The organism is Prolixibacter bellariivorans ATCC BAA-1284, assembly GCF_000621705.1.
Classification (GTDB): Bacteria; Bacteroidota; Bacteroidia; order Bacteroidales; family Prolixibacteraceae; genus Prolixibacter; species Prolixibacter bellariivorans.
In genome coordinates this window covers 173,015-230,685 of sequence record NZ_JHXO01000012.1, presented here as the reverse complement: position 1 = coordinate 230,685, position 57,671 = coordinate 173,015, and the positions used below count along the sequence as shown (strand labels likewise).

The window sequence follows — 57,671 nt, the reverse complement described above, 5'->3', positions numbered from 1 at the left end:
CCAGAACAGCACCGGAATGAATGTGACAATGCTCACCGATTCTGGCACCATTCAGGATGGATACATTGTTCTCGATAATGGTATGGTCGCCGATTATCACATCATCTTCAATGGTTGTGTAATTACCTATCGTGACATTTTTACCAATGATGCTTTTCTTTCCGATGGTTGCATTCGTTGAAATCATTGCTCGCGATTTACGTTAATAAGAGCAAAGGTGGCATGAATGCATCTTAATTTTCTTGATCTCAGGTCAATTAATGGAAGCCCTTATCCGGCTCAGAGTTTCCTGGCTGACATTCATGAGTGAGGCGATGTGCTTCTGTTTGGCTTTTTGGATCATCAATGGAAACTTTTCCAGGAGGTAACGATATTTTGTCCGGGCCGACATCGAACCAAACACGAAATGAAATTCATCAAAGGCGGCGATTGAAATCCGGAGAAATTTGACATGAAATGCTAAGAATAAAGGGTAATTAAGTAGCTTTTGTTCGTTCTCATACGACAGGGAATAAACGATTGTTTCTTCACATGCCTGCAGGAATTCAACCGAGGGTTCCTGCCTGAAATAACTGAACAACGAAGCGACCCAGTGGGTGTCATAATAGAGCCATTTGGTCAATTCGACCCCGTCGTTGATGAAGAAGCGCCGCACCAGTCCGGAGGAGATAAAACTGACTTTCGAACATACCTTCCCTTCTTCGAGAAGAAATTCATTCTTCCGGTAGATTTCTTTCACAAACGAATTTTGAATGGCTTCCTCTGTTTCCGGGTCCAGTTCCTGGTATCGGTTGATGAATCGGATGAGTTCTTTCATTATTCCTGCTGGTTATCTTCGGTTGTAACCTTAAAAATGCCGGTTATTGATATCTGTTTTCAAAAGTATTTAAATCGGAAACAAAAAGGAACAGGTGGCTGATTGCAACGGAGGATAAGTCAAAACACATCCAGGCATTTTGTAAATTGCGATATGAACCCTGAAATGAATAAACTAACCGACACGATCCGGAACATTGCCTCTCTGGATGATACCACGGAATCAGCCATCCTCGCGAAATTCAAAGTTGAAGAATTAAAGAAAGGGCAGCTCCTGTTAAAGGAGAGCCGTATTTGCAACAAGCTCTGGTTCATTATTTCCGGAACGATTCGGCAATATATGATTATCGATGGGGTGGAGGTAACCAAATGGTTTTATATCGACAATCAATGGGCGACATCGCACTATAGCTATTTTGAGCAGGAACCGGCCTTCGACTATCTGGAGGTTTACGAAGACTCTGTTGTCTGTTCAATTACATATGATGATGAGAAAGAATTACTGAACTATCTTCCGTATTCGAAATATCATGTTGTGTTGCTGCGGCATTATTTAGCGAGTCTGAATTATTTTATGAGAAACTATAAGCAGATGACTGCCGCTGATAAATACAGGTTCTTTTTGGAGAATTACCCGGAGGTGTTGCATCGGATCAAACTGAAGGATTTGGCATCGTTGATAGGAATCTCCCAGGAGACGTTAAGCCGCGTGAGGGCAAAGCTTCAGTAATGTTTCGTTGGTCCTAAATGCTACTTGAAATCCCTCGACGGGAAAAGTGTTCCCTGAACAATCTTTCCGGGAGGAGCTTCTTTTGTTGGTATCCGCTTATGAACCGAGCCGATATCACGTCCCTCCGTATCCAGGCTCATCAATTCATTCAGGTTGTAGCAGGTATTGACCACCACATGGATGACTTCGCCTTCGATCTGTAACTTACCGGACACCATGAGTAGCCTGGATTGAAGAATCTGTTTGCGGTACTTCTCGAAAGTCTTTGACCAGACAACGAGGTTGGCAAATCCGGTTTCATCTTCGATGGTGATGAACAGCACACCTTTGGCTGTACCGGGTCGCTGCCGGACCGTGATCAAACCACAAACTTTTACAAATTGCCCGTTCTTCATTGAGCTTAATCCTGCCGTAGGCGTAACCTGCAATTCATTTAGCTTTCGCCGAAGAAAACTGACCGGATGGGCTTTCAGCGATAGCGAAGTGCTGGCATAATCCTGCATCACGTGCTCCCCAAGTGTCATTCTGGGAAGTTCAGTTGTTTCCTCTTCGGTGCTTTGCGAAGGTGTCCCCTTGAATATCCCGGTGGGATGGTCGTGCAGGGCCGAAACTTCCCACAATGCCTGCCTCCGGTCGAGGCCAATGGATCGGAAAGCATCAGCATCGGCGAGCCTTTCCAGCGCAGACGGATGAACGCCCGCATTCACCAACTCGTTGACATTTTGGTAGGGGATATTTCTTCCGGATACAAGTGCCTGCATGTCTTCTTCGCGTAAGCCTTTTACCTGCCGGAAACCCAGACGGATCGCGCGGTATTGACCTGATTGCTCTTCCAGCGTGTTGTCCCAATCGGAATGGTTAATATCCACCGGCTTTACCTTTACGCCGTGTTTGCGGGCATCCATCACAATTTGTGCCGGGCGGTAGAAGCCCATCGGCTGGCTGTTGAGCAGTGCGGCGGCGAATACGTCGGGGTAATAGCACTTGAGCCAGGAGGAAACATATACCAGCAGTGCAAAGCTGGCCGCGTGGCTTTCCGGGAAACCGTAGCTACCAAAGCCTTCAATTTGCTTGAATACGCGGTTGGCAAATTCGAGGGTGTAGCCGTTCTTTATCATGCCATTGATCAGTTTTTCGCGATAGCGGCTCACTTTACCTTTGGCTTTAAATGTGGCCATGGCTCTTCGCAAACCATCGGCCTCGTCGGGAGTAAAACCAGCGGCAACAATGGCTATTTCCATGGCCTGTTCCTGAAATAACGGAACGCCCAACGTTCTTCCCAGAATACCTTCCAGCTCTTTCGATGGATATTCGACCGGTTCCTCACCGTTTCGTCGTTTTAAATAGGGATGCACCATATCGCCTTGTATCGGGCCGGGCCTCACGATGGCCACTTCGATAACCAGGTCGTAGAAGTTGCGGGGCTTTAACCGGGGAAGCATCGACATCTGCGCCCGGCTTTCAATCTGGAAAACGCCGAGTGTATCGGCATGGCCAATCATTTCATACACTTTCGGGTCGTCCTGTGGAATGTTGGCCAACGTCAGATCCAAATCGTAATGTTGCTTTGCCAGATCGAATCCTTTGCGAATACAGGTCAGCATGCCCAATGCCAGCACATCCACTTTCATAAAACCCAGTGCCTCGATGTCGTCCTTATTCCATTCAATGTTGGTGCGGTTTTGCATGCGTGCATTCAGAATTGGGCATAGCTCATGCAGTTTACCCCGTGTGATGACAAATCCGCCCGTATGTTGTCCCAGCTGTCGTGGAAAGCCAATATACTGGTCGGTTATCTCCAACACCTTTTTCAGGTGCGGATCGTTGTGGTTGAAGCTGTTGGAGGGGATTGCTTTCCCTGTGAACCAATCTTCGGTGAATTCGTGTGCCGATTTGGAAAGTACGTTGATGGCATCGGAGGATAAGCCCATCGCTTTTCCCACATCCCGAACGGCGCCTTTCCAGTGCACCTGCGTTACTGTTGCGACAATTCCGGCCCGGTCGCGACCGTATTTTTCATAGATGTACTGCATAATTTCCTCCCGGCGCTCATGCTCGAAGTCCACATCGATGTCGGGAGGCTCGTTACGCGCATCACTCATAAACCTGGCGAACAGTAACTTAAATTTTGAAGGATTCACAGATGTGATACCCAGACAGTAGCAAATAACTGAGTTGGCTGCTGAACCACGTCCCTGGCACAGAATTCCTCTCGATCTGGCTTCGCGAACATAATCGTATACCGTCAGAAAATAGGAGGCATAATCTTTTCGGCCGATGAACTCCAGTTCCATTTCAATAGTTTCCTTTATCTTTTCAGGAATCGTTCCATCGAAACGCTCTTTGGCACCTTCCCAGGTCAAATGGACCAACTCTTCCATCGGCGTTCGTCCTTCACTGGTAATCTCTTCCGGATAGAGATATTTTAGTTCATCCAGCGAAAAACGACAGGCATCGGTTATTTCTTGTGTACGGTAAATCGCTTCAGGGTACTGCCGGAAAAGACGCTCCATCTCTTCGACAGGTTTCAGGTAGCGTTCTGCATTCTGATGTAATCTGAAACCTGCGGTATGAATCGTGCATTTCTCCCGGACGCAGGTCAGGACATCCTGTAATTCCCTGCGTTCAGGTGCATGGTAGTGTACATCGTTGGTAGCTATTATCGGGATTCCCAACCTGGCTTCCAGTTGCGAGAGGCGGAACAGTTTCTTTTGATCATCTCCCGTGTAGGTGAAACCGGCCGCAAGATACAGGTTGCTTCTCAGTGCTTCTTTATATTCTTCCAATGCCTTGATAAATTCTGGTTCGAAATCAAAATCCGCATTAAGCGATGCCGGCGGCACTACGATAAATTTGATATCGTTGGCATACTGGTAGACATCGGCTTTGTACAGGTGGCATTTGCCTTTTTCTGCCCGCAGGTTTCCTACGGAAAGGAGTTCTGACAAAAGTGCGTAAGCGGAAATATTAGTTGGATAAGCCAGTAGGCTCGGTCCATCCAACAGGTCAAGACGGCACGCGGGAATGAACCGGATATTTTTGCCCCGGGCTTCCGCATGAGCGCGAACGATTCCGGCCAGGGTATTGCGGTCGGTAATGGCAATCCCTTTATAGCCGAGTTCTTCTGCTTCTTCAATCAGCTCTTCCGGATGTGAGCCTCCCCGGAGAAAGGTAAAGTTAGAGGTCACCTGTAGTTCCGTATAATTCATCATCTTATCCTTTCCTTAGGCGAAAAATCCGTGAAGAAACCATCTGGGTTCTCCATTGCCATATGTTCCAAGCCTGAAGAGCCAGTAACGCGCGCCGTTTTCATCTTCAACGTAGTAGTAATCTCTGGGCGGTCCTGTTTGGAGCCACCATTCCTGCTCTATTCTTTCCGGTCCGTCGGCTTTGGCCACTTTGATGAGGTTGCCTTTGTAACGGAAATGCAGCGGCGGATAATCGGGGAGGGCCACCATCACCTCGACAGGTTCGGGATGGGGCAAAAGATGAAGCGGTCTGGGACGATCGGTGCGCCATTTGGTCTCCGGTTCTTCCACCAGGGAGGAGACTTCCTTTATCGAAGCTTCCGGCCAGTGGTGTTCCAGCGGAAGGTACCGGTGAATGGATTTCATTCCCACTTTGCCGGCAATATTGTCCAGCAATTCAGCAATGGCTGCATGGTCGCTGTTTCCCATGCTCCATAAAGCTTCCTGCGTTTCGCTGACCTCTTCTACAAGCGTTGCCTCCAGCACAAACAGTTCAATTCCGAGCGCGGGTTCTATTTCCGGTATTTTAAGTTCGAATAACTTGAATAGGTGTGCAGCATTGCGGGATGCCCGGTTTGTACCGATGCTGATTTGCTCGATTTTCCCATCAACGCGATAACCTTTGAAGGTACCTGTCCGCATCCCTTTTCCTTCGTTGAAGAAGCGTTCACATAAGGAGTCCAGTAAGCGTTGAAGGGCAATCTCAATTCCTTTGGCCGTTCGAATCGGCTCCAACGTGGGGAGCCATTCCTGGTAGAGTGGGGGAGGCTGAACCGGATTCAGGAGCTCGGGTTCGGTTCCGAATGCCTGCCCCAGCCGGATAAGTAGAACATCACCAAAGCGCCTGCGCAGATTGGTCCGGGAGATGCGGCTCAGCTGCCCGATTTGCCTGAAACCAAGTTTTTCCAGACGTTGCAGAATAGTAGTTTCCAGTCGTAAAGCTGCAGGAGGAAGTGAACGAAGAACTTCGGCTTGTCTGCCGGGTTCAACGATGGTACCGTTTTTACAGTAACGAGCCATGGCCCATGCTGCACCGATGGTATCGGCAATGGCAGCGCGTACATCATATCCGCCTTTGCGGAGACGAACGATGATCGACTTGAGGTAAGAAAGTTCTCCGCCCCACAAGTGTGTGCAACCGGTGATATCCAGCATCAGGCCGTCGGGAGGATCGGTGGCAGCTACGGGCGTATAGCGGAGAAACCACTCTGCCAGATCCTTTAGCAGTTTTTCGGTCGTTGCCGGCTCGTCGGGGAAGACTTCCACCGAAGGGAGTATGGCGCGCACATCAGCCACCACCATGCCGGAAACAATGCCTTCGCGGTCTAAAGCCCGGCTTGAAGCCCTGACCACCATCCGGCCGTGTTCGGGAGTATACAAGAGAAAAGGCTTGTCCCGAAGTTCCGGATGAAGTCTGACCATCCGGTCTGTAGCCAGATGGCGAAACCATATGGACATATACCGTTTAGGCATAGTGTCTTTCCTTTCTTGGTAGTCCGGGTTCCGAAACAGTTCGTTTGGGAACGATGATATGCCTGAATACGCCATTTCGCCATTCGAACTGCCAGATACCGGGTTGGCCGTTACGAATTTTTTCGAGTTCCACTTCCCAACGCGGAAATCCGACTCCAGGCAGTCCGTCCGTTACCAGGCTGGGCAGAGGTTTGATTTTCCAGCGGGATACGGTACCCAATGTATTCTCCTTGCGGGGAAAATAGTGGTGCAAGAAGCCGGTGACCCGACTATCTTCCACGGCCAGCTGCAATCGCCTTGATTCGGCAAAATTGATGTCTCTTAATTCGGCCACCACCGCTGCAAGTGAATTATATTTCAAGGCTTGCTCCATGACCCATAAAGCATCTTTGTCTCGTCTGACATCGATAAAAATGACCCGGTGGGGTTCGATTCCGAAAGATTTTAATGTTGGCGGAAACAGTCTGCGTCCGGTGCTAACCCACAGGCAAATGCCATCCTTCTTCATGAGTGTGCTCAATAGTCCGGAAATAAAGCCGTTGGTTGCAGAGAAACTGGTCTGGGTAGGGCTAATGAACTCGTGTACCGCCCCAACAGGAAAAGTGCCTCCCGGAAATGCCGCATTCATTGGTCCCAGTCCGAAATCAAACTGGTGACTATCCGGCCCCGAGCTGAACCCCTCCATTGCAAGTATCTTCTCTTTCAGCTGCTTGATAATTTCTTTTTTCCCAGCCAACTCTTTCATAATTGAAAATAATTACTAAATTTGTTATTATTAATAACAAACTACTGTTTCTAAATATAACAAATGAGGAGCAGAACGCAAAAAATTTTTTTCGCCGGAAATATCAAATTTCTCCGGGAACGCAGAAGAATGAGCCAGGAAGCTCTTGCTGCAGAGCTAGGAATAACCCGGGCCAAACTGGCAGCGATCGAAGCTGGTAACACGAAGTCACCGCAACCGGAAGATTACCTGAATTTTTCGGAGTTTTTTAAAATAAGCATCGACACGTTATTAAAGATCAACCTTTCCACTTTGGGAGAAATAAAGCTTCGGGAACTGGAGGCCGGAAATGATGTGTACATCCGGGGCGGTAACCTGCGTGTATTAGCCATTTCGGTAGACTCGTCCAATAACGAAAATGTGGAGTATGTTCCGGTAAAAGCCAAGGCAGGATACATGGCGGGTTACAATGACCCGGAGTTCATCGCATCGTTGCCAAAATATTCGCTTCCCAACCTGCCGGCCCAGGGAACGTTTCGTGTTTTCCCGTCTATTGGTGATTCCATGCTGCCAGTCCCCGAGAACAGCGATATTGTAACGCAATATGTGGAGGACTGGACAACCATCAAACCGGATACGCCCTGTATTGTCATCCTGAAAGGGCAGCAGGATTTCGTGTTCAAGATGGTCACAGTGAATCCGAACGGCACGATTCTGTTGAAATCACTTAATTCGATGTATGAACCTTACTCTGTTGACGCCAGCGATGTGATGGAAATATGGCGGTTTTATGCCTATACCAGCAAGGAGTTTCCGGAAGCCCGGTCTGAAATGACAACCGTACTAACAGCCATTCGAAACCTGGAGGAGAAAATCGAACAGTTGCCGGGGAAATCCAGGGAAGATTTGAAATAAGACATCCAGATAAGTAGCAGATGGAATTTCAGGAGGGAAGTAAGCTTGATCCATCCCGGTATTGGGCAACATTAAATTGAACTCCTGTTTATGTAAATCGCTTATTTTTCCGTAAATTTAGTAGGGAGTCAGGCCATAAAGCACACTTCTGAAAGCGATATTTATTCTTCCGGGAAAGATTACATTCGGTAATATATCCTCTATCACAACCCTCTCAGGGGATACTTCAGGTAATTTCTCAATCAAATCGATACTGCTATGAATAAAGATCAGATAGCCACCATGGAAATGTTTCTGGCTGTGGAGAAGGTTTGCAGTGAGTATCATTCACTTTGGCGTAACCACTACGGATTTCGTTCGGCTTTTCATCTTTTTTCCGGGCGTTTACTTTACATCCGGCAAATTGTCCACAAAATGGAATCGTTGTATGTTTTGCCCAAAAAAGATTCAGCTGTTTTCAGAAAACGACTGGAGGAACTCACCGTTAGGATTTCCAAAAATCTGTTGGTGTATGCGTTAACGCAGGACGATCATAAGCTGATTGACAAGCTGGATTACCTTTCCTCAGATTTTAGTGAAATTACCTGTGACGATTTATTGCGCAAAAGCCAGGATATATTGGAAATTAGTGTCGAGCATTATAGCGAGCTTCGTACTTACTTTATTACGCTGGCACATTTGGCCGAAATGGAGGAGAACATCGAGAAACTGCGTTATTGTACCGGAGGAGAGACAGTCACCATTCAAACCCGCGAAAAACTATACGACAAACTTGATGATTTGATTCTGGAAGCCCGGAAAGTACTAAAAGAACACTTGGATGCACAGTCCATGATGTTTCGCTGGGTGAATAAAGACTTTTACGAATCGTACAAAAAGGCCCGAGGAATTCGTACGGCTTATTCTATTCCATTGCAGGGAACCGTTATTGATGATGCTACTCATCTTCCGGTGGGGAATGCCGATATTACGATACGGGAGCTGAGATTAACCCGGCATATATCACCACTTGGACATTTCCGGTTCTATAATTTACCTCCCGGACAATATCATGCCAAGATACACAAGTATGGTTATGAAGACAGTGAGGTGGAGGTTGAGGTGCAAAAGGACGAAGGAACCAGTGTGGACATTTTGGTTCACCACATCTGATTCCTCCGTATATTCAAATATTACTATTTCTGGTACTTGAGTAGTTTCTCCAGTAAATCGCCGGCGGTATTTACATCCAGTCGTTTGGCTATAATTTTTTTGTTTTTGTCGAGAATGTACAATGTGGGCGTGCTGTGTACGTCGTACAAGACATGAAAATTGGAAATCATATCCGGGTCCCAAACATTTATCCAATCATACAGTCCGTGATCGTCGATGAATTTTTGCCAGTCTGCTTTTTCGTCGGGCTGCGTTAATACCGCATAAACTTCAACTCCCTTCGAATGCAATTTCTTGTATATTTTGTCATACAAAACCGGAGTTTGTTCTTTACAATGATTGCAATCAGGCTCCCAGAAGTAAAGAATAGTGTATTTGGCATCGACCTGGTGCAGGCTGAAATACTGACCGTCGGCATTTTGAAGCTTTAATTCCGGTGCAATTTTCCCCAGCAGGTTGGGGCGCGTAACATATACTTTCTCCCGGATTTTTGCCAGCATGGTTGAATCGGCCCAACTGGCTTTCCCATTCAGAAAATAAGCATCGGCAATTTGAACAAAGACCTTGTCCATACCCATTACTTGCGAATTGGCACTGTGAGTCAATACAAAGTCGGCCATGAACCGGAACATATTGTCATTGGCTTTTGATTTTTCTATCAGTTTTTTTGCCGGACCGATAATCGAGTCGGGATTCTGTATCAAAACTTTGTCGAAATAGGTATCGAGTCGGTTCTGAACAAGAGGTGTCCGAATAAGGCCTGGCTGAGCAAAATTAAAGTTGTCCCAGAAATGATCCCGTCGGAACGCGTATTCTTTGGTCCATTTCACCGAGTCGGGATTGGCAACATTGGCCGGTACTTTGATGTCATCCGGACGTGGAATAATCATGAAGCGCATAAAGTCGGCGTAAAATGTTCCTTTGTATTTGTCGGCCTGAGCTTCCCAGTATTTTTGCATTTTCTGGTTTAGGGCTATCATCCGGTTTCTGATTTGTTTAACAGAATCAGTATTCGAATGATACTGCTGCATTTGCTGTTGCAGATTCATTTGTTTTTTCCGCTGTTGCCCCAAAAATTGCTGATATTTTTGAAATGCCTCTGTTTCTGTTGATCCGGAAAAATGTTGACTTTCACTGTTCTGGAAATTTCCGGAAATAGAGAAAGTTTGATCCTTTCCAACCAGGAAATCGAAGTAATGATCTTTGTCGAGATACAGCAGATAGAAACCTTCATCCAGGCTTGAATCGCCGGCTAAGGTTGCATTACCGTGCTGATCGGTCTGTGTGGAGTCGATCCGGAAAATTCGGTTGCCATAATAGCTGGCCAGAAAAATACGTGTATCTTTCTGCTGAGGTAACGAAAGTTTAATTTGGTAACCCTCGGCAACGACAACTTTTGCCGCCAATAAAAATGCCACAAGCGTTAGTGGCAGATATTTTTTTATGTGAAACATTTCAGTTAATTTTTGCATGATTGCGAATCGGATTTCGGATTTGCAACTTAGTAAAAACAATTGCAATTCCCATGATTTCGATATTGATTCCAAGCTATCAGAACAATTGTCGCCTGCTGATCAAAACGTTGCACGAGCAGGCTGTATTGTGCGAAATTCCGTTTGAAATCATTGTCGGGGAAGACGGGCCAACACCCGCATTCAATCTTGATGGAGATTTTCCTTTTGTACGGATTGAAACGGGAGCAGAAAATTTAGGGCGGGCCGCTAATCGTAACCGTTTGGCAGAAATGGCACAATATCCTTACCTGCTTTTCATTGACGCTGATGCAGAAATCTTCAATCCGGATTTTTTAAAGAACTATATAGCTCACACTGACGACGTGGATGTCGTTTGTGGTGGTACAACTTACTATTATGAGCCGCCTGCTGAAGGGAAGAAACACTTACGATGGAGATATGGCATTCATCGGGAACAAATTCCTTCAATCCGGCGAAATCAGCAGCCTTTCAATTCTTTTTCTGCATTCAATTTCCTGATAAGGAAAGAACAATTTCTGAAAATTCGTTTTTCGGAAGAATTGTCCCGGTATGGGCACGAGGATACGTTTTTAGGGCAAAAAATGATGAAAGCGGGTGCAAGTATTCTTCATATCGATAACCCGGCGATTCATACCGGAATCGACGATGCAGATGTTTTTCTTGCCAAAACACGGGAAGGAGTGGAGAACCTGGCTGAATTAATGCAGGCAAATACCGGTTTTGATTCATCGGGCGTTAAGGTTATTCGGTATTTCAGGTTTCTTAAAAGAATGGGAATGCAAAAGATGATGACGACTTTGTACCAGAATTTTCATGTGAAATGGGAGAAGCAATTGATGCGAAAAGGCGGACCATTGTGGTTGTTCGATTTGTATAAACTGACTTATTTGTTTTTCATAAAAAAAGCCGGTCGTAAAACGGCCGGCTAAAAAGGTTTGCATTCAAATCTATTGCATTAAAGAAATACTTCCGTAACGGCTGGTTATATCCACTTTTGCTTTGGGAGCACTATCATTTCCGATGATTCCGTCCACTTCGTAACTGGTGTTTTCCTTCATCCGGTTCAACCGGTTGCTGTCCGGGTGTTTCAGATTGCAATACTGAACCTCTCCGTGAAGGTAGTACGAGGCATCGGGAGCGATTCCTAACTTGATGCTGGCGTATTTGTTGGTTACACGGATGCTGTCAAATCCAGCGGGTATTTCGCCAATTTTTATGGCTCCGTAGCCGTTGTCCAATTGCAAAGTCGAATTCAGCTTGTCTGCTTTGATATTGGTGTACATCGATTCGGCAATCAAGGTATTGAGTTCACCCAATTCGAAGTCGTCGTATCGCGAATCGGCTTTCAGGTAATCACAATTATCCGTCTTTACCACTGAGTAGCGACTGTCCAAGGTCAATTTCTTTCCCTTTGTCAGGAAAAGTTTGGAGTAACGCAGGTCGGCATTCAAATCATCGGTTTCCTCTACTTCGGCTTTGCTGTAGGCCAAATCGAAGCTAAGCAATGGTGAATTGAGTTTTTTAGCGGTAAGACTACCATACTTGATTTCGAATTTACCCTTACCGGTCAGATTATTCATTGTGACGTTTCCATAACGCTGTTCCACGGTCAAGTCGCGGTCGGCCGGAACCGAAATGTGGTAATCGATACTGAACGTTTGCCGCGTTTTAAAATCCGATGTGATGTTGGTTTCTGCATAAACCGTTCCGCCATCCTTGTGAATGGATACATCAATTTTATTGAGTAGTCCTTTTGCTTTGTCTTCGGGCAATCCTTCTACCCAGATATCCACATCGACCACAACGGAATCGCTGCGAACGTCATCGATGTAAACGTTGCCAAATTTATTGTTGATATTCAGTGCTTTTACCGAGTTAATGTCGAAACTCTGGTACACTTTCTTGGTTGTTTTCTCCGCAAATGCCTGGCTGGCAAAGAGAATAGCAACCAGAAGAAACAGGTTATATTTGAACTTTTTCATGAGATGATGATTTTTTTTGAATTGATGCATTTTTTAAATCGTTGAGTATGGTATTGATGATTGCCAGTTTAGTCTGGTAATGTTCAATCATAGCGTTTAATATCCTTTCGTCGCCCGGATTTACTTTCAGCTCTTTTTGCAGATTCCGATAAAGACTGTCCATCTCCGTCAGTTCCTTTTTAATTTCGTTGAGGTCTTTAGAAGATTCAACACCCTGACCGGCCATCTTCTGCAATTGGCTGATTCCATCGTTTATTCGGGCCGTATAGTAGAGTTGGGCTTCGTTAAATTCTCCCGGAACTTCTTCTGTCTGATTAACGGCCTGGTTCTGGTTATTTAGCGGATGAAACCAATAAAGTACCAGGTTGGCCGATAACAACAGAATAATAGCAACAGCAGCTACGCGACTGAACCGGGAAACCAGCAAATTCTTCCGCTTTGTTTTTCTTTCGGTTTGCTCCAGTCGGTTTTGGAAGCGTTCAAAATGGCCTTCCGCGGGTTCTTCCAGAAAATCCTCCCTTCGTTCCTTTAATATTTTCTCCAGATTGTCCATAATCAGATTATTGCCACGTTATTTTTACTTCTTCGGTTGAGCAAGATGTCTTTTAACCGGTTGCGCGCCCGCAGAAACTGCGAACGGCTGGTGGCATTTTTGATATCCAAAATCTCACTCACTTCTTCATGATCATATCCTTCGAACAGGATGAGCGAAAGTACTACCCGGTAACCATCAGAAAGCTCACTCATTGCCTGTTTTATTTCATCAACGGTAATACCTTCCGTCATTTCCGGTTCGTTGTCAGTGTCTGGTAGCCGGTTTTCATTGGGCGAAAGTTCTTTGAATTCCATCTTTCTTTTTTTCAGGTAATCGATGGAATGATTGATGACAATTCGTTTCAACCAGGCTCCAAAACTTACTTCGCCTTCGTAAGTGTCCAGTTTTCTGAACGCTTTAAGAAAAGCTTCCTGCATTACATCTTCCGCATCTTCAGTTGTGCCGACAATTCGCAAACTGGTTGTATACATTGCTTTGTAATACAGTTTGTAAATCTCGAACTGAGCTTTGGTATCGTTAAGCAGGCAGCGGTCAATCAGATGCTGATGAATATTTATCGCTTTCCTTTTCAATTTGTTTTATACTTCTGTTTGAATGACGAGACGATTTCATTTGTGTTGCATGGTGGAAACATAAAATTCATATTTTGAAACAGGCTATGCAAGAAATACCGCGAATATAACAGTAGAATTGGCTATTTTTGTTTTAAATAAACTAACTAATGAAAGATTACGATCATCGGATGCATACGGCCGAGCATATTTTAAATCAGACGATGATGCGTATGTTTGGTTGTAACCGGGCCTTTTCCAGTCATATCGAGCGAAAAAAATCGAAATGTGATTATCGGTTTAACCGCCCGCTGAACAGTGATGAGGAAAAGGATCTTGAATCGCGGGTCAATGAAGTTATTGGCTGGAATTTGGCTGTAGGTCACGAAATGGTTACTTACGATGTGGCGGCAGAGCGATACAATCTGGATCGGTTGCCTGAAGAAGCCATTGATGAGGAGCATCTGCGTATTGTGCATGTTGGTGAATATGATGCCTGTCCCTGTATTGGCGAGCATGTTAACCAAACCAAAGAAGTCGGGGAGTTTCATTTGATTTCTACCTCTTTTTGCGATGGTGTGCTTCGGGTTCGGTTTAAACTTAGTTAAGGAATGTATTCGTTTTCAGGTTATACCTTCTTTATAGATAATAAGTTGGTTGTATTTGTTGATAATATTTTTCATTAAATTCAGAAATGGGGTTCAAATTTTCTAAATTTGGTTCAGACCCTTAATAAATATTGAGAAGAAACCATTTTACGTTGTTTTTGCAACTAACCGTGATAAAAATGAGAAGACATTTTACTCTGCTTGGATTATTTCGTGCCACGATGATGCTTTTATTGATTTCTGTATCAGTTGGTGCAGCTGCCCAGGAACAGGACAGTACACAGGCAAAACCAGAAAAGTATCACATCAGTCAACCCTGGTTTTTTTACATTAACGGAGGAGCCACTAATTATTTCAAGGCGATAAATAATGAATTGGATCCATACTTCAATGCCTATTTTAACGAAATTACTCCGTTTGTGGGTGCCGGTATTCATCGAAAAATAAACGATGTGTTTTCGATTGAGACCGAATATGAGTTCGGTTTTGCCCGGGCAATTGGTAACGATTATTCCTATTACCATGATATCAACCTGAACGGATTGATTAATTTCACCAATTTACAGGCAAACGATGTTTCGCAAAAGCGATATGCCTTTTACGGGAAAGTCGGTGGAGGTGTAAATATATTTGAACCGTCGCCTAATATTGTTAAGCCAAAAGATAACTACAAAATTTCCTATCAGGTAGGATTGCTTTTCGATTATAATCTGACACATCATTTGGGATTCCGTTTGGGAGCATCGTGGCGTGGTCTTGATTCTCAATATTACGAAGGAGGAAACGACAGAGACTACAAGTGGCTGAGAAATCCGAATTACCTGGTTGGTGAGGTTGGACTGGTTTATAAATTTGGAAAGAGAAGAGGGGAGAAGAAGGCCGAAGACATGCTTGATTTGGATAAAAAATTCGGTTTGAAGGAAGTTCCCCTTACGGTGAATACAGAAAATAAACTCTTACCCGGGCATGAGTACCATTTGGATATCAAAATTCAGAAAGGTGATCTGAGTACGCCGGGAATGTTGGATATTCCACTTCCTAAGGGCGTTTACGCGTGGAATGATTCAACGAAGAGTTATGATAAGACGGATATCCATGTAGATTACCCGCAATTGCCCAAAGGTTCGACCATGATGTTGAGCTATAAGATTCTTCCGCTGAAAGATTATGCAGGAGCGCAACAAATTGATGGGCAGTTTGGTTTTTACCGTACCGGCAGCGACAATGTGAAAGCAAGCGGTCATTTGTATAAGGACGCAGTATATCGTTTTACTGTTCAGGTTGGCGCGTTTGCTCAGTATCACTATACTGTTGAAGAGCTGGCAAGAATACTTCATCTGACAGAGCCAATCAAGAGCGAAGAGCAGGACGGTTACCTGAAATTTACGTTAGGAACTTTCGATACTTATCCGGAGGCCGAAGCGTTCAAAAAACGTATCAGGAGAGATACGAAGATAAAAGATGCTTTTGTGGTTGGTTACAAAAATGGTATGCGCTTACGTTCCATTTCCGGCGAGTTCCATGGGGTATACGATGAATAGTTATTGCATCCGAATGGGGCGTTAAGCAGTGAAATACTTTCCCCGAAAAACGGGTAATTCTTCCCGTGGGGGCTCTGAACCGATAATTATGAGATCTATAAGATTAAAAGAGGCCGTCTCGTTTGGGACAGCCTCTTTTTTCTTGAATCATTACTTGTTTTTTAGGGAGTATATACCTTACCGTGGAAAAGTTCAGACAGTATTGAAAGAAAGTCTTGACCTTTTTTCAAAAAGTCCGGACTTTTTCGAAAAACATCAAGATCTTTTAGAAAAAATGTCTAAATGTTTTGTTTAAAATGTCTTGACGTTTTTAAATTATGTCTTGGTATTTTAAAATAAAGTCTTGACAAAAATTATTTATCTCTTGATATTTTGTTGACCCAACGAATGCTAAAAAAAAAAAGTCTGTCCACTTGCTTTTTGGGACAGACTCTTTCTTGAATATTTGCCTTTTTATTCAATAAAACAGTCTCTATATTATCGTATAACGATTTTACGTGTTACAATCTTGTTCGAGAAGAAAATCTTCACAAAATATACGCCTTTAGGCGAGTTGGTAAAGTCATATTCATGAATACCCTGATCGATTTGACCTGAGTATAATTGCTGACCTGCCATGTTGGTAAATTGCATATCCATCATACCTTCTGCCGGAGCAATTACCTTAATGGAGAAAGCGCCGTTATTAGGGTTTGGGAAAACAATAACATCTGAGAAGTCAGAGGTACCTAAATCACCCGCCGTAAATTTGCCAAAATTACTAGTCGCAAAGGTAAAGCTATGGGTTACCGGATTGAGGTTGCCATCGAAGCGCGGCCACATCTGCCCGTTGTTTTCAAAGAAGCGCATGGCATAAATCTGCGATGAGTCACCAAAAACCTCTTCCGGCGCATAATGAAATGTCAGGTTGGCTTTCGGATTATCGACGTCGCTTACCTGCACATCCCAGTATTTTTCAAGGTAATTCTGCGGGCTTGTATTAGCATCCAGTTTTTCCGGTTTAACCGAAAGCATAACTATGCTATTACTGTAAAAGGTACCCGATTGCCAGGCAACATCGACGGGAGAATAGTGAGCACCTTTGGCAGTACTTCCTACAGGTAACGTTATATCTTCTTGTTGGGGCATGCTTTTAATCAATCTTCCTGTACCTGAAGTGATAATCATGGATTGATCTCCCGGTGTGCCGGAAGTAAAAGCATTTGAATACAGAACTAAATCCTGGTCACCGACATCGAGATATCCCTGCTGAAAGTTCAGGTCGTTGATAATTCGAACGTTAGTTTGCAGCAGCGTCGTTCCTGTTCCGTTAAGCTCCAGGTTGTATACCAGAAACGGAGAGGAGAAATTACTGCTGATAACCTGGGTTCCCGAGCCTGTTAAAATCAGGTACCCTTCGGATATGCGGAACAGATTGTCGGAATGATTAATGATGTCACCTGAAACACTAAGATTCCCGTTTAATTTAATTTTAGGAGCAATATTATTGGACGGTTCACTGAGCATGGAACCCTGAATGTTTACGTCAGCTCCTTTGGTAATCACAATCTGTGCACCGCTGTTATGAAAAACAGCTTGCTGTGCATCTGCTTGTGTTTTACACAGGAGTACAAAGGCTAAAAGGAGTGGTATGTATATGAGTCGATTCATTACTTTGCTTACTGAATAACGAATTTCCGGATTGCGTAAAATTGGTATAGGCTTGACTTCAACTGACCAGCAGTGATAGCCGTTCCGGTTGAACCATCGAATGCTACTGCTTTTGATGCATCAACTTCTGTTGAAGTCCAGTAATACGCTGACTGGATAAATCCTGCAGGCAGCTGGGCCTGTGCGGCATACAGCAAAGCCATTTCCTCCTGTGAAGGCAGATACCAATCAGTTTTTAGTTCGTACGTATAACTTTCACAGAATGGAGCAGCATAGGTGGTATTACTTGCCAGAGCCGTATTGATAAGTGATGTATTGGATGCTCCGTCAGTGCTGGTTGCACCAATCATCTGGTCAGTCGGTCCCCATTCAAGGCCGTTAAATACTTGTTCTGCTACGACGTAAACCTCATTGGTCGAATTATTGATATAGAAGATAATACCACCTTCCAGTTTATTTCCAACTTTGATTTCGGCAGGTCTGCCAGTATAGGTCATCCAGTGAGAACCGTTGTAATAGAGCGGTTGATGCAGTGAAGTACAGTAAACCATCAAACCTTCAGCGGGTGAGGCTATCGCGTCAATCTGCGCCAGCGTCATCCGTGGAGGAAGAAAACCCTGCGTGGTGGAATTAACTTCCATAATGGCCGATGCCTCCGGTTGAGTTGTCGCTCCAACGGTTACTTTACCATCTGTAGATATTTTGTTAAAGCCACTAACGGACTTATCACTTCCGGCAACAATTGCCTTATTTGCTTCTACCGTACCGGCAGCTCCAAAATCACTACTGGAAACCGTATTGTTCTCCAATGTTTGTACGCGAGTATCCAAACTGGAAATATTCGACTGATTGGTTTGAGCCGTTGTGGTAACTGCTGTTACAGCCTGATCAAGCAGTACATCGGCATTATTCAGGTCGGTTGCACTAGTGATTACGTTGGTTCCGGTATTAGCGGTATAACTTCCGTCAGTTCCTAATCCGGCTCCAGCCTGAGTATTATCCAGCTCAGCTTGAATGTTTGTAGCCTGTTGTTGTACGTTGGCTACATCTTGGGTTAGTTGCGTAACATCCTGATTGTTGGTTTGTACATCTGCCATTACCGAACTTATAGCCTGATCCAGCAGATTATCAGCGTTGTTCAAGCTTGTAGCAGTTCCAATATAGGTGGCTCCACTGTTAGCCGAATAGGTCCCGTCGGCATTTAAACCGGCTCCGGCTTCAACCGCGTCTATTTCGGTTTGTGTGGATGTATTAGAAGTAAGATTGTTGACTTGCGTTTGCAGGTTTGAAATGTCAGAAGTATTTGTTGAAATATCGGACGTGTTTGTGGCAATCGCATTTGTATTGTTTGTAACCCGTGTGTTTAAGTTGACAAGGGCAGCGCTGTTTGTTGCGGTAGAATTGGTAACCGTAGTCAATTGATTATCCAACAGTGAATCTGCTTCATTCAGTGAAGTTGCTGTCGAAATATAGGTAGCAGTAGGATGATTCAGATAAGCACCATCGGTTTCGTTTAATCCGGCTCCCTGTCGGGTAGCGTAGATGTTGGTTAGATAATTTGCCGGCGTATTAGGTAATTGAGCGATTTGGTCGAGAAATAATTGCAAGCCATTTATGCTCTTATCCAGGATGGAGTCGGCACTTTCGTATGATGTAGCATTACTAATATAATAAGCTGATGCTTGCGGAACATATTCGGTCGATGAAACACTTTTCCAATCACTTCCATCCCAGTAGTGCAATCCAATATTTGGATATGATGCAGAAGCGGTTTTATTCCAGACCAGCAATCCAACCGGCTTAGTGCCAACAACAGGATCATCAGGAGCAACCAGGTCTACACGGGGGATAAGCAGACCTTTGGTGTTTGAATATATGTCCAAAACCGCAGTCGAGTCCGGGCTATGGGGTTCATCACTTACTGAAACATTTTGAGCCACAGTGATACCGGGGGTGAAAAATAAAAGCAACCCGAACAACAACAAGTAAGTTACTTTCTCAGAATTTAGGATTTTCATGCTTCCGTATTTGTGAATTGGGTTAGTCAAACTGTACAATTTCTCGAATTTTGAGCTTGCTAACATAACATTTTTTTGGTAATACTGAATTACCCTTTGCCTTTAATAACGCACGATAATGGCAAAATATTATGTAATTATGATAGAAAATAGCGAATTGTAAAGTTTATCGGGTTAGCAAGAGGTATCAATGTCCTTGTCTCAGATGTCATATCATCAGTTATTTCGGGCTTTGCAACAAAAATTGAAGCAGCAAAAGGGATAAATATTGTGAGTGTAAAATCTTTTTCCGGAGATGTTTTCTACTTTTACAGGAATTCGGTCAGATGCTACAGGTTTTATGCGGAAATGATGAGTAGTGGAGGAGGATGAATCGATTGGAAACGCCAAAAAAATGTTGCGATAATGTCTAATTTGAAAATATATAAAGCTTCGGCCGGTTCGGGAAAAACGTTTCAGATTACCCGGGAATATCTGAAACTGATTTTTCAGGAACCAACGGCTTACCGACATATTTTGGCTGTCACCTTTACCAATAAGGCAACAGCCGAAATGAAGGGAAGGATACTTAGTGAACTTTATTTGTTGGCCAGTGGTCAGCCTTCACAGCATTTGGATACATTAATGTCTGTTTCTGGTATACCGGAAGAGGCGCTTCGGAAACTCGCCAATAAGATATTGAAATCTGTATTGCACGATTATTCCCGTTTTTCAGTCAGTACCATCGATAGTTTCTTTCAACGGGTTGTCCGGGCTTTTACGCGTGAAATCCGGTTACATGCTTCATTTCGTACCGAGCTGGATCATCGGGCTATTTTGGAGGAAGCCGTCGAAAGGCTTTTTCTTGGTATTGATGATAATGAATTGCTCAGAGAATGGTTTTTGGATTTTGCAGAGCAGACTTTGCAGGTAGGACAGAATTGGAACTTTAAGCAGCATATACTGGAAAGGGGAAGCGAAATCTTCGGCGAAGCTTTCCGGACATTCGATGAGGAATTGATTGCACGCATGGAGGACAAGGAGTTCCTGGCTGATTATGGCAAGAAATTAAAAATGATTGCCGAGGAATTCGATGAGCGGATGGCTGATATTGGGCGAAAAGCGATTGCTTTGATGACCAGCCATGGATTAAGCCCGGAGTCTTTTAAATACGGCAAGACTTCATTTGCTTCCTATTTCCCAAAATTGACGGAAGGAAAATATGAGCCCAGTGCGCGGGTATTAAAAGCCGTTGACAATCTTGACGATTGGTCGACCAAAACGACAGATCCTGCAGTGAAGAATGCTATTGCTTCGGCCTATGACGAAGGATTAAATAGTCTGCTCAACGAGGCATTGCAATATTACAACGAAGAATCACCAAGGGTTGAGTCAGCGAAGGCTGTTCTTCCCAATCTTTATACGCTGGGAGTTTTAACTGACTTGGCTTCCAAAGTCAAGGAAATATCTCTGGAAAAGAACATTCTTATCCTGAGTGACACGGCGCAGTTGCTGAATAAAGTGATAGCCGGCAGCGATACGCCGTTCGTTTACGAAAAGATGGGCTCCGTTTATCAACATTTCATGCTCGATGAGTTCCAGGATACATCGCGAATGCAATGGCATAACCTGAATCCATTGGTGGAAAACTCACTGGCGGAAGGTGGACAAAATATGGTGGTAGGTGACGTGAAGCAATCGATTTACCGTTGGCGTAACGGCGATTGGAATCTACTGGCCAATCAACTGGAGAATGATTTTCAGCATTACGGCCTCGACAAAGTAACGCTTGATACCAACTGGCGAAGCTCAAAGAACGTCATCGACTTCAATAACATTATCTTCCGGCAGGCTTCCGAATTTTTGCAGGATGACGTGAATGCTCAACTGGAATCTACCGGCGACACGATTAAAAACAAAGGAGATTTCGAAAATCTGATAGCCAAAGCGTATGCCGATCATTTTCAGAAGTGCGCTAAAAGTGAAAGTGAAAATGGATACGTGCGCATAGAGCTGATGGAAAATGAAGGAAGCAAAGACGACTTCCGGCAAATGGCCATCAATAAAACCATCTCGAATATCGAGAAAATGCAGGAGCTGGGTTATGAACCGGGCGACATCGCGATTCTCGTGCGGAATAAGCGGGAAGGCGCGGAAATTGCCAAGGCATTGCTTGAAAAGAAATTGGCAACTCCTGATTCAGCTTTTAGTTACGAGGTTATTTCGAACGACTCATTGTTTGTGGGCAATGCCGCAACGGTGAAGTTCATCCTGAACTACTTTCATATTTTGGCCGGCCCGAAGAATAAAATCAGGGAAGCTGAAATGATTCACGAGTTTTTCTTTTATCTGCTTCCTTCCATGCCGCAACAAGAGCAGGTATTATTAAAGAATAACGGTAAACAGCAGCTGGATTTATTTGGAACTTCGAAAATGGATCAGGACGAAGCAGCTGACTGGTATTTTGATTATATGAATAACATGCCGGCGCTGTTTAATCCTTGGCTGGGAGACGAAGAAAGCGTTGCCCTGAAAAATGAACTAAGAGGATTGCCGTTGTACAATCTGGCTGAACGGTTGATTCGAGAATTCCGTTTGAATAGTATTTCCGGAGAATGGCCCTATCTGCAGGCATTTTTAGATATTCTACTGGATTATACGCGTACGGAGTCAGCCGATATCAACTCGTTTGTCGATTGGTGGGAGAGTACCGGTTTTAGTAAAACCATCAGTGTGGCAGAGGAACAAAACGCTATCCGCGTTCTGACCATTCATAAATCGAAGGGATTGGAATTTCCGGTTGTCTTTATTCCATTCTGTGACTGGCCGGTTTATCCTGATCCGAAACATGCGCCGCATTTGTGGTGTAAGCCCGATAGCGAACCGTTGAGCGAACTTGCACTGGTTCCTGTGAAGTATAAAAAGAATCTGACGAATTCGTTATTTGCTGATGAATACTTTACCGAGTTGTTGTACAGTGCTGTCGACAACCTCAATTTGTTGTATGTGGCGTTTACCCGTGCCAAAAATGCGTTGGTTGTGTATGGTGCATACAATCCGAAACTGACTAAGGGAGTTGGAAACTCGATGTCAGGTTTGCTTCAACGCATATTTGAAAATCCGCCATTGCTCGATTCGGAGGACCGGCAACATTACATCGACATTACGGACTATTGGAATATGGAAGAGAAAGCCTTTGAGTTGGGCGCTCTTCAACCTTCAGGAAATGTGAAAACAGCCACTGATTCGTTTGCACTTACTAATTTTCAATTTGGCGGGAAAGGCGATAGTTTGAAAATCCGGTTACATAGCCAGAATTACTTCGAGATTACGCCCAGTGACAAATTAGAGAAAGTGAACTATGGACAGTTAATGCATGAGTTATTCGAGAACATCATCACTACTCATGACATCGACAGGGCATTGAATCGCATGTTGTTTGAAGGAAAAATCGAAAAAACAGCAATGGAGAATCTTCGAAATGAGATTGCCGGAAAACTGGAAGAAGACATCATTCATTCATGGTTCGATGGTAGTTGGAAGGTTCTCGCCGAACGAGATATCCTTCGGGGAAAAGAACGGACTCATCGTCCCGACAGGGTAATGATGAAGGACGATCAGCTGGTGGTAGTTGACTACAAAACCGGAAGTGAAAATGAAAAAAACCGGAAGCAAGTCGCCGGTTACTTAACCGATATTAGGAAAATGGGATATGCTCATGCGAAAGGGTATGTATGGTATATTCAGGAAAATAAACTGGTTGAGGTTGATTAGGTATTTTATTAGAATAAAGGAAGCGTTTAAATAAAACATTTTACATACACATGAAAAAGATTATCAATCCTTACGCAAAAGATACCTCCGGCGAATACCATTGTTTTGGTTGCTCTCCCAGCAATCCAATTGGTTTGAATATGCATTTTCATGAAGTGGAGGAAGGTGAAGTAATTTCGAAATGGATTCCAGAAAAGAAATATGAGGGATACCTGAATGTTTTGCATGGCGGAATTCAGGCAACGATGCTGGATGAAATCGCCAGTTGGGTGGTTTATACACAATGCGGAACGGCGGGTGTTACCGCATCCATGGAGGTGAAATATCAGCAGCCGGTACTGATTGATAAGGGAGAAATCACGCTAAAAGCGAAGTTGGTTGATCAGAATCGGAGGTTAGCCACCATTCATGCACAAATTATCAATCACGAAGGAAAAGTGGCCAGCGAAGGTAATATCCGGTATTTCCTGTTCCCGGTTGAAAAAGCAAAGAAATCGATGAATTATCCCGGGAAGGAAGCTTTCTTCGAGGAGAAGTAGTTGTATTTAATGAATTTTAGGAAAACTTTTATCGGGTTAACACCTTTATCGATCATCTTTGTAGGAAAGAGAGGAAAAAATTTTTTCATACAATTTTGGTCAGGCTTGGTTAAAAGAGGAAAGGGAATTGCAGAAGCAGTTCCCTTATTTTATGTTTCTGTTTCATAAACGTACTTCCTGAAAATATTCTTGCCCGCCTTTTCTTTTTCGTTGCCGGTGTTCATTACCTTTGTGACTAGGTTATTACCAAAAAATGGTGTAATTATAACGAAGAAAAAATAGCGTTGTGAAAAAGGGGATTTTACTTGTCATTTCGATGATCACGCTGGCAGGCTGTCATCAGGAGAACCGATTGCTCTATAAAGCAGAAAATTATAAGGTATATGCCAATCGGGTAGTGCAGGGAAAGTATAAGGCAAAAGTTATTTCTCCTACTCAAATGGTCTCTGATTATCAAAGTCCGGCCAATGACAATTTTCCCAATTTCATTGAATTCAAGTTTGCCGTAAACGGAAAAGACAACGAGCTGCCTGTGGGGGTAAACCATACTTTTTTGCTGAATCCTGACAAAAATAAGTTGATAAGCTTACCAACGATTGAATTTGGGAAAAAAGGCAAGGACGAAACACAATCAAATCCGACGGGCAGTCTACCTGCTAATACCAAAATGGAAATCAGTCTCGATGCCCGTGCCCTGATGAAAGACTTTAAAGAAAAAGGATTTCATCAGTTTTCTAATGGAAGTCGTATTTATAAAGATGATTTCAAAGGGATATTCATTGCCGGAAATCTATCTCCATTGAGCTGGGATTTTGATAACCTGGCTACACGCAAACAATTTCAATTAACCGATCCGGATGGTGATGGTATTTACACCACCACGGTAGTATTGAATCCATACGAACCAGGCAATTTTACGGCAAAAAAGTGGAGCCTGAAAAATGATATTTCGGGTTATCCCCAATTGCACTCCGATATTCCACTGGTCGATGCCATGTACAATATGTCACTTGACGAGACGGTACAAGATATTGAGTCAGACGGAACTTTCCGTACGGGTGAGTCATGGCCGGGAGTTTGGACCCGTGATGTAAGTTACAGCATTATCCTCGCCTATGCATATCTCGAGCCGGAGGTGGCCAAAACGAGCCTGATGCGTAAGGTGAAAAACGGTCGGATTATTCAGGATACCGGAACGGGAGGGGCTTGGCCGGTTTCGTCTGACCGGAGTATTTGGGCAACAGCTGCCTGGGAAATATACAAGGTTACAGGCGATCAGGAATGGCTGAAAAAGATTTATCCCATTATTAAAAACAGCGTTGACGACGACATCAAAACTTTGCTGAATAACCAGAATCACTTGATGATGGGGGAATCTTCGTTTCTCGATTGGCGCAAGCAGACATATCCTGCCTGGATGAACGGTGTAGATATATCTCAGTCGCGTTGTTTGGGCACCAATGCCGTTCATTTTCATTCGTTGATGATTCTTTCCCAAATGGCTAAAATGATGGAAGATACGACCAATCGGTATGTGCAATTGGCTGATTCGATCAAAGCGGATATGAACAGTAAATTGTGGGTCAAAGAGAAAGGATATTATGGGCAATATCTTTACGGAAGAAACAATTTTTCGCTTTCTACAAGAAGTGAGGCACTGGGAGAAGCCTTATCGGTTTTGTTTGGAGTAGCTGATACAGCCCGCGTACGATCCATCCTGGAAAAAACACCTGTTGTCGATTATGGAATTCCCACAATTTATCCGCAAATACCCGAAATTCCTCCGTACCATAACAACAGTATCTGGCCGTTTGTGCAAGCCTATTGGAATTGGGCTAATGCCCGGCATGGAAATATGGCTGGCCTGGAACAGGGTTTGGCCGCTTTATATCGGCCGGCAGCTTTGTTCCTTACCAACAAGGAAAATATGGTAGCCGGAAATGGTGATTTCAGGGATACACAGGTCAATTCGAACCGGCAACTTTGGAGTATTGCAGGAAATCTGGCGATGGTTTACCGGGTCTTCCTGGGGATGGATTTTCATGTGGACGGAATAGAGTTTGCCCCTGTTGTTCCTAAAGCCTACCGGGGAAGTTTTGAGGTAACTAGTTTTCATTACAGGAAAATGAATTTCTCCATAAAGGTCAAAGGCTATGGCGATGAAATCAGCCATTTTTTCATCGATGGGAAAGAGACTAAGGATTCCTTCCTGCCGGGGAATTTAAGTGGAAAACATAAGATCGTCATCGAAATGAATAACCGGGTTCGACATAGGGGAAGCATTAATCGGGTGGCTAATCGTTTTTCGCCAGCAGCACCAATGCAGGTAAAACTGAAGGGCGATCACCTTACCTGGCGGCCGGTTAAAGGAGCTGATAGCTATACCGTTTACCGGAATGGAAAGTTCTTCCAGATGGTCAGTGACACTGCTGTGCGCATTCTGTTGACAACTCGTTTGGCAGAATATCAGGTAGAAACGCGTGGAAAGGCCGATAATTCATTTTTGAGTCAGCCGGTGGATGTTATATCGCCAAAGCGAGTTATCGAAGTAGAAGCTGAACAGGTGGCCCAAAAATCATCACTTGATTACCATGGCTACAGTGGAAGTGGTTTTGTTGAACTAACCAAAAATAAAAACCGGAAACTTGTTTTTCACTTCACCGTAAACCACACCGGAAAATACACTATCGATTTCAGGTATTCCAACGGTTCCGGACCGGATAACACGGATAATAAATGCGCTATTCGAACAGTAAACGTGGATAATCAATTTGCCGGAGTAGCTGTTTTTGCGCAACGAGGAAAAGATGAATGGTCGAATTGGGGCTGGAGTAATCCCATTCAGGTGGAGTTGAAGGCCGGTAAAAATGCATTGACGCTTTCGCTGGAAGATTTCAACCAAAATATGAATGGTGATATCAATACGGCTATGCTCGATTATATGCGTGTGCGTCCTCTTTAAGCGAGACAAGAATATCTAAAATCATTAACTAAAATTAAATCATAATCAATGAAGAAGTTGTCGCTATTACTGGTGTTGCTGGCATTTCAGGTTGCCGCATTTGCTCAGCAAGGCACTGTAGTGGAGAGCCTTTCGATGAAAAGCGATCTCCTGAACCGTGATGTAAAATATTCCATTTACCTGCCGCCGGGCTATGATGATTCACAGCGGGATTATCCGGTTCTTTATCTTTTGCACGGATATTCCGATGACGACACTGGCTGGATCCAGTTTGGCGAGGTAAACCGGATAGCAGACGAAGCCATTGACAGCGGAGCGTGTTCGCCGATGATCATCGTTATGCCGGATGCCAAAGTAACGTGGTATTGCAACGACTATCAGGGAAAAGACCCGTACGAGGATATGTTCATCAAAGAGTTTATCCCGTTTATCGAATCGCAGTATCGCATTCGCTCGAAGAAAGAGTTTCGCGCGGTTGCCGGATTATCGATGGGCGGATATGGTGCACTGATGTATGCGATGAAGTATAACGACTTATTTTCTTCGTGTGTCGCATTTTCTTCAGGAACCTTCACCGATAAGGAGATTGTGAATATGCCGGATAAGAACTACACCATGTTTTTTGGCGATATCTTCGGAAAGAATCTGGAAGGTCAGGCTCGCATCAGTAAAAACTGGATTGCCCATAGTCCGCTGCATCTGGCTAAAGACATTCCGGCTGAGAAACTTCGTTCGGTACGGTATTATATTGATTGTGGCGATGACGATTTCCTGTATAAAGGAAATTCAGCACTGCACGTATTGTTGCGCGATTTAAAAATTCCGCACGAATACCGTGTTCGTGATGGCTCGCATAGCTGGACATACTGGCGTACCGGATTACCTGCCGGACTGAAATTCATTAGTGAGTCTTTCCATCGATAGAGAAAAATTTTAACATGATATAGCCGCTGATTAGTTGTAATAACTTCAGCGGCTTTTTTTGCTTTGTTGTCAGGCGTTTAATTTCTGTTAATTATTATTAAATTTGAAAAGATTGGACTGCCCATCTTCCATAAATTCTTACCGCTCAGCAGGTAACCATTTGATAGAGAGCAGGATTAAATATTAGAGCAATGAAGGTGAACCTATTAACGGGAATGTTGATGTTCCTCTTCCTGATATTGGGAGGAGAAAAGCTTTATGCCGACGGCGATGCAAAAACAAATTTACCCGAGCTGACGGATAAGTCGACATTGACGGACCGGGATAAGATTGATATGTTATTGAATTCGTGCTTTGAAAATATTTATTCCGATCCCCAAACTGTCCGTCTTCAACTTCCCGGAATTTTGAGTTACGCCACCCGTGTGGGATATGAAAAAGGGATTGCCGATGCCAATGGGTATTATGGTGTTTTATACCAGCAGGATGGAGAATTAAGTCAGGCAATGTCATTTTATCAGAAGGCATTGGTCATTTATGAAAAGATAGGTGATGAGCGCGGGGCAGCGCATGCGCATAATAACGTTGGAAGTATTTATCACCGGCGTGGAAAATATGTAAAAGCGCTGGAAAATTACCAGGTCGCCCTGAATTACTATGATTCCAATCACATCATTCACCCGCTGATCACAACACTGACGAATATTGCCAGTGCCTATATTACAATTGGCCTGATCGATGAGGCGAAGGAATATAACCAGCGAGCATTGAATTTGGCTGAAAAAAATGGCTTTAAAGGCAAATTAGCTACCAGTCTGGTCAATATGGGAGTTATATCATCGAATCGACACAAGCTGGTTGAAGCCAAACAATATTACACGAGGGCACTCAATGTATATAAAGAACTGGATAATCAGCGAGGAATTGCCAACTGCTTGCTGAATATTGGGGTCATTTTGCAGAAACAGGGCGACATGCCCCTGGCTTTTGAACATGCACTGCAGGCTATGTCATTGTATAAGGAGATGAATGATCACAATCGAATCTCACAGTGTGTGAATAATATTGGCGTAATCCTCGATAAGTTGGGTTCCTATGATAAAGCCATCAGTTATTATACAGCAGCTCTCAAGATTATAGGTGACATGGGCGTGAATAACGAGGTGGCCCGTATCTATAATAATCTTTCGAAGGCTTATGCAGGTTTGGAGAACTACAAAGAAGCGCTTTATTATCATGAAAAATATAAGTCGTACAGCGACTCGGTTCTCAGTTTGGCCAAATCGCAACAAATTGCCGAATTGCAGACAAAATATGAGACACAGAAGAAAGAGCAGCTGATTGAACTGCAACAGGCAAAGCTTGAAAGGCAAAAGCTTTTAGGAAATACATTGTTGGGGCTAACCATATCCATTCTTCTCGTTGCCGGATTGATTATTTACGCTTATGTGCAGAAGCGACTGGATAACGAGAAAATTACACAGCAGAATGTAGAGATTGCCCGGCAAAATGAAATGCTCGGGATGCAGAAAAATATTCTCGAGGAACTAAACCAGACGAAAGACAAACTTTTCTCGGTTATCGGGCACGACCTTCGTGGTCCGATTGCCAATATGCGTTCCATCTTCGATATGGTTTTGGAAGATGAATTCACCGATAGGAAAGAACTCTTCGATGTGATGAAGGTGCTGAGGGACAAAACCTGTGATACCCATAATTTACTGGAGAATCTGTTGTATTGGTCTCGTTCGCAACAAGGCAGAATTACACCCAATCAAGGTGTAGTTGACTTAACCGAATTGGTTGAAGAATCGCTGGACCTGATTAAAGCGGATGCGAAAGTGAAGGGCATCGATTTGGAAATCAATATGGGAGAAGCCGTACTTTCCTATTGCGATGCGGACATGATTAACCTGGTTTTGCGAAACTTGCTTAGTAATGCCATTAAATTTACGCCTTCCGGCGGACGCATTCTGCTGAAGATTGAACAGAGTGACAAGCATATTAAAGTGTCAGTCAGAGACACTGGTATCGGCGTTCCGAAGGAAAATCTTCCCAAGTTATTTGATAAGAGCACTTATTTCACCACATACGGAACAAATAAAGAAAAGGGATCTGGCCTGGGATTGAATCTCTGCCGCGAATTCGTGGAGGCCAACAACGGAAGCATTGCGGTTGATAGTCAGTTAGGAAAGGGTTCGGAATTTTATTTTACCCTACCATTGGCTGGTTCTCGTAAGTTAGCCGATAGACAGCTTTCCGACGTTTGATTTTTCTGATATTAAAGGCTGGTGTGTAGGATGAATGTAATGATGACCGGTACCAATATCGTTAAAACAATTCCGCTAAAAAGCGAGATAATAGCATAATCTTTTCCGGAATAACGGGTGATAATGGGCAGGGTTGTATCCATGGCTGTGGCACCTCCACTCATAATACCGGCCAGTTTTCCAAAATACTTGACAAACAAAGGAGTCAGCAAAAGCGTGGCAACTTCTCGGATAATGTTCGACAACAAGGCCATTACGCCAAGCGTTTCTCCGTGCATTTGTGTAATAAAGATGCTGGAAAGGCTGTAATAACCATAACCGGCTCCAACGGCCATTGCTTCTCTGATAGTTAAATTCGGAAGGAACAGGGAAACAATGGTAACGCCAATGGCTGTACCGACCATTACTCCCAATGGTACCAAAAAGATTTTCACATTGATGGTCCGGATAACTTTCCAGGATTTTCGGTCGGCTCCGATGCCGATTCCTACCAAAAACATCAGAATGTACAGTGCATACATGCTGAAGTCCGTCTCGCGCAAAAAATCGGGAAGAGTGTCCGTAACACCCAGAATAAGTCCCAACGCAAAGAATGAAAGAATGATAATGCTGCCTTTCATGGTTTAGTTGTTATTCAGGTGAAAAAATGCACGATAGATAATCCATCCCATCGCAATGCTTCCGGCCAGCGCACCGATGGTTAAAAGCAAAGCTTGTAAACCAATCGAATCGAGGCTTTGGATAACCATTTTGTTGGTTCCCACACCTACTCCGAGCAAAAACAACAACACATAGATGGCCCATGAGATGAGCTTGTCATTGATTTTCATTACCAGCGGAAATTTCCCCAGCCACCATCCGGCAAGAATGCCGGCCACCATCAGTAGTAAAACGGTAATCATTTGTTCGCTTTTCAATTTCGATCGGAGGCAAAGATAACACAATTACAGGCTTCTGGTAGGAGAGGGTTCTTAGTGGAGACTTAAAAGGAAAATTAATTATCGGATAGGCTGATTCCTCAAAATTTATTTTGGTTTTCTACCGGAACGCGAACTTTTTAAATTGACTCTTGTTATCCTGATATCCACGATTAAATTAAGCGTTGTTGATTTATTTTTTGATGATTGAAAGTACAAGAAGTCATTAAAATGATGTGTACGATTTAACCATGGTGTTCCTGTTCTATAAAGATAGGAAACCATGGTTTTTTTATTCCCTGATTTTGAAGCGTTCCATCCTGCGGGTAAAACCCTTTATTTTCGACCTGTTTTCATTCCTTTTTTTGTAACTTTTGCTTTCCGAATGATTGTAGAAAAAACTCTATGCTGTTCAGTTGAAACCACATTAAAATAAGGAAGATGAAGCTGATTTTTACGTTGATTTTTAGTCTGGCAACTTTGATTGCCTATGGGCAGGAGAAACGACCGGGTATATTTTACGGAGATGCACAATATGGTACCGATCACTATATTCTGGATTTAAGCTGGGAAGGATTACGCAATTTCCCTGTTCAGGCACTTTCGCCTACTATTCGTGTATTAATTCTTGATCACAATAATTTGACGGAAATTCCGAATAATATTACAGCGATGAAAAACTTGCGAACTTTATCGTTGAGGGATAATGATCTACAATCAGTTAACAAGGTACTTGACCTGTGTGATAACCTGGAAGAGTTGTATTTGAGCGATAATCCGAATTTGACCGAATTACCTTACACGCTTTCCAACTGTAAAAAGTTGAAATTAATTGATGTCAGCAACACCGGAATTCATCAGCCGCCAGCCTGGTTGAGGGGAATGAAACAACTTTATTATTTCAAATACACCAAAATTGTGAGCGGGGACAAAAAGAAGTAGCTGTTTGATACCGTAAACTATTAAACACCAAAATAGCTAACCTATGAAATGGATTCTGACTATCCTGATTTGGTGCAGCGTAACCGTTACTGGCTTCGGTCAGGCTGTCGCCCTGAATCAAATTAATCCTTCGTTGCTGGATAAACCATGGAGCGCCCATTGGATAAGTCATCCGACAGCTTCCCCAACAGAATATGGTGTATTCCATTTCCGGAAAAGTTTTGAATTAGCTGATGTTCCTGAGAAATTCATCGTGCATATTTCAGGTGACAACCGGTATCGTTTTTTTGTCAACGGAAAACCGATTTGTGAAGGGCCATCAAGGGGAGATATTGAACACTGGCATTTTGACTCGGTCGATATTGCTCCCTATCTCAGGAAAGGAAGGAATGTGCTGGCAGCCGAAGTCTGGAATTTCGGATTGAAGCGGCCGGTTGCGCAGTTTTCGTTAATGACAGGATTCATCCTGCAGGGAAACTCCTCGAAAGAGGAAATCGTGAATACCGATTCATCGTGGAAAGTCATACAGGATCAGGCATACAGCCCGGGAGAAGATCCGGGTAATTTGCTTCATACCTATATTGTGGTCGGTCCAACAGATGTGGTTGATGGTTCTAAATATCCCTGGGGATGGGAAACAGATGGCTACGATGATTCCAGCTGGAAACAAGCCATTGAAGTTCATTCCGGCCAACCCAGAGGGATCGGAACAGAAACCTCCTGGACGTTGACTCCGCGGCAAATTCCTTTCATGGAGAAGAAGTTAGAAAGGATGAAATCTGTCCGGAGAAGTGAAGGAATTAATATAACCGATAATTGGCTTCAGGGAAAAGCTCCGTTAACTATTCCGGCCAACCGGAAGGTTTCCATTTTGATTGACAATGGTGTTTTGACGACTGCTTATCCCGAATTGTACGTCGCGAAAGGAAAAGGCGCTACCGTAAAAATCAGCTATGCGGAAGCACTTTTTGATGCAAACGGACAAAAAGGAAACCGGGATGTGATTGATGGAAAGAAGCTTTTGGGCTATACCGATGTTTTTCTGCCGGACGGTGGAACGAATCGCTTGTTCCGGCCTTTGTGGTTCCGGACGTACCGTTACATCCGAATCGATATTCAAACAGCTGATGAGCCGCTAACCATCAACGACTTTTATGGAATGTTTACGGCCTATCCGTTGGTGGAGAAAGCAACGTTCATATCCAGTGATTCAAGTCTGAAGCAAATTTGGAACGTAGGTTGGCGAACAGCCCGTTTGTGTGCTAATGAAACGTATTTCGATTGTCCGTACTACGAACAGTTGCAGTATGTGGGCGATACGCGTATACAGGCGTTGATTTCGCTTTACGTGTCGGGCGATGATCGTTTGGTACGCAAAGCAATTAAGTTGTTTAATGATTCCCGTTTTTCGGAAGGATTGACCAGAAGTCGTTACCCGTCTTATTTGCCACAGATTATTCCTCCTTACTCGCTATTTTGGGTGGATATGGTGAATGATTACAGGATGCTGCGTGATGATCCGGAGTTTGTTCGAAGTAATCTTTGGGGAATCGAGAATGTGATGCATTGGTTTGAACAACGCATTGATCGGAAAACGGGTTTGTTGGGAAAAGTGGAATACTGGAATTTTGTTGACTGGGCCAAAGAATGGGTTTGGAGTAGCGAGACGCAAATGGGAGGTGTCCCGGCTGGCGGATTTCAGGGACAAAGTGCGATGCTGACGTTGCAGTTTGCCTATAGTGCACAGCACGCCGCTGAAATATTCAAACAATTTAACGATACTTGTCTTGCTCAAAAATATCAGATGTTGGCCGATAACCTGGTAAAGGCTGTTAAGGAAAATTGCTGGGACGAATCGAAAGGATACTTTTCGGATACTCCGGAAAAGAAGGAGTTCAGCATGCACACCAATATATTCGCTGTATTGACGGACGCGGTGGATAAGCACAATGCGAAGGATTTTGTTCGGAGAATGATGAACGACACTTCGCTGATTCAGCCAACAATGTATTTCCGGTTTTATCTTACCCAAGCCATGAAAAAGGTCGGTTTGGCTGATGAATACCTGAATACTCTTGGCCTTTGGCGGGATATGTTGACGAAAGGATTGACCACGTTTGCAGAGAAGCCCGATCCGACACGCTCTGATTGCCATGCCTGGAGCGCAAGCCCTGATTATGATTTGTTGGCGACAGTTGCCGGTATTGAGCCATCTTCGCCCGGCTTTAAAACGGTGAAGATAGAACCGGCGCTTGGTCCGTTGCAATTTATCAAAGGCCAGTTCCCTCATCCGGAAGGAATGATTGAATTTGACTTGAAGCGTAAAGGGAAGGATGGAATTACGGGACGAATAACCTTGCCGGCAAATCTTACCGGCGTTTTCCGTTGGAACGGAAAAGAAGTTCCCTTACATTCCGGAAGTCAGGAAATAGAATTGTAGGAACTAGCTGGCTAAAAGGTATAATAAATGGCCAGATTCACGGCATCAACGCGTGGATTGTAGCCCGAATATTCGTAGATAATTTCACCATCGAGACCCAACCAATGTCGATTAATCCGGACAAGATCGACGTGAACTCCGCCACTGAATCCGGGGCGGAGTTTAGTTGATTCTTCCAGGTAGTCATCGGTTCGTTCCATCAGGTCATTTTCGTTAGTCGAATGAAATCGGGAGAACAACACTTCGGTGAGAATACCTGCCTGTAAATGCAATCGGGAAAGTTTTTCCGGTAGGGGAGTGACGACCAAGTTGACGCGAGGGACTAAACGAAAGTCTTTAATATCGAACGTGGAACGCCAGTATTCGGTATCGTTTTTCCAGGCCGAATGGCGGTAAGCCAGCCAAACTCCGGGTGAAATTCCAATGACCGTATTTAGTTGCCAGTTGTAATCGGCCATCAGGAGTGGGCCTCGCCGGTCGATGCTGTGCTCGAACAATATACCGGCGCCTACCCTGAATTTATTCTGCTTGTCAGAAGTAGTTTGTGCCGTTATTGGATGAAGTGATAATAGCAAAATGATGATTGTTAGGCCAATGGTTGGTTTTTGGTTGTTCATATAAAGTAGTTATGCCGGAAAACAGACGGCTATTCGATTTTTAAAAATAACGAATTCGATGAAATTACAACCTAAGCAAACAAAACAAGGCCCTGATCGTTATAAATCTTGCCAGGAACAAACGAACCAACGGATTCTCTCAAACGCAAAATGCAGATGATTAATTGAGATTATGGTGTCTTCATAAGTCAATTGTAATTAAACTATAAACACATGAAAAAACTATTTCTTTTGTCAGCATTATTCATTGCTGGACTGGCCATGTCGGCTAATGCACAAGTTGTAAAAGACAACGCTATTGGGTTGCGATTCGGAGGTGGAAACGGTTTTGGCACCGAAGTCTCCTATCAGCATGGATTGTCGGACTTGAATCGGCTGGAATTTGATTTGGGTCTGGTTTCGCACAGCGACTATACGGCCTGGGGACTGACTGGAATTTATCAATGGGTTTGGCCGTTGGGCGAAGGATTCAACTGGTATGTTGGACCGGGTGCTAAGATTGGTTCATGGGATTACAAAAGCAGTTATACCGGAAGCAGTAGCAGTGGTCTTTATCTGGCTGCAGCCGGCGATATCGGTATTGAGTATTCGTGGCCCTTTGGTTTGCAGCTTGGTTTAGATATGCGACCAGAATTGGGCCTGTTAAACCATGGTGATAGTTTTGACTTTAATCTTGGCCTTGGAATACGTTACCAGTTTTAATGGAATAGATTAATATTTTAATCAAAATAAAAGAGATGCAATTTCAAACTGCATCTCTTTTTTTATCTCTTTGGCTATGGTTATGCATCAGGGGTTTTCACTCAGGTAAATTAATTCTTTGACAATATTGTCGGTTCCCTCAGCTATTTGCTGAATGGTTGCATCAAGCATGTAACAAGGGGTTGTGACCAGTTTGTATTTTTCATCGATAATAACTTCGCCATGGTCTGTAATGTAGTGGGAGCCCCCCATTGTACTGATGGCTTCCGCGGTTTCCTGGTCTTCTCCAATGGTGACATCGACCGCTGGAAGAATGCGTGCCATTAGTACCGGAGAAATACAAAGGGCACCAATCGGAAGTCCTTTTTCTACAGCTGATTTAACAACCGTTTCAACCTCCTGGTCTACTTCACAATCCGGTCCTTCGAAGGCAAAAGAGCAAAAGTTCTTAGCGACTCCGAAGCCTCCGGGAAATACAATCATATCGAAATCGTCAAGCGAAAATTCGGACAGCGGTTTAATATTGCCCCGGGCAATCCTGGCTGCTTCAATCAAAACATTGCGCTTTTCAGGCATCTCTTCGCCGGTAAGGTGATTGATGACATGTGCCTGTTCTTTATCCGGAGCGAAACATTGATAAGTTCCGCCGGCTTTGGCAATCGATAGCATGGTTAATGTGGATTCATGAATTTCAGCACCGTCAAATACGCCGGAACCGGATAGGATTATCGCAAACTTTTTCGTCTTCATCGATATAAGATTCTGTTTTTTTAGTAAAGTTACTCTATCAGGGGTAAGTATGAAAGTATTATTATAGATTAACAGCGGATTCTTCCTTCTCCTTTCAATTTATTCGCACATTTAGAGGTTTATGCGGGTATAAGTGCACCAATTTAATCCCGTTGTATTTTTTGTATCGAACATTTTAAAAAGAATTCGGTTTAGTAAGGACACTTTGAGTGGTAAGATAAGTTGATAAATAAAGAAATGTTCCCGGATAGTTCGGGATCATGTGAAAATTAAAATAATAAGATACACATGAAAGAGAATGCTGAAAAAGTAACGTTTGCCGGAAATCCGGTGACACTTGTTGGAGAAGAGATAAAAGTTGGACAGAAAGCTCCTGAATTTACAGTTGTCGGAGCAGATTTGAGCCCGGTTAAGCTAAGTGATTACGCAGGAAAAGTGGTTGTTATCGCCGTTTATCCTTCCATCGATACGGGTGTTTGTGCTGCACAAAACCGTCGTTTTAATGCAGAAGCAGACAAACTAGGTGATGCCGTAGTTCTTTCGGTTTCCTGCGATTTACCTTTCGCGCAGAAGCGTTTTTGTGGAGCAGAAGGTTTGGATAACATCGTCACATTATCTGATCACCGCGATACCGATTTTGGTGTAAAATATGGTTTCCTGATTAAAGAACTGCGGTTACTGGCCCGTGGTACGGTTATCATCGACAAAGAGGGAACCGTTAAATATGTCGAGTTTGTTCCGGAAATCACTACTGAACCTGATTACGATGCTGCTCTTAAAGTGGTCAAAGAGTTGCTTTAATAATTGATTGATGAAAATGAAAGCTGGTTGAAAATGAAGTGAAGAGACTTCAGTCAACCAGCTTTTTTTTATTCCTGTTGTTACTTCTTTGCTACACCAATTCCGGGAATTTCATCTGAGAGCGAATAAACCGGTTCTGTGAATTCCGGGCCACCGATAAACGGGTCCTGAGCTGGTTCCAAATGCGGGTCCAGGTCAATAAATCGGAAACCGCCCAATCCGGCCGCCAGATGTACAGCACATCCCAGTCCCAGCCTTGATTCAATCATACAACCGATCATTAGTTCCATATTGGCACTTCTTGCGATTGCAGCAATATCCAATGCTTCTACAATACCCGATTTCATGAGTTTGATATTGATCAAATCAGCACATCCGGCCTGCACTACCTTAATGGCATCAGCCGATGTAAATACCGATTCGTCTGCTGCGATAGGCACTGACGTATGATCCTTCACGAATTTCATTCCGCGCAAATCATCCTTCCGCACAGGTTGTTCAAACAGTTCAGGTCGTATATTATTCTTCTCGAGTTCTTCCAGGAAATGAACTGCATCAGCTGGCGAATAGCCCTGGTTGGCATCCAGCATAAGCCGGCAGTTCGGTGCTCCCTCTTTGATGGCGAGTAGGCGGTCAATGTCTTCTACCAGGTTTTTGCCTACTTTGGTTTTTAGGGTGTTGTAACCTTTCCGGGCAAGTTTGGTTGCATTGATTCTGGCTGTTTCTGCAGATACGATGTCGATGGTATAATCGGTTTCGATCTGGTTCTCGGCCTTTCCAAGGAATGTATACAACGGAGTATTCAGCGATTTGGTGAAGGCGTCGATGAGTGCCATCTCGATGGCACTTCGGGCTGTTACTTGTACACCATAAACGCTTTTCAGGTGCTTGGATATTTGCCGGAATTCGGCTGCGTCTTTCCCGATAAGGAAATTTTTACAACTATTGAGAGTGGCCAGTGCTGTGGCCTGATTCTCTCCGTTAACAGGTTCCAAAGGAGCAGCTTCGCCGTAACCTTCTATGCCGTTTTCGAGACGCACGATGATGAGCACATTCTCCATCTCGTATTTTACTCCGGTGGCTATCGTGAAGGGTGCATCCAGCGGAATGTTAATGGTTTCGATGAAAACCTCTTTAATGGTGGTGGGTGTCATATTTTTCTCTCCATTCGTTTAAGGTTTGTAATAGATGCTGTATCTGGTCTTCAGTGTGTATACTTGATGCGGTAATTCGTACAATGAATTGACTCGTTTTGACCGGATAGTCGACTGCCGGAACAATGATCCCGTTTTTTTCAAGGAACTGAGATAAATGAGTTGCTGTTTGTTTTTCCTTGAAATAGATAGGAATAATTGGCGTAATGCCACTGGTTGTCGAGAACGCCAGGTCTTCAATTCCCTTTCGAAGCATACGAGTATTATCCATCAGTTTGGTACGGAGTTCCGGATGATTTTCAATCAGTTTCAATGACGATAAGCCTGCCGCTACAACTGGTGGTGGCAAAGCAGTGGAAGCACCATAGAATGTTGATTTTTTCCGAACGGTGTCAATTAATTCGTGATTACCTGCAATGAAACCACCGTAAGAGCCAATCGCTTTGCTCATGGTTTCACTTTGGAAAAGACCAGGCGCGTTATCCAAGTGAAAGTGTTCTGGAGTTCCCCGCCCATTTTCTCCAAGGACGCCAGTCGCATGTGCATCGTCTACAACCAGAATGGCTCCGTATTTTTGAGCCAATGAATAAAGTTTATCGACAGGCGCAATTTCCCCGGTAAGGGCAAATACACCATCAGTAATGATGAGCGGACGACTTTGGGGCGAAGCTTTCAGCAGCTCTTCCAGATGATTCGGATTAGCGTGCTCATAATATTTTACTTGCGGAATATTGCAAGGAATGCCATCTGTGATGCTGGAATGAGCCATCGAATCGGCGAAGATGGAATCATATTGCTCCCTCAGAATGTGGAGCAAAATTTTATTTCCCATGTACCCGGAAGCAAATGCTACTGCCTCCTGCTGGCCTTTAAATTCAGCCAACGATTTTTCCAATGCCAGGTGAATATCCGATGTGCCGGTTGTTTGACGGGACGCGGCAAAATTTACCCCGTACTTTTCCAGTGCTTTAATAGCGTCTTTCACCAAAGTCGGATCATTGGCAAGTCCCAGGTAGTTGTTTCCGGCAAAGTAAGACAATGTTTTGTCATTTACCCTGATTGTGTGACCAACTCCACCGTTTAAAATGTTCATAAATACGATATTAGAAATGATACGATAGCCGGAAAATAAAGCAACTTACATTGGTATTAATGTAAGTTATCATACCAAAATAACTAAGTCAAATATAGGAAAAAGAAATGTAGATTTTTGTGTACGGGAAGTTTTCTTACTATCAGATGGCGACTAATGGGATAGTTCTTCCAGTAAATATTCGGAAAGCAACGCTGAAATTAATTCTCCAGCAAGTCTCGGATAACCACCGAACCAATAAAACATCCAAAAGCCGGCGGCATGTAGGAGATGGTTCCGACGGTTGATTTTTTGTTCCGCGATTCTTCAATAATCAGTTTGCTCTTGTCTACATCTTCAGGCGAGAAAACCACTTTGATGCCTTTGTGAACGCCCATCTTTCGAAGACGTTTACGAATCATTTTTGCCAGCGCACAATTGTACGATTTGGAGATGTCAGCAATTTGAATTTGGGTGGGATCCATTTTTCCTCCGGCCCCCATTGAGCTGACGATAGGGAGATTGAGTTGCACAGCTGTGTGCATCAAGGTAACTTTCGGCGATAGCGTATCGATGCAGTCCACCACATAGTCGAACTGCTTTGCCTGAAGCACTTGATGCATATGTTCTTCCTGAAGATAATCGTTAATAATCTCGAGTTGAATGTCCGGATTGATATCAAGGAATCGTTGAGCCAGGACTTCTGCCTTGCGATGGCCTTCGTTGGAGACAAGAGCTGGTAACTGTCGGTTGCGGTTGGTCATTTCTACCGTATCGCCATCTACGATGGTCATTTTTCCCACGCCGGCACGGCAAATGGTTTCGGCTGCATATGCACCAACACCACCCAATCCTACTACCAACACATGTGCATTCCGCAATTTTTCAATTCCGGTGCTTCCGACCAGAAGCTCCGTCCGTTTATACCACTTCATTTTTGGAAAAAAGAATTATGCCCGGACAATGGGTCCGAAGATTTTTTTCAGGTTGCCAAAGATATGCATTTTCAAATCTTCGGGAGACATATTATTCAGAAGAGCTACTTCCCGGTAAATATCTTTGATATCAACCGAAGAATCATCTGTTTCCATGAATAAATTTTCAATAGGAATGATTTCTACTGATTCCCGCAGCTTTGCCCGGTGGTCGAGCAAATGGGAGCCAATGGAAAAGAAGAAGTCTTTTTTGAGAAGTTGTTGAGTGGTTTGGAGATTGCCAGTATAACCATGTAATATCCATGGAATTGTAGTGCCTTTTTTCATTCGAAGAACATCCTGCCAGCATCTTACACAGTGTATGATCAGCGGTTTACCGAATTTTTGTGCCGCATCAATATGGAGTTCAAAAATCTCTTCCTGGACGGCAAGTGAAGTATGAATGGAACGGTCGAGACCAGTTTCTCCAATACCAACGATGGTGGGATTTCCCACATTGCGCTCCAGCATTTCACGGGCTTCATCCGGCGTGAACAGATGAGCATGCCAGGGATGTATGCCTGCTGTTACCGGGTAATTAAGCGAAGGGTTTTGCTCAAAATCCTGTAAAAACAAGCTTTGCAGCTGAAAGACGTCTTCCTGTTCAACCGCGTCATGCGTATGGATATCGATATAGGGAACAGGCACAACTATGCTTTTTATCAAATGTAATGATTATTTTCGGATAGAATTAACCAGAAAAGTAGATTAGGGATGACCAATATTGAAATTTCCGATGATTTGAAAAGTCGTCTACCTGAATTGGTGCTGGCATGCATCGAATGTGAGGTGAAGGTGGAACCGTCGGGTGAGGAGCTGTTGAACAGGATGAGTGAAACGGAAGAGAACATCAAACAGAATCTTCCATTAAACAAAATAAGCCAGAAAAGCGCTATTCATGCTTCGCGCAGAGCTTACAAAGCTTGCGGCAAAGATCCGGCACGTTACCGCCTTTCGGCGGAAGCCTTGACACGGCGTGTTGTGCGCGGACTAGGGCTTTATCATATCAACAACATTGTCGATTTGGTCAATTTGATTTCCCTGGAAACAGGAATCTCGATTGGCGGTTATGATGCCCACAAGATCGAAGGCAATGTCAGGATGGGAATAGGAAAAAGCAACGAACCGTATCAGGCCATTGGTCGTGGTGAACTGAATGTCGAATTTCTTCCACTTTTCCGTGATGATATTTCAGCTTTTGGCAGTCCGACCAGCGATTCGGAACGAACGTCAGTTACCAATGCAACCACCCGTTTTTTGATGGTTATCATTGGTTTTTCAGGTTTACAGGAAACGGAAGAGGCAATGAAGCTGGCTGTTGATTTGCTGGCTCGTTATGGAAAGGCCGGCAATATAGAACATTGGATTGTTCGATAGAAGTTCGCAAAGAAGATAAAAGGACTATTTTTGCGTGAAACAACGTAGACAGATTAAAGCAAAAAGATGAAGAAACTTACCGCATTTATATTACGTCTCCTGGGATGGAAAGCGATGAGCGGAGTAGCTCCGGAATCGAAGTGTATTATTTTGGGAGCACCGCACACCTCAGCACTTGACTTTGTTATTTCGTGGCTCTACTATACCAGTGTGGGGGGAAAAGCTTATGTAATGGTAAAGAAGGAATTTTTCTTCTGGCCAGTAGGATACATTGTCCGTTGGATGGGAGGTATTCCGGTTGACCGCACCCGTGGAGCCAATGTCTTGAAACAAGTCGTGGATGAATTTAAAACGCGCGATTACCTTCATTTGGCGATTGCTCCCGAGGGAACCCGAAAGCCTACAGCCCGCTGGAAAGGCGGATTTCACACGATGGCCCGTTTGGCAGATGTTCCGGTTTATTTAGGCTATTTCGATTGGGGCAAAAAAGAAATAGGTTTCAATGAAAAATTTGAACTAACCGATGACCTGAACGCCGATTTAAAACGGGTGCGTCAGTGGTACAAGGATAAAGGCGTACAGGGAAAACATCCGGAACTGTTTAATACCGGAAACGATTTGGATTAAAAAATTGCTTATGGAACAGGTAAATGATCTTCGCATTACGCTGATTCAGCCCAACCTTTATTGGGAATCGCCTGAGGAAAACCGGGAGCACATATCGGAAATGATGAACTCGATAAGTGGGAATACCGACTTGATTGTTCTCCCGGAGATGTTTACCACCGGTTTTACCATGAGTGCTTCAGCTTTAGCTGAGCCGATGAAGGGGAAAACCATGGAATGGATGAAAGCAAAGGCTGCGGAGCTGAATGCCGCTGTTTGCGGAAGTGTGATTATTGAAGATGAAGGAGGTCGTTACAATCGTTTGCTGTTTGTTCAACCCGATGGAAGTTACACCAGCTACGATAAGAGACACTTGTTTTTCATCGAAGGAGAGATAGGCGTTTTTGAACCGGGAAAGGAGCGGGTAATCGTCAATTTCAGAGGATGGCGTATCGCCCTGTATATCTGTTATGACGTACGTTTTCCTGTTTGGTCGCGTAATCGGAAAGACACCGATTTAGCGCTTTACGTAGCCAATTGGCCGGCATCGCGTACGCAGGTATGGCAAACATTACTGAAGGCGCGTGCGATTGAAAATCAGATTTATGTGGCGGGCGTCAACCGGATTGGTTCAGATGGCAATGAAATCGACTACTGTGGCGATTCGTTAGTCGTGAATCCACGTGGAGAAGTAATGTCCCGATTGGAAAACAGGGAAGAGGTCGTTACAGAAACTTTATCGATGGAGCGTCTCGAAAACTTCAGGGTAAAATTCCCGGTAGGGAATGATGCCGATGATTTTCGGTTACTCTGACTTTGTTTAAATAGAGCTACTTAATAACAACCGGATAATCACGACCGAAATAAATGCCAGGGCAACAATCATCAGTGTACCCATCTGCTCAATCGTGCGGCGGTGGAGCATTATCTCGTTCGGCAATAAACCAATTTCTTCGCCGCTTAAAGCGTTCAGTGTGGAACGGGAAAGTTTGTAGAAAAAGAAATTGGGAATAAAGTAAACCAACCCGGGAATCAACAAAAAAGCTCCTTTGAATTCGGCGGCATAGGTATGAATTAGCGCGGGGAAATTTAGTGGTACCTGAATAAAGCGGATCGAATAAATGGCCACCGCCAGATAGATACCTGTAAATGCAAAACCGATAATCGACAGGAAAACGCCCCATCTTGCCGTGCCGTACAAATCACGCAGGACGTAATCTGATTGTTGATAATCCTGAATCTCCATGAGAATTAATTTGGTTTAGAGGAATTAACCTAAACTTACAGAAATGCAGGGTAATAGTCAATATTAGTGGTGTAAAAAACGTAGGTTATCAACAGTTTGTTAACAAGTTTTTAACGATATTCCAACGAACGATCGCTGGCGAACACCAACCAGTGATCTTCGCCGGATTTTCATTCAAATCAGGTCTTTTCGTTTTCTTCTATAGTTTAAAAAATCAGTGAGGAAGTAGGAGAGGATATTGTCATAACGGAAGGATAAGCCAAATTATTTCCTTCGCACCAATTTCTCTCCAAATGTTGTTTTCTTCACAAGAAAACTAATTGCTTAGTTGGAAAACTAAAAGATTAGTTTTATCATTGTGTATAGATTTCCATGCGCAGGAAATAGATTGAAGAATAATCGAAAAACTGAATAAGATGAAAAACGAATTGAAATGGGGCAAGCCGCCCTGATTTTTTTACCTGTATTAACTAAAAAAATAGTTTGAAATAAATAACGACTTCGGTACCTTTAGCCGAAGGAATAAGTGTTATTGAATATATAGTCTATTAACAATGAAAGAACTGACAAGAGCAGAAGAACAGGTGATGCAACTACTGTGGGATATGGACAGAGCGTTTGTGCGTGACATTATCGACGAAATGCCGGAGCCGAAACCAGCCTATAATACGGTTTCCACCATCGTCAGGATATTGGAGAAAAAAGGCTTTGTCGATCATAAGGCATACGGCAAATCGCACCAGTATTTTCCCATCGTCAGCAAAAAGGAGTACACCCGTTCATTTGGAAAGCGTTTTATGCGGAATTACTTCGATGGTTCATTCAAAGAGATGGTATCATTTTTTGCCCGCGAGGACAAACTGGATGTTCATGACCTGAATGACTTGCTGGAGGAAGTCCGGCGCGAGATAGATAGCAGCGATGAAACGAAATCGTGAATTAGTAAAGATTGACAACTGACTTTAACTATATGAACACGTATATAAACTTCATTACGGAATCGGGAATCAGCTTAGGTTTGCTGACTCTGGTGTACCTCTTCTTTCTTCGCAAAGAGACATTTTTCCGGTTAAACCGTGTGTACCTTATCGTATCAGCTGTTTTTTCCGGTGTACTTCCCTTGCTTCATATTCCGGTGTTCCTGAATTCTGCATCGTCCAATCTGGGACTGATTGCCAGCGGACCGCGCGTCCTCGAAGTTGTCGAGGTGTACGGTGGAGCCGGTGCCAATGCATCCGGAACATTTCTTTCATTGCCTCTCATCGGTCTGATATATTTTAGTGGAATACTCTTTTTCGCACTGCGTTTTACCTGGAAGCTGGGCCAGATGGTCTTGCTGGTTCGCAGTGGTGAAAAGCGCAAATTCAGAGGACTGACCATTGTCCGCCTGGGATTCGATAGCTCTGCTTTTTCCTTTTTTCGCTGGCTGTTTGTTGGCCGCAATTTCCAATTTGGAATCGAGGAAAGCAATCATATCCTGAAACATGAGATGGTACATATCCGGCAACGGCATTCCATCGATGTTTTATTACTCGAACTGGTCGTTCTGGTGCAATGGTTCAACCCATTCATCTGGTATCTGCGCCGTGCGGTAAGAGAAAACCACGAATTTCTGGCCGATGCGCTGGTGGTTAACAAAGGCATTTCGCCTGTACGTTACAAAGCCATGCTGATTGAGCAGGTGACCGGCATTCAGCTTCAGGTTGCCAACAACTTCAATTATTCCTTACTTAAAAGTAGAATGAAGATGATTTCAAAAATAAAATCGCCCCGTTGGGCCGGATATAAATACCTGATTGGATTAATGACCATGTTGTTGCTGGTCGTGGTTTTTGCGTGTGAAAAAACGCCTGAAACAAACAATAAGCAAGTTGCTGTTAAGTCGGCCAGCATAGGTGAGCAGCCACTCATCCTTATCGATAATCAGGTCGTAACCAAATCGGATATGGACAACCTGGAGCCAAATAAGATAGCTAAGGTTAATGTCTTAAAAAAAGGAACACAACTGTCTTCTTTAGCTGAAACCTATGGCGAAGATAAAGTGAAGAACGGTGTTATTCAGATCTTCACTAAAGATTATGAGAATAAAGAGCTGGCACAAAAAACAGACGGAAAAAATGTTGATGAAGTGGTGGTCGTTAGCAAAGAGAAGAAGGCGAGTAAAGATGATAACACTACATATAATGGAGAGCCTGTTTTCTTTATCTGTGAGGATATGCCTGAATATCCTGGTGGAGATCTGGCACTTAGAAAATATATTGCTGCTAATATCAAATATCCCAAGTATGCACAGGAACACGGTATACAAGGTAAAGTATATGTGAATTTCGTTGTGAGCAAAACCGGTGAAGTCGGTGGTGCTACAATTGCACGTGGTATTTCTCCTGCGTTGGATGCAGAGGCATTACGGGTTGTGGAAAACCTACCCCAGTGGAAGCCGGGAATGCAAAGAGGACAGCCGGTGAATGTTAGGTTCACCGTGCCGATCAATTTTGTATTACAGTGAATCGCCGGGCATTCCATACCTGAATTTAAGGTAGTGGTATCGCGAATTCACTTACGTTGAAGATAGTTGAACAGGAAGAGATGCCGGAATGATTTGTAAGTCAACGGCATCTCTTTTTTCATTAACTTGCTGTATATGAAAAGATACGTGAAACAAACCGTTTTGTCTCTTATTCTTTTTCTTGCTTTTTACTTACCCGTTGCGGGACAAAATGAGGAGCCGGCTTATTTGCTCTTTCAAGGAAAAACAGAAGCGGTCGTTTCCCGGTTGGAACCCGAATTTCAATCCGGGAAGCTAAGTGAAGCGTCCGCACTGGTTCTCGCCAAGGCTTACATGACCGAAAACCGTTACCGGGATGCTTTGCAAGTATTAGAGAAGGTAAACAATAAGAAGCAAGTGCTGCCTCTAAAAGGAGAGGTATTTGCCGCTTTAGGCAATCTTCCGGCTGCCGCCGAAACGTATGAAGATTTGGTCAGGATAGAACCCGATAATGCGGAAGCGAAAGCCAGCCTGGGAAAATTGTATTTGCAGTTGGATAGGGATGGAAAAGCACGAAACTTATTCGGCCAATTGGTAAAGCGCGATTCGACTAATCTGTTTTACCGTCGTCAGTATGCTTTGGCTTGCTATCGCACCGATCAACGTGCGGAAGCTGTGGTGAATTACAACTGGATTGTGGAACATTACCCAAACGATTTGTCATCGCTATTAAATTTGGTGAATATTCAACATCAGATGGATCTGGATATTGTGGCTCTTCAACTGTTGAAAACAGGCCTCGAACATTTTCCCGGCAATATTCAGCTGATGAAGAAAGCCGGGGAACTGAATTTCCTGGGACAGAATTACCAGCAATCCGCCCGTTACTATCACGATGTTCTGCCCGTCGATTCTTCCTATGTCGTGAAGAAATACTATGGCATCAGTTTGTTTTTCGAACGAAAAGAGGAGCAGGCATTACAGCTTCTCCAGTCTTGCTACCAAAAAGTTCAGACTGACGACATGGTTGCCTTTTACATCGGGTTGTGTTTGAAACGAAAGGCCGAATATAAAGAGAGTGCCCATTTCATCGAAGCAGCCATCAAACTGGCTACCCCTGGCTACATGGCCGATTTCTATCATCATCTGGCCGATGTGTATGGCCGCGACCGGCGGTTTCAGGATGCGATTGATTGTTATCAGAAGGCGCTTGAATATGACTCTACACGCACACAGGTTTTATTCGATATTGCCACCACTTACGAAGAGTTCAATAACAACAAAACCATTGCCTTGGGGTATTACCGCGAATACCTTAAACGCATGGGCGATTCAGATAATCCCAATGTGGATTATGCTTTAGGGCGTATCCGGAAAATTAAGGAGGCTCTTTTTATGGAGCAATGACCAAGGGCTTTTGAAAAGTATTTTTCAGCTGATAAAAAATTAGTAGCTTTCGAACAGCTGGCGGGGTGAAGGACATGACAGACTCTTTCTCCCCGTTTTAGCATACAGCAAATGCATAAACTAATCAAACCTATTATTTCTATGAAAAAATCACTTGTTCTGATCGCCTTTGGTGTCGGCCTTATCTTCGCCGGATGCCAGTCAAATCAAAAGAAGCAAACGAAAACTGAAGCAGTTGAGGTAGAGGAAACTTCCTGTGCCGGTCAAGCCGGTTGTGCATCTGATTGCCTTTCTAAACATGAGATGGAAGCGCTGAACACACTAACCGATCAGGAGAAAGCTGATGGTTGGCAATTACTGTTCGATGGCAAAACGTTAAATGGCTGGAAGGGTTTCAATGGCAACGACATGACCAAAGGTTGGGTGGTTCGCGATGGTGCCCTGATGTCATTGGGAAAAGGCGGCGATATTGGTGGCGACATCATTACCGACAAGCAATACGAAAACTTCGAGCTGAAACTGGAATGGAGGATTTCGCATGGAGGTAACAGCGGAATTCTGTACGGCGTTATCGATGATCCGAAGTACGGTGCGGTTTATTACACTGGGCCTGAATATCAGTTGCTCGACGATGTCGGTTTCCCGGAAAAGGTGGAAGAGTGGCAGCTAACCGGTGCCAATTACGGAATGTACACAGCCGATAAGTCGAAGAAGAAACTGCAGATGGTCGGTTGCCCGGCATTCAATACCGCTCGTATTATTGTGAACGGCAACCATGTGGAGCAATGGCTGAACGGAGAGAAAGTGGTGGAGTTTGAGCGTTGGACCGATGACTGGAACAAACGCAAGAACGAAGGAAAGTGGAAAGACTTTCCGGATTACGGGATGGCGAAAGTAGGCCATATTTCGTTGCAGGATCATGGTAGTTACATCTGGTTCCGGAACATCAAAATCCGTGAACTCTAATCGGCTAACCTGACTAAACAAAATACGATGAAGAAAATAGGAATATTGCTGGCAGCGGTAGCGTTGTTCAGCGGATTTATGTCGCCACCCAAAACCATCTCCCTTTTTAACGGGAAAGACCTGACCGGGTGGACGGTTTACGGTACCGAAAAGTGGTATGTCGACAACGGGGAACTGGTGTGTGAAAGTGGTCCCGATAAGGAATACGGTTACCTCGCCACTGATAAGTATTACAAGAACTTCGATTTGACACTCCAGTTTTTGCAGGAGAGCAACGGCAACAGCGGCGTCTTTTTCCGGTCGACCATCGAAGGAACAAAGATAACCGGCTGGCAGTGCGAGGTCGCTCCTCCGGGACACGATACCGGTGGAATATACGAGTCGTATGGTCGCGGATGGCTGGTGCAGATTCCGGATGAGAAGGAGGATATCCTGAAGATGGGAGAGTGGAACACCTTACGTTTACGCGTGGTGGGCCCGAAAGTGGAAACCTGGTTGAACGGAAAGAAGATGGTGGAACTGACGGATGAGAAAATCGGGAAAGCCAATGGTTCCATTGCTTTGCAGATTCATGCAGGAGGTGGAATCAAAGTGCGTTGGAAGAATATTGAATTGAAAGAATTACCATAAAGGAAAAGGGGCTGTTGAGGCCCCTTTCTTTTTTCCGGCTTCCCGGAAGGAAAACTTATTTCAAATCACGGGTACTTTCCATCAGGAATTTCACACTGTCCTGACAGAATCCGTGTTTTTCCCGTTCGATGAACTCGTAAATGATTCCGGTAAAAGGTGTCGGTTTGGTGAAAACCTGGGTCAGACCTTCGCACCGGATAGGTTCCTCGGTGGTAAATTCCATCAGGCCTTTCTCTTTGAATTCTTTCATTTTAGCTTCCACCGATTCGACCTGGTAAGCAACGTGATGCACTCCGCCAACGCCGCCATTCTTCGATGCTACCCATTCTTCTACAACCGAGTGATTTTGTCCGTCTGAGATGAAGATTTCGGGCGCCATATGATATTCTAATCCGTTGACTCCCGGAATATCCCACGGAATGCCGTTTTCGAGTTTTTCGGGTGGCAACAACACCAGGCATTTGGCCGTAGAGCCGTCATCAAACTTAATTTCAAATCCATCTGGTAATTCCGGGTCGATTTTGTAACCGAATCCTTCCGTAAAGAATCGTGCTGTTTCAAAGCGGTCGCGAACACGATAAGCAATGTGATCAATTCTCATGGTAATGCTCTTTTTATTTGCAAGGAAGTTACAAATTCCAAAATCGGCATAACAGGGGATTTGTCAGGTGTAATGGATTTTTTTATCCGAATTTCGATCTGCTCCAGAATCCAAGGATTGTTGTGTAAGAAATTTTCAAATCGCCATAATCATCTTAATATTGATGGAAGCCGAATTTCGGTTGCCATCAATATGGCTTCTTCTATGCTGGGAGACGCATCGGCCGGTTTTGGAACCGGATTGCTGACATCGTTGACAGAAATTATTTTCAGTGTGGGCGTAGGAGTTCTGTTTGGGTGGATTTTTAATTTTCTGGCCCATCATTTAAAGATTGTTTCCGAGGGAGCTTATATTATTCTCATCATTGGCGTTTCATGCAACGCCGGAATTTGACCCCTTTGCGAAAACCTTACTGGGAACGATTATGGGCGCGACCATCATTCATAAAATTGTCGGCCCGCTGATCTCGCGATTTTCATTAAGAAAAGCGGGTGAAACCGTGTCAGTTGAGCAACCCTGATGTCTTAAAAAACAGTTTTAAAAGTCGACCGTATGTTACAAAACAAAACGAAAAGAAAGACGCCTATAATGTACTGGCAGTATGGTTGGAAGCATTCCGGATTACAAACGACGGCCTGAAAAGGAGACGCCCTTTGGAAAAAAAACTTATTTTTGCCCCATAAATGAGATATTCCTATGGCCAACTTTACCAAAACAGAGTATTATCTTGAATCGATGTGTTGTGGCACCCGGTTTAATGATGGTAACTGGGAATTGAGCTGTCCTGAAAATGAAACTCCATCCCTTATTAGGGCAATATATGCGCAAAAACAATTACGTGTACGTGAAGAACTTCCCGGCTTGTACAAATTTGCCGACTGGTTGCCAATCAACCGGGTACTGGAAGGATCCGGAGCGCCTGTAACATACAAAAGTGCTGGATTTGCGCGCGAATTAGGATTGGAGAACCTCTATATCACCTTCAACGGTTACTGGCCGGAGAAAGGTGCGAAGATGTTGACAGGCAGCTTTAAAGAGTGTGAGGCATACTCAGTTTGTGCCCGGACCAATTACAACGAAGACAAGACCATGGTGGTAGCTTCCGCTGGAAATACCGCCCGTGCTTTTGCGCGTGTTTGTTCGGAGAATAAAATCCCGCTGTTGTTATGCGTTCCAGCTGATAACATGAAGGCACTTTGGTTCAACGAACCGATTGATCCTTGTGTGAGACTGATTGCAACTGAATCGGGCGGCGATTATTTCGATGCGATTCATCTCTCGAACATTGCCTGCGAAATGGACATTTTCTTCCCGGAAGGAGGAGCAAAGAATGTCGCTCGTCGCGATGGTATGGGAACGACCGTCCTTTCAGCTGTAACTACTATTGGAGAAATACCGAACTACTATTTTCAGGCAGTCGGTAGCGGAACCGGAGCAATTGCCGCGTGGGAAGCCAACCTGCGTTTCATTGAAGACGGCCGGTTTGGTTCCAATAAGATGAAACTGATGGTTTCGCAGAACGAGCCGTTTACCCCGATAAAAGATGCATGGGAGGCTGGTTCCCGGAAGATGTTACCGATGGACGATGCCGTAGCCCGGAAACAGGTGGAAGCAATCGATGCGAAAGTATTATCAAACCGGAAGCCTCCTTACGGAATATCCGGTGGACTGTACGATGCGATGATGGATGCCGGCGGCGAAGTATTAGCGGTGACGAATGAAGAAGCTGATTTAGCCAGTACCTTATTCGAACTGAACGAAGGAATCGATTTAGAGCCCGCTGCTGCTGTAGCTGCTGCTTCGTTAATTCAGGCTGTCGAGGCCGGCAAGGTAGAGAAAGATGCCGTCATCATGCTCAACGTGACCGGTGGAGGTATCCGCAAATTCCAGAAGGAGAATGAAATTCAGTTAATGAAGCCGGATTTGATTTTCCCGGTTGACCCCGATCCGAAAATGGTGAAGGAACAACTGCAGGAATTGTTCGAACAAGTGTAAAAAGAAGAATTTTTTAGATATACATGAAGCCGTTGCCATTGCAGCGGCTTTTTTTTATGGAAATTAAAATCAATGAAAAATGAACAATAATGAACATAAAGCGGAACGATTCATCGAAGTCAAATAACAGAAACAATAGGAACGATGGTAACTACAGTAAGCTCAAGCCCAACCTGAAACCGCGTGTCACGCGTTCAGTTCTTGTTGAGGGTTGTGATGAATCAGGTTTTGGTATGGATACGGAATTTCGATGCCTTCCTGGTCGAAGCGCTCTTTTACGCTTTTCAGCATATCACATTTCATCGCAAAGGCTTTTCCGTTGTCTTCGGCCCACAGGTAAGCCCGCAGACGCACGTACCAGTTTCCGAGTTCGATTACTCTGATTCGGACAACCGGTTCACCGGCTTCTTTCTCTTCGTCCGTGCGGTTATCAAAAAGGTTGGGATGTTTCAACGCTTCCTCACGAATCAGTGACATGGCGTCATCAATGTTCGAATGATAAGCGATATCAAATTCCACTTGCGAACATATTTTGGCATCGGCAATGCTCGAATTCAGAATCGTTTCGGAACTGATAACCGAATTGGGAATAATCACACGCCGGTTCTCCGGATTCCGGATAACGGTATGACGTAGTGTAATGTCTTCGACAGTGCCGTAGTAAGTGTCGCTGAGTTTGATAAAATCGCCGACTCCGAACGGCCGGAAAATGACAATAAAAATGCCGCTCACGATATTGGAGAATGCCTGTTGTGAGGCAAAACCCATGGCAGCGGCAAATATACCGGCACCGGCCAGCATCGTACTTCCTAAAGCGCGTAACCCAGGGATAATATAGAAGATACCGATAACTGCCAACAGAAAGATTAGGAAGCTAATTCCGTTCTTTAGGAAGTTGTAGTTCGTCGGATCGAGTTGGATACGTTTGGCGGCCCGTTTAAACGAACGCGTTATCAGCATCCTGACAATCTTAGAAAACAATACAGCGCCAACCAGTATGGCTGCAGAGACAAGTGCGTACTCAATCGGTTTCATATCATACTTATAATGGTCGCTAAAAATCCGCAAAATATCCTGATTCTGCAATATGGCGACGGTACTAACGGAAAAAAAACTCCAGGTGTAAAGTTATCCTCAGTAACGCAACCCGGAAACGCAAAGAGAGTACATCTATGTGAAGCCGAACGACAGTAACTACAGTAACAACAGAAACGGCGCAGCCAAACTTGTAACCTGAAATGACTACTGTCTATTGTCTTCAGTCCGATCTGTTTCCTGCTTACAAACAGACAGAAAAGCACCCATTATTTCGTAACTTGAAGGGGTGATTCTCCGTTGGGAATTACCAGACACAACAAATGCTAACAGGAAAAACATCTCGTATGAAGACACACACGACACCGCTTTCGCTGATACTGCTCTTCTGTTTTCTTATTTTCGGTACCGGCGAAATGAATTCTGTAAAGGCGCAACAAAAAGACAACGGAAAGTCACTGCCGGAAGCAACGAAAGCCGGACAAAACGAAAAAGCTCTAGAGGCAACCTGGGAGCTGACGGAGATGGATGGAGAAGCAGTTGACGAACTTTTCCCGGAAAAACATCCAACCATCGAATTCAAAGTGAAGGAAAACCAGGTAGCCGGATTTGCCGGTTGCAACCAGTTTCGGGGCCAGTTGATACTCGATGAGGCATACATGAAGATTGTAGGCGTTGTTGCCACTAAAAAAGCTTGCCCTGTGTTGGACGAAGAGGAAGAATTTCTGGCTATTCTTCAGGAAATCGGTCAGTATGATGTAACCGGCAATGAATTATCACTGTGGAGCGGTGGCCAGTTGTTATTAAAATTCAGGAAAACCAAATAACCTTATGCCTATTGATGTGACCTGCTAGCGGAAAACTTATCTGTATTCAGTCAGGCATCTGTCTGTCACATGTATCTTCACCAAAATTAACGAACCGGAAGAAGTTCGAAGTACAAATGAACTTCGATAGCTAAATTTTTATCAACAAATCTCTTTTAGCCCAAATTAGTGGTGAACGGTCGATTTTATGTGGTGAACGCATCAAATTTTTCGTTAAACGGAAAAATCGGATAAGGTGATAACTGACTTATCAACTGTCTGATGAGATGTAAATTTGGGGAAATGGATAGGAAAAGCTATATTCGGAAAGCTGCGGAAGATATGTTCTCAATGATTATTCCTGATAAATCTGTCTGTCTGTTCTATTTATACTTTTACCGGCATTATTATTGAATGGTTGTCAGAAGAAGGAGGAACCGACTAATTTGGTGGTGAAACCTACGCAAAATCATTTATTTGAAAACCACCAAAACAATCACGATTGGTGATAAACAGGTTCAAATAGATATGAATGAGAATCCGTTTTTGATTGTGGCGGAATAGATAAATCACTTAACCGAACGAACATGTATACATACTTCAAATTCTTTATCCTTGCTGCATCTGTTCTTCTGTGGGGATGCGGCTCTTCAAGTCAGAAGACGGAAAAGACAAATAACTCAAGAGTCGAAAAGCCTGCAAAAACAGATCACATTGATCTTCCCGAAAAAGGAGAGGACATTTTAGCGGTATCTTCTTTTGCCGATACGGTTTTGTACATTCCCCTGGAAACGACGCCTCAGTCATTAATCAGAAAAATATTCCAGATTCAGCTTATTGGAGATAAAATTCTCCTGGATTGCAATGATAAATTACTTTTGTATTCCCAATCCGGGAAATTTATCCGGCAAATCGGACAAAAAGGAAATGGGCCGGGAGAATACAACTATGTTTGCAATTCTGTTGCCAGGGGCGATACCATCTACATATCTCCGACGAATAAACAGACCATCATTAAATATCTGCTCAACGGAGATTTTGTTGGAGAGAAGCTCTTACCCGGTCATTTTCGTATGAGTTGGTTTGACATGACTCCCGATGGTGAGTTTGTGAGTTATGCCGATTTGGCAAGAGGAAAGTTGGATGTATTGGACAAAAATCTAAGTAAAATCAATCAGTTAATCATTAATCACAATGCGCCGGTCAGTACTCCGCCAACCATATATAGAAACATGTACGATTACTCTCTTCAAAACGGAAGCGAACGCCGGCTTTTGTTCACTGATTACATGAGCGATACCATCTGGGATATTTCGAAAGGGAGAAAAAAAGTGGGTTATGTACTGAATATGGGGGATAAGATTTTACCTGAGAAGTATCGTTTCGAGCGCTTTGGCTTTGATCATAAGGCGTGGATGAAGGCGGCGGCTCCTTACCAAAAAATTAAAATGGTAGAGACGCCCGATTACCTGTTCCTGTTTCAAAAAGGATGGACCACGGAGAAGATACTGAATACAATATACATCTACAACCGGGCAGATAATACGATTAAAAGATATGATACGCCTTACATTTATGATGATTTAGTAGGCAAGCGAAACCTGAATGTGCTCTACAGTTCGCATGATTGCCTCATGGCCGTGGTCAATCCGTTTGAACTGAAGCCAGAGTTGGAGAAGGAACAGGTGGAAGGCCAGACCGGAAAGGATGCACCGTCGCCGGCTTGGTTGAAACAAATGTCGAAGGTGAAAGAGGACGATAATCCCATACTGGTCATCATTCATCCGAAGGTTAATTGATGTAATAGAATTGAAACCACAAAGCGCTCAAAGAAACCACAAAGGGCGCCAATGGCTGCGTGCACTTTGAGCCTTCTTCGTGAACTTTGTCGTAAAGAAAGGAACCGAAGGTAAAGTCGATTTCTTTCCCGGAAGGTTTTGCTCCCGCTTCCCGGCTAACGGCGAAGTTTAACTTTCTTTAAAAGCTGTTCAAATCAGTTAACAGAAAAAACGGCCATCTTTGATGACAGGAAAAGCAAGATTTTTTCATAGGAATCTTTAAGTTAGGTTAGTTTAGTTAGGTTAGTTTATTAAAGTCGGGTTCCCAGCCCGACTTTTTTTGTGCAAGCCTTATCTGACACTTCTAATGACGATTGGTGTGATGCGTCAAAATTGAAACCACAAAAGACGCCATTGGCTTCGTGCACATTGCGGTAAAGAGACGAACCGAAGATAAAGTCGAATTCTTTCCCGGAAGGTTTTGCTCCCGCTTCCCTGCAACGGCGAAGTTTAACTTTCTTTAATAGCTGTTTAAATCAGTTAACAGAAAAAACGGCCATCTTTGATGACAGGAAAAGCAAGTTTTTTTCATAGGAATCTTTAAGTTAGGTTAGTTTGGTTTAGTTAGGTTAGTTTATTAAAGTCGGGTTCTCAGCCCGACTTTTTTTATGTCATCTTATCAACACACCGCGCAGGAGAACAAGAATGGAAGTCCCTGAGTCGCATGGAAACCATCAAAGTCCGTTCGTCAATACATCCGGAAAGGGGAATGCAAAACTCTTCATGGCCTGGTATGGCAACGGAGCGTTTTTTCGCAGGAAATCGTTGTTTGTGTTTATATTATTTATTAGGTTTAATCGCCGGTTTCAGATCGGCTATTCCTTCTTTTTACCTACACATATACGGCAATGTTTTCATTGTTCTGGACAGGTTCTGTCTAATCGGATGACTCGTTAAAGAGATATTCGATTGGCGAGACTGTTTTTAATAGACCAGGTTTCAGAATAGCTCAAAACAAGCTAAAAAATATATGCAATCTAAGCTTAACAAATCAATCAATCAATGATGAAAAAACAACATTTTCCAATTCAACTCAGTCTGCTACTGGCCTTCCTGGTGGCAACAACCCTTTCCTGCCAGGAAAGAACGAAAGATGAAAAATCTACGTCCAATTCCTTTTATACCATTCCATTTGCTGATATCCTCAAGCATCAGCGGGAAGTGAAGCTGTCGGAATTTGCCAATGACGTTAACATCATTCCGCTTGACAACACGAAGGATGCACTGCTTGGTCATTTTGAAAATATTGAACTGACCAAAAACTATATTTTCGTGATGTGCTGGAAACAGCCTATCCTGCAATTCTCTCGTACGGGCAAATTCATCAAATACATCGGAAGAATTGGAAAAGGACCAGATGAGTATACAGCGTGTATGAAAATGTCTGTCGACGAAAAGAACAAAAGAATATATCTGCAGATTGCTGACCAGGGAAAGATGATGGTTTTTAATTTCGATGGGGAATATGTTAAGACCATCGCCAATCCGGCCATGGAAGATTTTTATAATTTTTGGATTTGGAGCAGAGATAGCATGCAGATCAGTTATTTCGAGCAAGCTTGGGGGAATCAACCCTTTGTATTTATAGAGCACAACGAAAAAGGCGATACGCTACAAGGAATCCCCAATCACATTTTCTTTGACAAGAATATGCAAGCCGATCCTTTTTATACCATGCTATATAAAGATCAAAATTTTGAGTACCGTTTTGGAAATAAACTGCACCTGAAAAGCTGTTATAATGATACGGTTTACACGTATGATGCCAACAACAAGTTTGTTCCTCAGTTCGCTATAGATTTAGGAAAGCATAAGCTCCCCGCCGATTTAGCCTATGAGCGGAAGTGGACTCGATCGATGCCAGGAGATCTGTGTTGGACAGGTGTTCATGAAACATCTAACTATGTTTTTATTCCCTACGGATATCATTTCGACCCAAATAAACCAAAAACAAAAAATGGAGATTTGGGCTATGTGCTGTATAACAAGCAAACCAAAGAAGGAGTAGCGATAAAAGAAACCAAACAAGGTGGTTTTATTAACGACATCACCGGCGGCCCTGACTTCCGGCCTACTTATACCAATGATTCGACCGCAGTGATGTTGGTTTCGGCACTGGATATGAAGCAGTACCTTGAATCGGATGCATTCAAAAACCAGGAAGTCAAATTCCCTGAAAGGAAGAAAAAACTGGAGGAACTCGGAAAGAGCATTAAAGAGGATGACAACAGCTTTTTGGTGGTGGCGAAGTTGAAATAAGCTAACGACAAAAGCCAATCATACATTGATTATCCAATGAACCGAAAATCAAATTCATATCTATGGCTGCTTCCTGCACTGTTGGCAGGAAGTTTGCTTTTTTTGTTGTCTTCGTGCCAGACAACACCCAAAGCACTTCCGGT

At 43.8% G+C, this 57,671-nt stretch carries 51 protein-coding genes (2 of these 51 running past the window's edge); 29 read left to right on the top strand and 22 right to left on the bottom strand.

Translation table 11 applies throughout. From position 1 onward, the window contains the following. Together lpxA and T426_RS0117395 are read right to left on the bottom strand one after the other, a co-directional pair. Positions 1-187 carry the 5' portion of an acyl-ACP--UDP-N-acetylglucosamine O-acyltransferase gene (gene lpxA / locus T426_RS0117400; protein WP_025864968.1) on the bottom strand. It extends 593 nt beyond the left edge of the window, so 187 of the gene's 780 nt are visible here — the first part of the coding sequence; the start codon lies at positions 185-187; the stop codon falls past the left edge of the window. A gap of 66 nt (positions 188-253) precedes the next feature. Beyond that, entirely contained in the window at positions 254-817 is a 564-nt protein-coding gene (locus T426_RS0117395) for a Crp/Fnr family transcriptional regulator (RefSeq protein ID WP_025864967.1), read from the bottom strand. A 165-nt stretch (positions 818-982) separates the two neighbouring features. Between T426_RS0117395 and T426_RS0117390 the strand changes: the two genes are divergently transcribed. Beyond that, entirely contained in the window at positions 983-1,546 is a 564-nt protein-coding gene (locus T426_RS0117390; protein WP_027586035.1) for a Crp/Fnr family transcriptional regulator, read from the top strand. Positions 1,547-1,566: 20 nt separating this feature from the next. On the opposite strand, the gene T426_RS0117385 is transcribed toward T426_RS0117390, so the two are convergent. From T426_RS0117385 to T426_RS0117375, 3 genes are read right to left on the bottom strand one after another with little or no spacing between them, the layout of a single operon-like run. Continuing rightward, entirely contained in the window at positions 1,567-4,758 is a 3,192-nt protein-coding gene (locus T426_RS0117385; protein ID WP_199898629.1) for an error-prone DNA polymerase, read from the bottom strand. Positions 4,759-4,770: 12 nt separating this feature from the next. Next, positions 4,771-6,267, bottom strand: coding sequence for a Y-family DNA polymerase (locus tag T426_RS0117380; protein ID WP_025864964.1), 1,497 nt, complete (start codon positions 6,265-6,267; stop codon positions 4,771-4,773). Further along, positions 6,260-7,012, bottom strand: coding sequence for an ImuA family protein (locus T426_RS0117375; protein WP_025864963.1), 753 nt, complete (start codon positions 7,010-7,012; stop codon positions 6,260-6,262). Before T426_RS0117375 ends, T426_RS0117380 begins: the two co-directional genes overlap by 8 nt. Positions 7,013-7,075: 63 nt before the next feature. Between T426_RS0117375 and T426_RS0117370 the strand changes: the two genes are divergently transcribed. Together T426_RS0117370 and T426_RS0117365 are read left to right on the top strand one after the other, a co-directional pair. Beyond that, a complete protein-coding gene (locus T426_RS0117370) occupies positions 7,076-7,906 on the top strand; it encodes an XRE family transcriptional regulator (RefSeq protein ID WP_036984649.1) in 831 nt (276 codons plus the stop codon). A 258-nt stretch (positions 7,907-8,164) separates the two neighbouring features. Then, complete coding sequence (locus T426_RS0117365) at positions 8,165-9,058, top strand: carboxypeptidase regulatory-like domain-containing protein (RefSeq protein WP_025864961.1); 894 nt, start codon at positions 8,165-8,167, stop codon at positions 9,056-9,058. A 23-nt stretch (positions 9,059-9,081) separates the two neighbouring features. Here the strand turns inward: T426_RS0117365 and T426_RS0117360 are convergent, their stop codons facing one another. Further along, positions 9,082-10,512, bottom strand: coding sequence for a TlpA family protein disulfide reductase (locus tag T426_RS0117360; protein ID WP_159103339.1), 1,431 nt, complete (start codon positions 10,510-10,512; stop codon positions 9,082-9,084). A 71-nt stretch (positions 10,513-10,583) separates the two neighbouring features. Between T426_RS0117360 and T426_RS24160 the strand changes: the two genes are divergently transcribed. Further along, the gene (locus T426_RS24160; RefSeq protein WP_025864959.1) at positions 10,584-11,483 is read left to right on the top strand and encodes a glycosyltransferase family 2 protein; all 900 of its coding nucleotides are present in this window, start codon (positions 10,584-10,586) and stop codon (positions 11,481-11,483) included. 18 nt (positions 11,484-11,501) lie between these two features. On the opposite strand, the gene T426_RS0117350 is transcribed toward T426_RS24160, so the two are convergent. From T426_RS0117350 to T426_RS24150, 3 genes are read right to left on the bottom strand one after another with little or no spacing between them, the layout of a single operon-like run. Further along, positions 11,502-12,536 carry a hypothetical protein gene (locus tag T426_RS0117350; RefSeq protein WP_027586033.1) on the bottom strand — a complete coding sequence of 345 codons (1,035 nt, stop codon included), beginning with the start codon at positions 12,534-12,536 and terminating at the stop codon, positions 11,502-11,504. After that, positions 12,517-13,089 carry a hypothetical protein gene (locus T426_RS25285; RefSeq protein WP_027586032.1) on the bottom strand — a complete coding sequence of 191 codons (573 nt, stop codon included), beginning with the start codon at positions 13,087-13,089 and terminating at the stop codon, positions 12,517-12,519. The genes T426_RS0117350 and T426_RS25285 overlap by 20 nt, the downstream gene beginning before the upstream one ends. A 2-nt stretch (positions 13,090-13,091) precedes the next feature. Beyond that, positions 13,092-13,664 carry an RNA polymerase sigma factor gene (locus T426_RS24150; RefSeq protein ID WP_025864957.1) on the bottom strand — a complete coding sequence of 191 codons (573 nt, stop codon included), beginning with the start codon at positions 13,662-13,664 and terminating at the stop codon, positions 13,092-13,094. Between the two features lie 149 nt (positions 13,665-13,813). Between T426_RS24150 and T426_RS0117335 the strand changes: the two genes are divergently transcribed. Continuing rightward, positions 13,814-14,251 carry an alanyl-tRNA editing protein gene (locus T426_RS0117335; RefSeq protein ID WP_025864956.1) on the top strand — a complete coding sequence of 146 codons (438 nt, stop codon included), beginning with the start codon at positions 13,814-13,816 and terminating at the stop codon, positions 14,249-14,251. 179 nt (positions 14,252-14,430) lie between these two features. Beyond that, on the top strand, positions 14,431-15,792 hold the full coding sequence (locus tag T426_RS0117330) for an SPOR domain-containing protein (protein ID WP_027586031.1): 1,362 nt from the start codon (positions 14,431-14,433) through the stop codon (positions 15,790-15,792). A 477-nt stretch (positions 15,793-16,269) separates the two neighbouring features. Here the strand turns inward: T426_RS0117330 and T426_RS0117320 are convergent, their stop codons facing one another. Together T426_RS0117320 and T426_RS0117315 are read right to left on the bottom strand one after the other, a co-directional pair. Further along, positions 16,270-17,442, bottom strand: a complete 1,173-nt coding sequence (locus T426_RS0117320; protein ID WP_025864954.1) for a T9SS type A sorting domain-containing protein — start codon at positions 17,440-17,442, stop codon at positions 16,270-16,272. Between the two features lie 8 nt (positions 17,443-17,450). Continuing rightward, positions 17,451-19,460 carry a hypothetical protein gene (locus tag T426_RS0117315; RefSeq protein ID WP_153637627.1) on the bottom strand — a complete coding sequence of 670 codons (2,010 nt, stop codon included), beginning with the start codon at positions 19,458-19,460 and terminating at the stop codon, positions 17,451-17,453. A 405-nt stretch (positions 19,461-19,865) separates the two neighbouring features. Between T426_RS0117315 and T426_RS0117310 the strand changes: the two genes are divergently transcribed. The 5 genes from T426_RS0117310 to T426_RS0117290 all read left to right on the top strand — a co-directional run bounded on the left by T426_RS0117310 (position 19,866) and on the right by T426_RS0117290 (position 29,908). After that, positions 19,866-23,213 (top strand): UvrD-helicase domain-containing protein, encoded by a 3,348-nt coding sequence (locus T426_RS0117310; RefSeq protein ID WP_036985488.1) that lies wholly within the window; start codon positions 19,866-19,868, stop codon positions 23,211-23,213. 50 nt (positions 23,214-23,263) lie between these two features. Next, the gene (locus tag T426_RS0117305; protein ID WP_025864951.1) at positions 23,264-23,752 is read left to right on the top strand and encodes a PaaI family thioesterase; all 489 of its coding nucleotides are present in this window, start codon (positions 23,264-23,266) and stop codon (positions 23,750-23,752) included. A 286-nt stretch (positions 23,753-24,038) separates the two neighbouring features. Further along, a complete protein-coding gene (locus T426_RS0117300) occupies positions 24,039-26,714 on the top strand; it encodes an alpha-L-rhamnosidase-related protein (protein ID WP_148303772.1) in 2,676 nt (891 codons plus the stop codon). A 48-nt stretch (positions 26,715-26,762) separates the two neighbouring features. Continuing rightward, the gene (locus T426_RS0117295; protein WP_027586027.1) at positions 26,763-27,638 is read left to right on the top strand and encodes an alpha/beta hydrolase; all 876 of its coding nucleotides are present in this window, start codon (positions 26,763-26,765) and stop codon (positions 27,636-27,638) included. A gap of 191 nt (positions 27,639-27,829) precedes the next feature. Then, a complete protein-coding gene (locus tag T426_RS0117290; RefSeq protein ID WP_025864948.1) occupies positions 27,830-29,908 on the top strand; it encodes a tetratricopeptide repeat-containing sensor histidine kinase in 2,079 nt (692 codons plus the stop codon). An 11-nt stretch (positions 29,909-29,919) separates the two neighbouring features. On the opposite strand, the gene T426_RS0117285 is transcribed toward T426_RS0117290, so the two are convergent. Both T426_RS0117285 and T426_RS0117280 read right to left on the bottom strand, forming a co-directional pair. Further along, positions 29,920-30,528, bottom strand: a complete 609-nt coding sequence (locus tag T426_RS0117285; protein WP_025864947.1) for a LysO family transporter — start codon at positions 30,526-30,528, stop codon at positions 29,920-29,922. A gap of 3 nt (positions 30,529-30,531) precedes the next feature. Next, on the bottom strand, positions 30,532-30,810 hold the full coding sequence (locus T426_RS0117280) for a LysO family transporter (RefSeq protein ID WP_025864946.1): 279 nt from the start codon (positions 30,808-30,810) through the stop codon (positions 30,532-30,534). A gap of 456 nt (positions 30,811-31,266) precedes the next feature. Here T426_RS0117280 and T426_RS0117270 point away from each other — a divergent pair, with 456 nt between their 5' ends. Together T426_RS0117270 and T426_RS0117265 are read left to right on the top strand one after the other, a co-directional pair. After that, positions 31,267-31,767 (top strand): leucine-rich repeat domain-containing protein, encoded by a 501-nt coding sequence (locus T426_RS0117270; RefSeq protein WP_025864945.1) that lies wholly within the window; start codon positions 31,267-31,269, stop codon positions 31,765-31,767. A gap of 43 nt (positions 31,768-31,810) precedes the next feature. Further along, positions 31,811-34,207, top strand: a complete 2,397-nt coding sequence (locus tag T426_RS0117265) for an alpha-L-rhamnosidase-related protein (RefSeq protein WP_025864944.1) — start codon at positions 31,811-31,813, stop codon at positions 34,205-34,207. Between the two features lie 11 nt (positions 34,208-34,218). Here the strand turns inward: T426_RS0117265 and T426_RS0117260 are convergent, their stop codons facing one another. Further along, positions 34,219-34,824 carry a hypothetical protein gene (locus T426_RS0117260; protein WP_025864943.1) on the bottom strand — a complete coding sequence of 202 codons (606 nt, stop codon included), beginning with the start codon at positions 34,822-34,824 and terminating at the stop codon, positions 34,219-34,221. Positions 34,825-35,037: 213 nt separating this feature from the next. Here T426_RS0117260 and T426_RS0117255 point away from each other — a divergent pair, with 213 nt between their 5' ends. Further along, a complete protein-coding gene (locus T426_RS0117255) occupies positions 35,038-35,526 on the top strand; it encodes a hypothetical protein (protein WP_025864942.1) in 489 nt (162 codons plus the stop codon). Positions 35,527-35,613: 87 nt separating this feature from the next. Here the strand turns inward: T426_RS0117255 and elbB are convergent, their stop codons facing one another. Continuing rightward, positions 35,614-36,276, bottom strand: a complete 663-nt coding sequence (gene elbB, locus T426_RS0117250; protein WP_025864941.1) for an isoprenoid biosynthesis glyoxalase ElbB — start codon at positions 36,274-36,276, stop codon at positions 35,614-35,616. 288 nt (positions 36,277-36,564) lie between these two features. Here elbB and tpx point away from each other — a divergent pair, with 288 nt between their 5' ends. Continuing rightward, positions 36,565-37,077, top strand: coding sequence for a thiol peroxidase (tpx, locus tag T426_RS0117245; RefSeq protein WP_025864940.1), 513 nt, complete (start codon positions 36,565-36,567; stop codon positions 37,075-37,077). An 80-nt stretch (positions 37,078-37,157) separates the two neighbouring features. Here the strand turns inward: tpx and T426_RS24145 are convergent, their stop codons facing one another. From T426_RS24145 to T426_RS0117225, 4 genes are all read right to left on the bottom strand, one after another. Beyond that, positions 37,158-38,231: a dipeptide epimerase gene (locus tag T426_RS24145; protein ID WP_036985487.1), complete on the bottom strand. Its 1,074-nt coding sequence runs from the start codon at positions 38,229-38,231 to the stop codon at positions 37,158-37,160. Next, positions 38,212-39,324 carry an aminotransferase class I/II-fold pyridoxal phosphate-dependent enzyme gene (locus tag T426_RS24140; RefSeq protein ID WP_025864939.1) on the bottom strand — a complete coding sequence of 371 codons (1,113 nt, stop codon included), beginning with the start codon at positions 39,322-39,324 and terminating at the stop codon, positions 38,212-38,214. The genes T426_RS24145 and T426_RS24140 overlap by 20 nt, the downstream gene beginning before the upstream one ends. A 200-nt stretch (positions 39,325-39,524) precedes the next feature. Beyond that, positions 39,525-40,238, bottom strand: coding sequence for a tRNA threonylcarbamoyladenosine dehydratase (locus tag T426_RS0117230; protein ID WP_025864938.1), 714 nt, complete (start codon positions 40,236-40,238; stop codon positions 39,525-39,527). A gap of 15 nt (positions 40,239-40,253) precedes the next feature. Beyond that, positions 40,254-40,943, bottom strand: coding sequence for a TatD family hydrolase (locus tag T426_RS0117225; protein ID WP_081782462.1), 690 nt, complete (start codon positions 40,941-40,943; stop codon positions 40,254-40,256). A gap of 48 nt (positions 40,944-40,991) precedes the next feature. Here T426_RS0117225 and T426_RS0117220 point away from each other — a divergent pair, with 48 nt between their 5' ends. From T426_RS0117220 to T426_RS0117210, 3 genes are all read left to right on the top strand, one after another. Then, positions 40,992-41,654 carry a B3/B4 domain-containing protein gene (locus T426_RS0117220; RefSeq protein ID WP_027586025.1) on the top strand — a complete coding sequence of 221 codons (663 nt, stop codon included), beginning with the start codon at positions 40,992-40,994 and terminating at the stop codon, positions 41,652-41,654. Positions 41,655-41,720: 66 nt separating this feature from the next. Further along, entirely contained in the window at positions 41,721-42,281 is a 561-nt protein-coding gene (locus T426_RS0117215; protein ID WP_027586024.1) for a 1-acyl-sn-glycerol-3-phosphate acyltransferase, read from the top strand. A gap of 10 nt (positions 42,282-42,291) precedes the next feature. Further along, positions 42,292-43,074: an amidohydrolase gene (locus T426_RS0117210; protein WP_025864936.1), complete on the top strand. Its 783-nt coding sequence runs from the start codon at positions 42,292-42,294 to the stop codon at positions 43,072-43,074. A 6-nt stretch (positions 43,075-43,080) separates the two neighbouring features. On the opposite strand, the gene T426_RS0117205 is transcribed toward T426_RS0117210, so the two are convergent. After that, positions 43,081-43,506, bottom strand: a complete 426-nt coding sequence (locus tag T426_RS0117205) for a hypothetical protein (RefSeq protein ID WP_027586023.1) — start codon at positions 43,504-43,506, stop codon at positions 43,081-43,083. Between the two features lie 554 nt (positions 43,507-44,060). Between T426_RS0117205 and T426_RS0117200 the strand changes: the two genes are divergently transcribed. From T426_RS0117200 to T426_RS26120, 5 genes are all read left to right on the top strand, one after another. Further along, positions 44,061-44,444 (top strand): BlaI/MecI/CopY family transcriptional regulator, encoded by a 384-nt coding sequence (locus T426_RS0117200; RefSeq protein ID WP_025864934.1) that lies wholly within the window; start codon positions 44,061-44,063, stop codon positions 44,442-44,444. Positions 44,445-44,476: 32 nt separating this feature from the next. Continuing rightward, the gene (locus T426_RS0117195) at positions 44,477-46,012 is read left to right on the top strand and encodes a M56 family metallopeptidase (RefSeq protein ID WP_025864933.1); all 1,536 of its coding nucleotides are present in this window, start codon (positions 44,477-44,479) and stop codon (positions 46,010-46,012) included. Between the two features lie 135 nt (positions 46,013-46,147). Then, positions 46,148-47,398, top strand: coding sequence for a tetratricopeptide repeat protein (locus T426_RS0117190; RefSeq protein WP_025864932.1), 1,251 nt, complete (start codon positions 46,148-46,150; stop codon positions 47,396-47,398). 141 nt (positions 47,399-47,539) lie between these two features. Beyond that, entirely contained in the window at positions 47,540-48,364 is an 825-nt protein-coding gene (locus T426_RS26125; RefSeq protein ID WP_025864931.1) for a 3-keto-disaccharide hydrolase, read from the top strand. A 27-nt stretch (positions 48,365-48,391) separates the two neighbouring features. After that, complete coding sequence (locus tag T426_RS26120; RefSeq protein WP_025864930.1) at positions 48,392-48,994, top strand: 3-keto-disaccharide hydrolase; 603 nt, start codon at positions 48,392-48,394, stop codon at positions 48,992-48,994. 55 nt (positions 48,995-49,049) lie between these two features. Here T426_RS26120 and T426_RS25280 read toward each other — a convergent pair whose 3' ends face one another. Continuing rightward, the gene (locus T426_RS25280; RefSeq protein ID WP_025864929.1) at positions 49,050-49,595 is read right to left on the bottom strand and encodes a VOC family protein; all 546 of its coding nucleotides are present in this window, start codon (positions 49,593-49,595) and stop codon (positions 49,050-49,052) included. A 120-nt stretch (positions 49,596-49,715) separates the two neighbouring features. On the opposite strand from T426_RS25280, the gene T426_RS0117170 reads away from it, so the two are divergent. Next, complete coding sequence (locus T426_RS0117170) at positions 49,716-49,988, top strand: hypothetical protein (RefSeq protein WP_148303771.1); 273 nt, start codon at positions 49,716-49,718, stop codon at positions 49,986-49,988. A 303-nt stretch (positions 49,989-50,291) separates the two neighbouring features. Next, entirely contained in the window at positions 50,292-51,590 is a 1,299-nt protein-coding gene (locus T426_RS0117160; protein WP_025864927.1) for a cysteate synthase, read from the top strand. 186 nt (positions 51,591-51,776) lie between these two features. On the opposite strand, the gene T426_RS0117155 is transcribed toward T426_RS0117160, so the two are convergent. After that, positions 51,777-52,625, bottom strand: a complete 849-nt coding sequence (locus T426_RS0117155; RefSeq protein WP_036984659.1) for a mechanosensitive ion channel family protein — start codon at positions 52,623-52,625, stop codon at positions 51,777-51,779. Between the two features lie 347 nt (positions 52,626-52,972). Between T426_RS0117155 and T426_RS25275 the strand changes: the two genes are divergently transcribed. The 4 genes from T426_RS25275 to T426_RS0117130 form a co-directional block, all read left to right on the top strand. Further along, positions 52,973-53,452 (top strand): META domain-containing protein, encoded by a 480-nt coding sequence (locus tag T426_RS25275; RefSeq protein ID WP_051538971.1) that lies wholly within the window; start codon positions 52,973-52,975, stop codon positions 53,450-53,452. A 566-nt stretch (positions 53,453-54,018) separates the two neighbouring features. Then, positions 54,019-55,230: a 6-bladed beta-propeller gene (locus T426_RS0117140; RefSeq protein WP_025864924.1), complete on the top strand. Its 1,212-nt coding sequence runs from the start codon at positions 54,019-54,021 to the stop codon at positions 55,228-55,230. A 1,041-nt stretch (positions 55,231-56,271) separates the two neighbouring features. Next, positions 56,272-57,528 (top strand): 6-bladed beta-propeller, encoded by a 1,257-nt coding sequence (locus T426_RS0117135; protein ID WP_025864923.1) that lies wholly within the window; start codon positions 56,272-56,274, stop codon positions 57,526-57,528. 36 nt (positions 57,529-57,564) lie between these two features. After that, positions 57,565-57,671 carry the beginning of a 6-bladed beta-propeller gene (locus tag T426_RS0117130; protein WP_025864922.1) on the top strand. It continues 1,060 nt past the right edge of the window, so only the first 107 of its 1,167 coding nucleotides appear in the window; the start codon lies at positions 57,565-57,567; the stop codon falls past the right edge of the window.

Excerpts from the sequence above, each read along its gene's own strand:
- T426_RS0117320 (WP_025864954.1), bottom strand. The coding sequence starts at position 17,442 with ATGAATCGACTCATATACATACCACTCCTTTTAGCCTTTGTACTCCTG.
- T426_RS25285 (WP_027586032.1), bottom strand. The coding sequence starts at position 13,089 with ATGGACAATCTGGAGAAAATATTAAAGGAACGAAGGGAGGATTTTCTG.
- T426_RS24160 (WP_025864959.1), top strand. The coding sequence starts at position 10,584 with ATGATTTCGATATTGATTCCAAGCTATCAGAACAATTGTCGCCTGCTG.
- T426_RS0117255 (WP_025864942.1), top strand. The coding sequence starts at position 35,038 with ATGAAAAAACTATTTCTTTTGTCAGCATTATTCATTGCTGGACTGGCC.
- T426_RS0117285 (WP_025864947.1), bottom strand. The coding sequence starts at position 30,528 with ATGAAAGGCAGCATTATCATTCTTTCATTCTTTGCGTTGGGACTTATT.
- T426_RS0117305 (WP_025864951.1), top strand. The coding sequence starts at position 23,264 with ATGAAAAAGATTATCAATCCTTACGCAAAAGATACCTCCGGCGAATAC.
- tpx (WP_025864940.1), top strand. The coding sequence starts at position 36,565 with ATGAAAGAGAATGCTGAAAAAGTAACGTTTGCCGGAAATCCGGTGACA.
- T426_RS0117215 (WP_027586024.1), top strand. The coding sequence starts at position 41,721 with ATGAAGAAACTTACCGCATTTATATTACGTCTCCTGGGATGGAAAGCG.
- T426_RS0117290 (WP_025864948.1), top strand. The coding sequence starts at position 27,830 with ATGAAGGTGAACCTATTAACGGGAATGTTGATGTTCCTCTTCCTGATA.
- T426_RS26120 (WP_025864930.1), top strand. The coding sequence starts at position 48,392 with ATGAAGAAAATAGGAATATTGCTGGCAGCGGTAGCGTTGTTCAGCGGA.
- T426_RS0117270 (WP_025864945.1), top strand. The coding sequence starts at position 31,267 with ATGAAGCTGATTTTTACGTTGATTTTTAGTCTGGCAACTTTGATTGCC.
- T426_RS0117160 (WP_025864927.1), top strand. The coding sequence starts at position 50,292 with ATGGCCAACTTTACCAAAACAGAGTATTATCTTGAATCGATGTGTTGT.
- T426_RS0117330 (WP_027586031.1), top strand. The coding sequence starts at position 14,431 with ATGAGAAGACATTTTACTCTGCTTGGATTATTTCGTGCCACGATGATG.
- T426_RS0117350 (WP_027586033.1), bottom strand. The coding sequence starts at position 12,536 with ATGAAAAAGTTCAAATATAACCTGTTTCTTCTGGTTGCTATTCTCTTT.
- T426_RS0117390 (WP_027586035.1), top strand. The coding sequence starts at position 983 with ATGAATAAACTAACCGACACGATCCGGAACATTGCCTCTCTGGATGAT.
- T426_RS0117385 (WP_199898629.1), bottom strand. The coding sequence starts at position 4,758 with ATGATGAATTATACGGAACTACAGGTGACCTCTAACTTTACCTTTCTC.
- T426_RS0117230 (WP_025864938.1), bottom strand. The coding sequence starts at position 40,238 with ATGAAGTGGTATAAACGGACGGAGCTTCTGGTCGGAAGCACCGGAATT.
- T426_RS0117370 (WP_036984649.1), top strand. The coding sequence starts at position 7,076 with ATGAGGAGCAGAACGCAAAAAATTTTTTTCGCCGGAAATATCAAATTT.
- T426_RS24145 (WP_036985487.1), bottom strand. The coding sequence starts at position 38,231 with ATGACACCCACCACCATTAAAGAGGTTTTCATCGAAACCATTAACATT.
- T426_RS26125 (WP_025864931.1), top strand. The coding sequence starts at position 47,540 with ATGAAAAAATCACTTGTTCTGATCGCCTTTGGTGTCGGCCTTATCTTC.
- T426_RS0117315 (WP_153637627.1), bottom strand. The coding sequence starts at position 19,460 with ATGAAAATCCTAAATTCTGAGAAAGTAACTTACTTGTTGTTGTTCGGG.
- T426_RS0117190 (WP_025864932.1), top strand. The coding sequence starts at position 46,148 with ATGAAAAGATACGTGAAACAAACCGTTTTGTCTCTTATTCTTTTTCTT.
- T426_RS0117310 (WP_036985488.1), top strand. The coding sequence starts at position 19,866 with ATGTCTAATTTGAAAATATATAAAGCTTCGGCCGGTTCGGGAAAAACG.
- T426_RS0117280 (WP_025864946.1), bottom strand. The coding sequence starts at position 30,810 with ATGATTACCGTTTTACTACTGATGGTGGCCGGCATTCTTGCCGGATGG.
- T426_RS25280 (WP_025864929.1), bottom strand. The coding sequence starts at position 49,595 with ATGAGAATTGATCACATTGCTTATCGTGTTCGCGACCGCTTTGAAACA.
- T426_RS0117295 (WP_027586027.1), top strand. The coding sequence starts at position 26,763 with ATGAAGAAGTTGTCGCTATTACTGGTGTTGCTGGCATTTCAGGTTGCC.
- T426_RS0117195 (WP_025864933.1), top strand. The coding sequence starts at position 44,477 with ATGAACACGTATATAAACTTCATTACGGAATCGGGAATCAGCTTAGGT.
- T426_RS0117155 (WP_036984659.1), bottom strand. The coding sequence starts at position 52,625 with ATGAAACCGATTGAGTACGCACTTGTCTCTGCAGCCATACTGGTTGGC.
- T426_RS0117360 (WP_159103339.1), bottom strand. The coding sequence starts at position 10,512 with ATGTTTCACATAAAAAAATATCTGCCACTAACGCTTGTGGCATTTTTA.
- T426_RS0117335 (WP_025864956.1), top strand. The coding sequence starts at position 13,814 with ATGAAAGATTACGATCATCGGATGCATACGGCCGAGCATATTTTAAAT.
- T426_RS0117265 (WP_025864944.1), top strand. The coding sequence starts at position 31,811 with ATGAAATGGATTCTGACTATCCTGATTTGGTGCAGCGTAACCGTTACT.
- T426_RS0117205 (WP_027586023.1), bottom strand. The coding sequence starts at position 43,506 with ATGGAGATTCAGGATTATCAACAATCAGATTACGTCCTGCGTGATTTG.
- T426_RS0117375 (WP_025864963.1), bottom strand. The coding sequence starts at position 7,012 with ATGAAAGAGTTGGCTGGGAAAAAAGAAATTATCAAGCAGCTGAAAGAG.
- T426_RS0117210 (WP_025864936.1), top strand. The coding sequence starts at position 42,292 with ATGGAACAGGTAAATGATCTTCGCATTACGCTGATTCAGCCCAACCTT.
- T426_RS0117200 (WP_025864934.1), top strand. The coding sequence starts at position 44,061 with ATGAAAGAACTGACAAGAGCAGAAGAACAGGTGATGCAACTACTGTGG.
- elbB (WP_025864941.1), bottom strand. The coding sequence starts at position 36,276 with ATGAAGACGAAAAAGTTTGCGATAATCCTATCCGGTTCCGGCGTATTT.
- T426_RS0117380 (WP_025864964.1), bottom strand. The coding sequence starts at position 6,267 with ATGCCTAAACGGTATATGTCCATATGGTTTCGCCATCTGGCTACAGAC.
- T426_RS0117365 (WP_025864961.1), top strand. The coding sequence starts at position 8,165 with ATGAATAAAGATCAGATAGCCACCATGGAAATGTTTCTGGCTGTGGAG.
- T426_RS25275 (WP_051538971.1), top strand. The coding sequence starts at position 52,973 with ATGAAGACACACACGACACCGCTTTCGCTGATACTGCTCTTCTGTTTT.
- T426_RS0117220 (WP_027586025.1), top strand. The coding sequence starts at position 40,992 with ATGACCAATATTGAAATTTCCGATGATTTGAAAAGTCGTCTACCTGAA.
- T426_RS24140 (WP_025864939.1), bottom strand. The coding sequence starts at position 39,324 with ATGAACATTTTAAACGGTGGAGTTGGTCACACAATCAGGGTAAATGAC.
- T426_RS0117140 (WP_025864924.1), top strand. The coding sequence starts at position 54,019 with ATGTATACATACTTCAAATTCTTTATCCTTGCTGCATCTGTTCTTCTG.
- T426_RS0117260 (WP_025864943.1), bottom strand. The coding sequence starts at position 34,824 with ATGAACAACCAAAAACCAACCATTGGCCTAACAATCATCATTTTGCTA.
- T426_RS0117395 (WP_025864967.1), bottom strand. The coding sequence starts at position 817 with ATGAAAGAACTCATCCGATTCATCAACCGATACCAGGAACTGGACCCG.
- T426_RS0117135 (WP_025864923.1), top strand. The coding sequence starts at position 56,272 with ATGATGAAAAAACAACATTTTCCAATTCAACTCAGTCTGCTACTGGCC.